The following is a 57,671-nucleotide window of genomic DNA, read 5'->3' as shown; positions in this document are numbered from 1 at the left end:
AGTTTTATTTAAAAATTGCAATGCATTTTTAAATTTTTCCTATTTATAACAATAGTTTGTTATAATTTTCATAAAAGTATGTATGTATTTTATAAAAAACAAGAAAAAATACAAAAAAATTTAAAAAAGAAACAAAAATTACCAATCATTTGTAATGAAATGTCAATTTATTTATGTGATTATCAATAAAATTCCGCCTAAAACCAGTTAAAAATGCTATTTAATAACCTATTTAATAAAAATCCACTTTTAAATTGCCTTAAACGCACAATCGTAGAATTTATTTAACCAAACACTATTTTTCTAAATAATTTTAACGGAAAGGCAAAAAATTACAATAACACCGATAAATCTCACCTCCGCTGGCGCTGTTTGTCCTTTACAAAATTTATTACTTAAAAATTTAGGCGATATTTTAAATGATAATTCTAATTTTGATTTAAAAAACCAATTCCTAAAAGTATATTATGCCTAATATTAGATTTCATGCACTGGAGGCTGTGCTTACCAGAACTACGCCTGATGTAAAAGCCCCTTCTCAAAAGATATCAGACTACTACGGCGCCAATGTTTTTGATATGCAGAAAATGAAAGATTTTCTGTCAAAAGACGCTTACCAAAGTATTATTACGGCGATAGAAAAGGGTGAGCCCATACAGCGTGATATGGCCGAGCATGTAGCTACTGCCATGAAATCGTGGGCAATTGCCAAGGGTGCTACCCATTATACACATTGGTTTCAACCACTAACAGGTACCACTGCCGAGAAACACGACGCTTTTTTTGAGCCTACATCTGATGGCGGCGCAATTGAGGTATTCTCTGGTGATGCGCTTGCCCAGCAAGAGCCGGATGCTTCAAGCTTTCCGAGCGGAGGTATCAGAAATACATTTGAGGCACGCGGTTATACCGCATGGGATCCTTCGTCTCCAGCTTTTTTAATGTCGCGTACCTTATGTATACCAACTGTATTTGTATCCTACACCGGCGAAGCGCTTGATTATAAAGTACCACTATTAAAAGCAGTAAATGCGCTTGATAAAGCTGCTGTTGATGTATGCCACTATTTTGATAAAAGTGTTGAAAAAGTAAATGCTTCATTAGGTATAGAGCAGGAGTATTTTTTGGTTGACAGTGCATTGTTTAATGCACGCCCTGATCTTTACTTAACCGGCCGCACATTATTTGGCCACATGTCTGCAAAAAACCAGCAACTGGAAGACCATTACTTTGGTTCGATACCCAGCAGGGCCTACGCCTTTATGCAGGATATGGAAACTGAGGCCTTGTTATTGGGAATTCCATTGAAAACGCGCCATAACGAAGTAGCTCCATCTCAATTTGAATGCGCGCCGATATACGAGGAAATGAACCTTGCCATTGACCATAACCAGTTGTTAATGGACATTATGGACCGCGTAGCTAAAAGGCACAACTTCCAGGTTTTATTACACGAAAAACCTTATGAAGGTATAAACGGATCTGGCAAGCACAACAACTGGTCAATGATAACAAATGCAGGTAAAAACTTGTTATCTCCCGGAAAAACGCCAAAGAACAACCTGATGTTCCTTACCTTTTTTGTAAATACTATAAAAGCGGTTTATGAACATGCTGATCTTTTGCGCGCTTCTATAGCATCAGTTAATAACGACCACAGGTTGGGTGCCAATGAGGCGCCTCCCGCTATTATATCCATATTTTTAGGTACACAGTTAAGTGATTTGCTTGATGAGATAGAGACATCCCGCATCAGCAAAAAAATAAAAGACGATGCCATGCTATGGCAGGGTATACCTAAAATACCACAAATATTAAAAGACAATACAGACCGTAACCGCACCTCGCCGTTTGCTTTTACCGGCAATAAGTTTGAGCTGCGCGCTGTTGGATCGTCGGCCAACTCAGCCAGCCCTATGACGGTGCTGAACATGATCGTTGCCGATCAGCTTAAGAAATTCAAATATGATGTAGATAAATTACTAAAGAAGGGCGAGAAAAAAGATGTCGCTTTATTAATGGTGATAAAAAAATACATCAAAGAGTCTAAAGTTATCAGATTTGAGGGCAATGGTTACAGTGACGAGTGGGAGAAAGAGGCAGAAGCCCGCGGCTTAGCTAATATCCGCACCACACCTAAGGCGCTTGATGCCATGATTACCGAAAAGTCTGAACTACTGTTTGCCGAAACCGGTGTATTTACTCGTCGCGAGGCCCACGCAAGGCACGAGATATTACTGGAAAGCTTCTATAAAAAACTACAGATAGAGGCCCGCGTTATTGGCGATATGGTGGTTAATATCATTATCCCGGCAGCTTTAACCTACCAAACAAAACTGGTAGAAAATGCACGCGGCCTAAAAGACCTGGGGCTTGATGCTTCAACTTACCAGGTGCAGCTTAGCATAATTAAGCAAATTGCAGACCATGTTAATTTTATCAAATCAAACGTGGAGCAAATGGTTGAAGAGCGCAAAAAAGCAAACAAAATTGAAGATGCCCGCGATAAAGCAATTGCTTATGATGAACAGGTAAAAAGCTTTTTCCAGCCTATACGCTACCATGTTGACAAGCTGGAGCAGATAATTGACGATGGAATTTGGCCGCTGCCAAAGTTCAGAGAACTCTTATTTGTTAGATAAGGGAAGTAATTTAAAGAATAAAAAGCGACCTGCTGGGTCGCTTTTTTTATGTTGAAAGTATTTAGGTTAATAAAATGAAGTGGATAACGCGCGAAAAACCAAAAATTGATCGGATTGCATGCCCCTGGCTGATAAAGCGTTTTATAGATGCAGATGCCGAAATAATTTATGTTCCGGTTGATGACGTGCTCACCACCGCCACAAAACTTAATGCCATACCATTTGATGTAGCAGGCACAGAATACAGCCACTATAACGACCAATGCACGTTTGACTATTTCATAAAAAAACACAAATTAAAAGACCCTGCCCTAAACCGCATTGCGGCAATTGTACGTGGCGCAGATACAGACAGGCACGATATAGCGCCACAGTCAGCAGGATTAGAAGCCATTTTCTCGGGCCTCTCCTATAATTTTGATGATGACCAGCAACTGCTGAATTTTGGGATGACTATTTATGATGGATTGTATAGTTGGGCCAAGCACCTGTATCAGCTTAAACATACACAGAACCCAACGGAACAACTGTTGCTTGCGGCGTTAAACACTTATATAGGTAAAGACAAAAAAACACCGGATTGGGCAACCGAACTCAGATCTATCATCCAGGACCAGGTTGATACCAACATGGCGCTTACTTTGCAAAAGGCATCAGAAGAACTGGAAATTAACCCGGCCTATCTTTCGCGGGAGTTTTCCAAATACTTTGACGACCTTACTTTTGGCGAGTATATCCGCAAGTTACGGATAGAAAAAGCTATTACCCTAATGGGCACTTCTAACTATTCGCTTACAGAAATAGCTTATTTAACAGGCTTTTCAGATCAAAGCCACTTTAACCGCATATTTAAAAAACACACCGGAAAAAACCCTTCGGTCTATAAAAAAGACCTGCTAAAAAGTAAAAAGGATACAAATGGTTAAAATTATCCTATTTGCTTAAGTTACGTGTGTTTACTATTGCATAATGAGCAACAATACTGCAATAAAATATTCCCTCGCTAACATCACCCTGTACTTTTTAAAGCTGGGCACATGGGGCTTTGGCGGACCGGTTGCGCTGGTGGGCTATATGCATCGCGACCTGGTTGAAAGTAAAAAGTGGCTAACAGAAGAAGAATATAAAGAGGGGCTGGCATTGGCGCAGTTGGCACCCGGCCCGCTGGCGGCGCAGTTAGGTATTTATATAGGGTTTTTAAACCATGGCTTAATTGGCGCTACGCTAACAGGTCTGGCTTTTGTTATTCCGTCGTTTATTATGGTTGTGCTGTTAGGCATAGCTTACCAAATGTATGGCGGCCTGGCGTGGATGCAGGCTGTGCTTTATGGTGTTGGCGCGGCCGTTATTGGCATAATATCGCTTAGCGCTTATAAACTCACTATCAAGTCTGTAGGTAAATTTGAACTTGCCGCATTTAGGTCGAGGTGGTTATTGTGGCTATTTTATTTATTGGCTATTGTTATAACCGTAGTTACGCAACGGGAAGAGATTTTACTTTTTATTATTTGCGGCTTGGTCTATATGCTGGTAAAAGCTCCCCCCGCGTGGCTTAAAAAGCCCACTACCGCGCCGGGTATTATTTTAAGCGGGATAGGTTTTTGGCATTACAAACCGGGCGTTTTACAGGAGATTGCCGTATTTTTCTTAAAAGCAGGGGCCTTTGTATTTGGCAGCGGCCTGGCCATTGTTCCGTTTTTGCATGGCGGCGTTGTTACCGAATACGGCTGGTTAAATGAACATCAGTTTGTTGATGCCGTGGCAGTGGCCATGATCTCGCCGGGTCCGGTTGTAATTACCGTGGCATTTATAGGGTATCTTGTGGCTGGCTTTCCCGGAGCCTGCGTGGCTGGCCTGGCTACTTTTTTGCCTTGTTACTTTTTCACTGTAGCCTTGGCGCCATCATTTAAAAAAATAGCTAAGAACGCGAGTATAAAAGCTTTTGTTGAGGGTATAACAGCAGCGGTGGTGGGTGCCTTGGTGGGCTCGGTAATAGTTATCGCCACCCGTTCAATTGTTGATGTAGTAACAGCCTTAATTGCCATTACAACTATAGTTGCATTGATTTATATAAAGAAGCTGCAGGAGCCCTATGTAATATTAATAGCCGCTATAATTGGATTGATAATAAAACTATACTGAAAGAAACCTATTGTGGCGTTTCTTTATCAACGTCGCGCTTGTCCTGGGCAATATTGTTTTCCTCCGCCAGTTCACGGATATATTGATTTTTCATATGGTCATAAAAGGAATGTTTATCTACCAGCAATGCGGCCAAACTTGCCACCATTCCCGCCAGTATTAAATGGAATATTACATTGTGCCTGTCGGTCATTTCAAGCACCAGGATGGCGGAAGTGAAAGGTGAGCGTGTTACACCTGTAAGAAAGCCAACCATACCGGCAAGTATAAGCATGTTGGTATCAACATCTGTTAAACTGAACCAGCCTGATACCATTGCACCAATACCGGCGCCCGCGCTTAAGGCCGGGGCGAAAACGCCCCCTGCCCCACCCGAAGTGAACGACAAAATTGGACCAACAATTCGAAGTAAAGGGGTATACCATGCAACATGTTTGTCGTTTCCAAATAAGGTCCGCACCATAAGGTCTTTACCCGACCCCATGGTACCTGCATCAATAAAAAAAGCCAGCGCAGCCAAAATTAATGCACAAATAGAAGCGTATAAAGCCAGTTGGTAGTTAAACTTTAATCGCTTTTTCCACTTAAATACACCCATTATAATTTTCGTCATGATGCTGCCGCCCAAGCCAGTTAGTATCGCTACTAAAATAACCGCTACAAAAACGAAGGCCGACACGCCCGCAATTTTAGGGTACCCCAAATAAAGGTACGGGCCAACCATGCCCTGCGCGGTTAAACCTGCAATAATAACAGAGGAGAAAATGGCCGTTTTAAAGTAACTAAAATGCGTTTTGGTAAGTTCTTCAATAGCAAAAACTATCCCGCCAAGCGGGGTATTAAAAGCGGCTGCTAAACCGGCTGCGGCTCCGGCAACTATAACATTGCTTTTTGCAATTTTGGGCCACCATACAGGCAGCACATCATTTACCTTACGAAACACCGATGCAGCTATTTGTATGGTTGGGCCCTCCCTGCCTACAGCCGCGCCGCCCATGGCCATTATCAGGCTTGAAAAAAGCTTGACGATTATTACACGGATACTTAACAGCTTATCAACCAGTTTTTCGTTTTTGGGATTACTTATTTCGAGCGCTGCAGCCACCTGCGGGATACCGCTGCCGCGTGCGTAGGGCGCGTATTTTTTAACCATCCACCATGCAGCAACAAAACATACCGGCGACAAAATGAATATCTGCCAGGCATTATGATCAAATATATAATGCGTAACGCCCTCTGCTAATGAAAACAGTTTAGCATAAGCCACTGCTATTAAACCCGTTATTACTGATGCTATCCAAAAGGGTACAGCCTGCAGCAGGTTTTGCTTAAGCTTGCGGTTGTTTACACGATCGTATGAGGCTTTTAGCTGCGCCTTTACCAGGGCGCCACCTCTTTTAACAATGACGGGAAGATCCATAGGAATTGCAAAACTAAGTATTTTTGACTGTGCAAACTATTTATAAGCGTTATATTTGCCCATGACTTCTTCGCAAAGATATGATCAAAGGGGCGTCTCTGCCTCAAAAGATGATGTACATAACGCTATAAAAAACATTGATAAGGGGCTTTACCCGCAGGCATTTTGCAAAATTGTGCCTGATATTTTGACCGGCGACGAGCAATTTTGCAATATTATGCATGCTGATGGCGCAGGCACAAAATCATCATTAGCCTACACCTACTGGCGCGAAACCGGCGACATTTCTGTTTGGAGAGGCATTGCGCAGGATGCTATAATAATGAACCTTGACGACCTGCTTTGCGTAGGCGCTATTGACAATATCCTACTTTCATCTACCATTGGCAGAAATAAAAATCTCATCCCGGGTGAGGTTATAGCAGCCATAATTAACGGCACCGAAGAAATACTAACTGAACTACGCGAAGCGGGCATCGGCATTTACTCAACCGGTGGCGAGACCGCTGATGTTGGTGATCTTGTGCGTACTATTATAGTAGACTCTACGGTAACCTGCCGCATGAAACGCAGCGACGTTATCAGCAACCATAATATTAAAGCGGGCGATGTGATAGTCGGTATGGCATCCTACGGGCAAGCCAATTACGAAAAAGAATATAACGGCGGTATGGGCTCAAACGGGTTAACCTCTGCCCGCCACGATGTGTTTAACAAGAGCATTGCCAATAAATACCCCGAAGCTTATGATCCGGCCGTTCCGCAGGATCTGATCTTCTCGGGAAGCAAACAACTTACAGACCTAATAGACATTGGCAACGGGCAAACCATAACAGCGGGCAAGCTTGTTTTATCGCCTACCCGTACTTACGCGCCGGTTATAAAGCAAATATTAGATAATCACCGCAGCCAGATCCACGGCATGGTGCATTGCAGCGGCGGGGCGCAAACCAAAGTATTGCATTTTGTTGAGGGCCTGCATATAGTAAAAGACAACCTCTTCTCTATTCCGCCTTTGTTTAAGCTGATACAGGAAGAATCAAAAACCAGCTGGCAGGAAATGTACAAAGTGTTCAACATGGGCCACCGCATGGAACTGTATGTTTCTGCTGATATTGCTGATGACTTGATAGCTATATCAAAAAGCTTTGGTATTGATGCGCAGATCATCGGCCACGTTGAGGCTGCTGATAAGAAGCAGGTAACCGTTACGTCTGAGTTTGGCGAGTTTGTTTATAATTAAGCCTAGCTTTCACTGATAAAAGCAGCTGTTGCACAAAATATACGTTCCCTATTAAAAACCTGCAACACTTTTGTTTAATAATTTGATTATCAATTAATTAAAATTTTATCGCTCAAAATTTTTCACTGACTTATTTGTCCGAAAAATTAGCTGTAAAACAGCTTTAACGGCCAGTATATCAAACTCTTATAAAATTACAATATTTATACTTTTTTGCAACACTATAGCAACAGTTTAGCAACACTTTTGCAACAGCGTTTTTAAAACCCTAAGCGTAGCTTTCCTCAAATAAAAAACCCCTGTCGAAATTAATCGACAGGGGTTTTTATTTTATCGTTTCTATAAACCTTATATGGTTTTAAAGAATGATGTTTGTGATAACACTGATGTTTTAGCATCGTCAGTGTAAGCAGTGGCTCTAACCGAATAAGTTTTGCCTGCAGTTAAACCTAACAAGCCTAATTTTATCAACATACTACCGCCATAGATCTTAGTATTTGCATACGTAGTTGGCAGTAAGGTATAGCTGATGCTGTGGTTAAGCACCGGAGTTGGTTTTTTAGTCGGATCTGAAGTATCGTCATAACCGTTCCAGGCGTTGAAAGTAACTGTTTTTACAGGTACAGCTGTTGCGCCTATAGTAGTACCATCAAAAAACTCCAGGGTGAATTTCCCTGTTGATTTATTGGTAGTTGTGGCGCCAAAATTAATCTGCAAAATGGTGGCAACAGTAGCCGGTGCAGTTGGCGATGCGCTAACAGCAGCTATAGTAAACGGACTTAACTGGGTGTAGCCAAGACTGCTTAATTGAATGGCCGGAAGTTTTGCTTCTGTACCTGCAATATCAGCTTCTTTCTTGCACGAGAACATCGCCGATGTTAACAGTGCCATAAAAGCTATCGTTATATATTTTTTCATTTTCATTTCTTTTTTGTTTTACAATTATCCCTTGTTATTAGAAGCTGTATCTGGCACCCATTAAGATGCTCCAGGTTGTGCCAGTTGTATAAACATTCTGGAACGGCGTATTGATCAACGTTCCGTTTAGCTGACGCATGTTATAAGCTGCGTTACCGTTAGCATCAACACCAACAAGTGCCAATGGTTGTGAGGTAGTAGTTTGCTTTTGGATACCCCAGGTGTTATTTAACAAGTTAGGTAAGTTGATAATAGTAGCGCTGATCTGCAAGGTGTGTTTCATACCGCCAGACTTGATGTAGAACTCTTGTTTAACATCAGCATCTATACGGTTGTACCAAGGCAGGTAAGATGCATTTCTTTCAGCGTATTTACCTCTGCGGTCTTTTAAGTAAGGTGTATTGTTTATAAATTGCTCAAACGCTGCAGATTGTTGTTGAGCTGTATAAGTGTAAGCAACCCCATTAACAGTTGCCGTATATGGCATAAAAGTAACCTGGTTTGCTCTGGTTGGTATAAACATCAAATCTGTAGATGCGTTACCATCGCCGTTCAGGTCGCCCTGTACGGTGTAGCTGTAACCACCGTTGCCTGATGATGCCTGGGCAGAACCCTGGTAGAATAAACCGATAGAGGTTGATGCGTGATCAAGGTAATTGAATTTGTAAGAAACAGATCCAACTATACGATGAGGGATAACAAACGCTGTGTTGCCCAATTCTACATCATTTGAAGTGCCGACGTTAGAAGTTGAGGTCCAAACGTTAGTTGCAGTAGTACCTACAGTTGAGAAAGCTTCTTTAGCACTGGTATAAGTATAGGCTATTGAAGCATTGAAACCATTATCAAATGTTTTGCTTAACTGGCCGGTTAAAGAAGTAGCATAACCTTTATTAGTGTTCTCTAACGCTATTACAGAAAGTGCAGGGTTGTTAGGATAAATGTTACGATCCTGGGTTGTTACGCCTACACTGGTAAAACCGTTAACAGTTGTAGCTGTTCCTGTACCGATAAAACGTGCGCGGGTGAAATCGCCTTCCTGGATAGTTCCGGTTGGGTTTTTCAAGTTAACATTACGCATACGCACAGCGTTGATGTCTTTAGTGTATAATGCTTCAAAAGTTGCATTGAAACCGTTACCCAGGTTTTTATCAACACCTAAGTTTACACGGAATACCTGTGGGAATTTGAAGTTCTTATCTAAAACAACGCTGGCAGACTGGTAAGCTGTACCTGCTGATTGAGGGAACAAATTAGCATAAGTGCTTGGATCTTTTACCAGTTTAATACCGGCCAACTGTGCTGTTGTAGCAACACCACCAAAGTTATACATACCGCTGTTTGAAGGCAGGTTGGTTAAGAACACATAAGGGATACGACCGCTGAAGATACCCATACCGCCACGTAATACCAATGATTTATCATCAAGCAAGCTGGCGCGGAAACCAACACGAGGTGAAAGCATCCACGGTGATCTTGGCCATCCACCTGAGTTGTAGCTCATCATTGCACCTGTATTTGATGAAGGATCAGGGAATTGCAATGCTGTTAACTGAGGGTTTTCTACCGGGTTTTCTAAGTAGGTAGATTTGTCTGCACGTAAGCCGTAAGTAAATTTAAAGTTCGGGCTTACATTATACTCGTCCTGAGCGTAAAGGCTGATAGTACCAATACGAAGGTTGGCAGAGAATACTTTATCCTGACCCGGGATCAGTGAGTAGTTATAAGTAAACTGTACCGGAGCTTTGTCAGTCAAAAAGTCGTCAAGGCTGTTGTAGATGTATGATCCCGCTGCACCCGGCATAAAGGCATTACCTACTTTTTGATATTCGTAGCTAATACCACCAGTTATAGTGTGCTTACCTGCATAGTAGGTAAAGTTATCATACAAAGTGGTAGTGTTGTCAATAACGTCGTTGTATTTGGTGTATGGGTCAGAACCTGCAGTAATATAGTTATCACCTGCGCCATTGTAGATATCAATGGTTGGGAAAGTTTCGCCCCTGGTTGAACGTGGGTTGCTGTACTTTTTAAAGGTTACCAGCAACTGGTTTGACATTTTAGGGCTGATGGTGCTGTTTAACTCGGCAGTACCTGTGTGTACTTTGTTAATAAAGCCGTAGTTAGAATTAGCAAAAGCAATAGATCTGTTGCTGTAACGGTTGTTAACTAAACCACCGCTTGCACGTGAAAGAGGCGAACCATTAGAACCGGTAACACTGTAAGCAGCGTTATTTGGCGTGCTGGCATTGTTTACAGTCTGGTCGCTTGTTGCGTTTAAGTAACTGTATTTTACTGTCAGCTTGTTTTTATCGTTAATGTTATAATCAAAGCGGATTAAAGCTTTAGTATTTTTGGGTTGAAAAGCAGGGAAGTTATCATAACCACCGGTTTCGTAACCATATTTAGTCTTCAAATAGTCAGATACTTTTTGCAGATCGCCTACTGTAGTAGCAGCTACAGTACCTATGCCTGAACCGCCTGTTGGAGAATAATTGATACCGGGAGTAGTAGAAACTTCTTTCTCAAAGTTAGCAAAAAAGAATAATTTATTTTTAAGTATTGGGCCTCCTAAAGTGAAGCCATAGGTTTTAGAAGTTGCTTTAGCATTTTGTATGCTCAAGTCAACGTCGCCAATTTTGGTACCGTTGTAAGATTGATTTCTATAAAAACCGTAAGCAGAACCATGGTAAGTGTTGGTACCACTCTTAGTAGTAGCGTAGATACCGGCACCTGTAAAACCTGATTGACGAACGTCAAACGGAGCAATGTTAACCGAGATCTCGTCATAAGCTTCTATAGAAACCGGTTGAGCGCCGCCACCTGGCAACAGATCACTTGATGTACCGAAAGTATTGTTAAGGTTAGCACCATCAACAGTAATACTGTTATAGCGCGCATCACGACCAGCAAAGCCTGTACCGCCGTTAGATTGTGGCGTTAAACGGGTGAAATCTGTAACACTACGCGAAAAAGTTGGCAAAGTAGCCAATTGCGTGCGGTTAATGTTGGTGCTTGCACCTTGCTTGGCAGTAACAATTCTTTTTGTACCAACAGCGCTAATGTTAACCGTTTTTAGTTCGGTACCGCTCTCTGTCAACTCAGCATTTAAAAGAAAAGGCTGGCCAAGTTGCAATGTAATGTTAGTAAAGGTTTGCTTTGAAAAGCTTACGAAGGTAACCTCAACTATGTATGGTCCGCCTACGCGCATACCGGGGATGTTGAAATAACCATCGGAATTTGTGGCAACCGCGTAAACCGTTCCAGACGGCTCGTGTGTTGCTTTGATTGTGGCTCCAGGTAAAGCAAGACCTTTGGCGTCTTTAACCGTACCCGTTATACTACTGGTAGTAACCTGTGCAAATGCAGCAGTAGTAAAAACGGCCGTAATTAATAAAAGTAAAAACTTCCTCATACTCGTTTTTGTGTTTTTTAAACTGTTAAATAATGTATACTAAACCGGGGCAAAGATAGACACATAAACCTTTCCTTATATTAAATTCATGTTAATTAATTTTAAAAATTATTATGTATTTATCAACAATTAATACAAAAATTAACAACTCATCAAAAAATATGATTAATATAATGAAAATATAGCATCAAAATGCAGATTTTTAACACTTAGTTAATCCATGTAAATAGTAGAATTTATGGGCCTGCTTATATGATAATTTAATGATATAAATACGCGGAAGGTGTTTTTTGCTTTCAGGCCTTTTAGTTAGCTTTGGCTTTTAAAATTTTAAACGAACATACGCTGATATGAACTACGATGTAATTGTAATTGGTTCCGGTCCGGGTGGTTATGTAGCCGCTATACGCGCCTCTCAACTCGGCCTAAAAACCGCTGTAGTCGAAAAAGAATCTCTGGGCGGCATTTGCCTTAACTGGGGCTGTATACCAACCAAAGCCTTATTAAAAAGCGCGCAGGTGTTTGATTATATAAACCATGCTGCTGATTACGGCATTAAAGTAAGCAACCCAGGCGAAGTAGATTTTGAGGCGGTTATTAAAAGGAGCCGCGGCGTGGCCGATGGCATGAGCAAAGGCGTTCAGTTTTTAATGAAGAAAAATAAAATTGACGTACTAACCGGTTTTGGCCGTTTAAAAGGCAAAGGTGTAGTTGAAGTTAAAGGGACTGACGGAGTTAAAGACTATAATGGCAAGCATATAATTTTAGCAACCGGCGGCCGCTCGCGCGAATTGCCTAACCTTAAACAGGATAACACTAAAGTAATAGGTTACCGCCAGGCAATGATATTACCTAAGCAGCCAAAATCAATGATCGTAGTTGGCTCTGGCGCCATAGGTATTGAGTTTGCTTATTTCTATAACTCAATAGGTACCAAGGTTACCGTTGTTGAATATCTGGATAATATTGTTCCCCTGGAAGACGAGGAAATATCAAAAGGATTGGCCCGCATCCTTAAAAAACAAGGCATCGATATCAAAACAGGTTCAAACGTTGAATCTGTAGATACCAGCGGCGAGCTTTGCAAAGTGAGTGTTAAAACCGCTTCGGGTACCGAAGTACTGGAAGCAGAGATCGTACTTTCTGCAGTAGGCATAACCACTAACATTGAAGGCATTGGCCTGGAGGATGCCGGTGTTAAAACCGACAAAGGTAAAGTGTTGGTTGATGATTATTACCGCACCAACGTTGAAGGCGTTTACGCCATAGGCGATATAGTAAAAGGACAAGCTTTAGCACATGTTGCATCTGCCGAAGGCATTATTTGTGTTGAAAAGATAGCGGGCCAAAAACCCGAGCCGCTTGATTATAATAATATCCCCGGCTGTACTTATTGCAGTCCCGAAATTGCATCAGTAGGTTATACTGAAAAAGCGGCTAAAGAGGCAGGATACGAAATTAAGGTAGGTAAGTTCCCATTCTCAGCATCAGGCAAAGCAAGTGCAGGCGGCGTTAAGGATGGCTTTGTTAAATTGATATTTGATGCCAAATACGGCGAGTTTTTAGGTGCGCACATGTTAGGTGCCAACGTTACAGAAATGATAGCAGAAGTTGTTGCTGCACGCAAGCTGGAAACTACCGGCCATGACATCATAAAAACCGTACACCCGCACCCAACCATGAGCGAGGCTATTATGGAAGCCGCCGCCGAAGCGTATGGCGAGTGCATACATTTATAAGTTTATAGTTGGTGGTTCATGGTTCATGGTAGCTCATGGCTTATAGTTAATGGATCATAGATAACAACAGTAATTGATATGGCATTTAGATTCGAGGACTTGCTGGTATGGCAAAAAGCCATGGATCTAAATGACCGGATCAATTCTTTAACTAAATCTTTTCCCAAGGATGAGTTATTCATCCTTACTTCCCAAATAAAAAGAGCTTCTGATTCGGTAATGCTGAACATTGCAGAAGGTTCCACAGGGCAAACCAAACCGGTTTTTAAGACCTTTTTGAATTATTCCTTACGCTCTGCTATTGAAGTAGTAAGCTGCTTAATAATTGCGAAAAGACGTGATTACATAACAGAAGATGTTTTCCGTCCACTATACAACGATCATGAAATTTTAGTTAAAATGATCACCGCGCTGAGAAATTCTATATAACCAACTACACTACCATGAACCATGATCAATGAACCATGAACTTATTCACAATTAACACCGGCTTTTTCAAATTAGATGGCGGCGCCATGTTTGGCGTTGTGCCAAAAAGCATATGGAACAAAACCAACCCGGCCGACGAGAATAATTTGTGTACCTGGGCCATGCGCTGTCTGCTTATTCAGGACGGTAAACGCTTGATCCTGGTTGATACGGGGATGGGTAATAAGCAAAGCGAAAAGTTTTTTAGTTATTACTATCCGCACGGTACAGCTACGCTGGATAGTTCGTTAGCTGCGCATGGCTTTCATCGCAATGACATAACTGATGTGTTTTTAACTCACTTGCATTTTGACCATGTAGGCGGCGCTGTTGAGCGTAGTGGCGAACTATTGGCCCCAACATTTAAAAATGCAACGTACTGGAGCAACGCAAAACATTGGGACTGGGCCATTAATCCTAATGAGCGCGAAAAGGCATCTTTTTTAAAAGAGAATATATTACCGATACAAGAAAGCGGGCAGTTAAAATTTATTGAGGAGATTGATGGTACTGCTTTTACCGACAACGTAAAAGTGCGTTTTATTTATGGGCATACCGAAGCGCAGATGCTGCCGCAAATAAATTATAAAGGCCGGCAGGTGCTTTATATGGCAGATCTTATACCATCAACAGGGCATATACCGTTACCTTATGTAATGGGCTATGATATGTTCCCGATGCAAACGCTGCAGGAGAAAAAAAATATCTTAACAGAGGCGGTTACCAACGATTACATTTTATATTTGGAGCACGACAGTGTAAACGAGTGTTGCACTTTACAAAACACCGAAAAAGGCATCCGTTTAAATGAAGTTTTTGGGCTAAATAAGGTGTGATTTTTACCACAAAAATCATGCAATTATCAGCTGAAAATGAATATAATGTAATATTTTTTTTAGTACAAAATATGGGCAAAACTTTTCATACCTTTGCACGTTCAATTCTAATAACAAGAATCGAGGTTTATAATAAATGAGACAACTCAAAATAACCCAATCCATTACCAATCGCGAGTCGCAGTCGCTTGACAAATACCTGCACGAAATTGGTAAAGTTGACCTGATAACTGCCGAAGAAGAAGTAATTTTAGCACAAAAGATAAGGGAGGGCGACCAGGCTGCGCTTGAGCGTTTAACTAAAACCAACCTGCGTTTTGTGGTATCAGTAGCTAAACAATATCAAAACCAGGGCCTTACCTTAGGCGACCTGATTAACGAAGGTAACCTGGGGCTTATAAAAGCCGCCAAGCGTTTTGACGAAACCAAAGGTTTCAAATTCATTTCATACGCTGTTTGGTGGATCCGCCAATCAATTTTACAGGCTATCGCAGAGCAATCACGTATAGTTCGTTTACCGTTGAACCAGGTAGGTTCATTAAGCAAAATAAGCAAGGCTTTTTCAAAGCTTGAGCAGGAATATGAACGCGAACCATCACCGGAAGAACTGGCTGATATGCTGGAAACTACCGTTGACAAGATCTCTGATACGCTGAGCAACTCAGGTCGTCACGTATCAATGGATGCGCCGTTTGTACAAGGTGAAGAAAATACATTGTTAGATGTATTAGAAAACGCTGAACCGAATACAGACTCTATCCTGATCAACGAATCATTATCAGAAGAAATAAAACGTTCGCTATCAACTTTAACAGAGCGCGAGCGCGAAATAATAGTATTATTCTTTGGTTTGGGTACAAACCATCCGCTTTCGCTTGAAGAGATTGGCGAGAAATTTAACCTTACCCGCGAGCGTGTACGCCAGATAAAAGACAAAGCCTTACAACGCCTTCGTCATACTTCAAGAAGCAAAATCCTGAAATCATACTTAGGATAAGCTTTAGAAGCAAGAGACAAGAACCAAGATACAAGAGCCGCTCCGATAACCTGGGCGGCTTTTTTGTTTGTCACTTTTTTTTCGCGACTTACAATAAACGGCAACTTTGTCTGTTTTATAACCTACTATCATATCACACTTTACTTGAACCGTTTACTAAAGTTAACTTTCCAGTATTACCGGCTGTTACTAACTTACAATGTGGTGTTTACGCTGCTCGTTATCGTAATGGCTTTCCCCGCGTCCATTGTAAGCGGAATTGGATTTTTCTTTTCAAAACTCATCGGTTATTTATCGGCAGCAAGCCTGCAATATTTTCTGGCCCCAAAAACATTGTTTTTTTACCGTAACGCCGGGTTTAGCGCCAAACGTGTTATGCTAAGCGCGTTTATAATAGAAACTGTTTGCTGCATCCTACTTCTTATTCTAATTAATATGGCCCTAAATGCAACCACTTACCTTAAAAGTTGATAGTGTACAGTTGGCGTTTGACAACCGCAAAATATTGCAAGATGTTTATTTGAGCTGTCAACAGGGCGAGATAATAGGCTTGCTTGGGCGCAACGGCTCGGGTAAGTCGTCTTTGTTAAAGATCATATTCGGTAGCCTTACACCATCCTATAAGTATGTCAGCATTAATGACGAATACATAAAGAAAGGGTATATCAATAACAAAATTGCTTATTTGCCGCAGCATAGTTATTTGCCCGGGAGCCTAACGATAAAATCCCTTGCAAAAATATTAGTTGATCCGCTTTACTGGGATGAGTTTTCAGAATTACCGATTTATAAAAATCATTATCAAAAAACACCTAATGAATTATCAGGCGGCGAGCTCAGGAAACTGGAAACCATGTTAGTTATATATAATAAAGCTGACTTTATTTTACTCGACGAACCTTTTACCCACATATCTCCTATTCAAACAGAGGAGTTTAAACCCATTTTAAAACGCTGCGCACAGCGCAAGGGCATTATAATTACAGATCATCAGTATTACAACGTTTTGGATGTAAGCGACCGTATTATCCTTTTAAATAACGGCAGCACCAAACACATTAAGCATGTTGACGAATTAGCTACTTATGGCTACATTAGTGGTACTTAAGCTCCATATGTTATGATCATCCCAATTTACCAGGCAGATGCTTTTACCGATCAACTGTTTGGCGGCAACCCTGCTGCTATTTGTCCGCTTACTGGATGGCTGCCTGATGCTACCATGCAGCAAATTGCCAAAGAAAATAATTTAGCCGAGACCGCCTTTTTTGTAAAGAACGATGATGGTTATTTATTGCGCTGGTTCACGCCGGAGTACGAGATAGACCTATGCGGGCACGCCACACTTGCGTCGGCGCATATATTATTTACCGAGCTGGCTTACGGCGGCGATGTTATAAACTTTGATACCATTAAGGCCGGCATGCTTACTGTAAGGCGAGATAGCGACAAATATACCATGGACTTCCCATCACGCCCTCCAATACCTATAGAAACGCCAAATGGGCTGGTAGAGGCATTGGGTGGCGCCGAGCCTACCGCTATTTTACGCTCAAGAGATTATTTTGTGGTATATGATACAGAAGAAGATATAATTGAACTATCTCCAGACTTTTTCGCGCTATCAAAGATGGATACGGTGGGTATAATTGTTACTGCGCCGGGGAAAAATTCAGATTTTGTTTCACGCTTCTTTGCGCCCGGAGCCGGAATACCAGAAGACCCGGTTACAGGTTCTGCGCATTGTAACCTTATCCCCTACTGGGCCAAAATATTTGATAAAGACAAATTACATGCTTATCAATTATCTGCACGTAAAGGCGAGTTATGGTGCGAACTAAAAGGTGACAGGGTATTAATGAGCGGAAAGGCAGTTACATATTTGAGGGGGGAGATTTTGGTTGCGTGATGCTATGTAGAAAAATACAATTAAACAGATAATATTACGGATTGTAAATCATCTATCTTTTCAAAACCTTTATCCATTGTAAATAATGGAATATCGAAATACATTGCTGTAGCCGCAATTACAGCGTCTGGTAATTTGGTTTTATGCCTTGCCCGGGTTTTTATTGTTAGGTCTTTTATAGCAGGCTCAATGTCCACGATATAACATTCGGATAAAAAAGATTTTAGTAAGCCGATTTCATTATCTGCAAGCTGCGGAAAACTCAAAACTTCAATTTCAGAGATAACTGAGACAAACAGAATACGTCCGACAATTAGTTCCTGAACTTCTGTAGCCCCGTTGAATAGATTTATTATTAAAGATGTATCTATAACAATCCTATCTCCACTCATTTCTACTCTTAAGTTGATATTCTAATCCATCGACACCGAATTTAACCTTACCAAAATATTTACTCAGGTCAATTGAGGATTTGGCTTTAGGTGCATTGATTAGTGCATCATCAAGTTCTTTACGACTGGTTTTTTTATCTATCTCTATTACTTTCGCCATAACACAAATATACTCAACTGTATCTAAACAAAAAAGCCCCCGATAAATCGGAGGCCTTTCAATATTATAACGTTTATTAAACTCCTAACAGCAATCTTGCAGGATCTTCTAATAATTGTTTAACCCTTACCAGGAAGCTTACCGATTCACGACCATCAACAATGCGGTGATCATATGATAGCGCTAAGTACATCATTGGGCGGATAACAACCTGACCATTTACCGCTACAGGGCGCTCAATAATATTGTGCATACCCAATATAGCAGACTGCGGCGAGTTAATAATAGGTGTTGAAAGCATAGAGCCGAACACACCGCCGTTAGTAATGGTGAAAGTACCGCCGGTCATTTCGTCTAAAGTAAGTTTGCTTTCACGGGCTTTACCTGCAAGTGTAATGATCGCCTTTTCTATTTCGGCCAAACTCATGCTATCAGCATTGCGGATAACCGGAACAACCAAGCCTTTTGGAGCCGAAACAGCGATAGAAATATCAGCAAAATTGCTGTAGATAACTTCTTCGCCCTCTATACGAGCGCCAACAGCGGGCCAGTCTTTTAATGCCTCTGTTACCGCTTTGGTAAAGAACGACATGAAGCCTAAACCAACACCATGCTTCTCTTTAAATTTATCTTTGTACTTACCACGCAGTTCCATTATTGGCTGCATATCCACTTCGTTAAAAGTGGTAAGCATGGCAGTTTCGTTTTTAACAGCAACTAAGCGCTTAGCTACGGTTTTACGCAGCGGCGACATTTTTTCGCGACGCTCATCACGCGCTCCTGCTTTTGCAGGGGCAGCAGCCGGAGCAGGTGCAGCGGCTGGTTTAGCAGCAGGTGCTGGTGCGGCAGCTTTTGCCTGTACAGCATCTTCCTTAGTAATGCGTCCGTTTACGCCGCTTCCGCTAACAGCAGAAGCATCAATGCCTTTTTCTGACAATATTTTTCCGGCAGCGGGTGATGGCGTGCCCGATGCATAATTTTTATCAGCAATAACCGGTGCGCTTGCAGCGGCAGGTGCCGGAGCGGCGGCAGCAGGTGCAGCAGCAGCGGCGCCACTTCCAGATATGCTTGCTACCTCAGCGCCAATGGCTAACACATCACCTTCGTTGGCAATGGTAGTTAAAACGCCTGCTTTATCAGCGGTTAATTCAAATGTTGCTTTGTCTGATTCCAGTTCGGCAATAGCTTCATCCATTGCTACTGTCTCGCCGTTCTTTTTCAACCAGCGCGATAAAGTAACCTCGGTGATAGATTCGCCTACCGGCGGAACCTTTATTGCAGATGCAGCGCCGCCTGTTGACGCAGCAGGAGCAGCTACCGCATCAGCCTGTGGTGCAGGCGCAGCTTCTTTTGCGGGAGCAGAAGCAGCCGCAGGTGCGCCACCATCCTCAATGCTTGCAACTGCAGTACCTATAGCAATTACATCGCCAACGTTAACTAAAGTTTTTAAAGTACCTGCTTTTTCGGCAGTTAACTCAAATGTGGCTTTATCTGATTCCAACTCGGCAATAACTTCATCCATCGCTACCGTGTCGCCGTCTTTTTTTATCCAGTTTGCCAGGGTAACTTCAGTGATTGATTCGCCTACCGGCGGAACTTTGATCTCTAAACTCATATTTTTTTTGTTGTAGTTCTATTTAGGTTGTACGTAATACGTTATAAGTGCTACGTTTTATTTTGCAATCAACTACGTACAACGTATCACGTCAAACGTATAACTTACCAAACTTATTAATCCGCTCCGGCAGTAGCCATTTTAGCTGTTGTAGCCTTCACAGTTTCCTTTACTTTTTTTCCTGCAGGCGATTCAAACGCTCTTGATATGATGTGCAACTGCTGCGCCGCATGTTGTTTAGCGTAGCCTGTTGCCGGGCTGCTTGCTTCTAAACGGGCAAGAACATCGTCAAACTTCAAAGCATCCTCAGTGCGCGATTTGCGCCACAGGTACGGCCATGCACCGCTGTTTTCCGGCTCTTCCTGTACCCAGATAAAATCTTCTGCTTTGGTATAAGAAGCGCGTATTTTAGCTATCTGATCTACCGGAGTAGGGTACAATTGCTCTAAACGTACAATGGCTACATCTTTACGATCATCCACACGTTGTTTTTCTAACAGATCATAATAGATCTTACCAGAGCAGAACAATACGCGTTTAACTTTTTTCTTATCAACAAAGTTATCGTCTATCACTTCCTGAAAACCCGCATCGGTAAAGTCGGCAAGCGGCGATACACATTTTGGATTACGCAGCAAACTCTTAGGTGTAAACACGATTAGTGGTTTGCGGAAATCGCGCGCCAACTGCCTGCGTAAAACATGGAAGAAGTTAGCCGGTGTTGAGCAGTTTGTTACCTGGATATTGTTATCGGCACAAAGCTCCATAAAACGCTCAATACGTGCTGATGAGTGCTCAGGGCCTTGTCCTTCATAACCATGTGGCAACAACATTACCAATCCGTTACCACGCTGCCATTTGGTTTCGCCACTTACAATGTACTGGTCAATAATAGTTTGCGCTCCGTTAAAGAAATCGCCAAACTGCGCTTCCCATATGGTTAAAGCATGCGGATTAGCCAAAGCATAACCATATTCAAAACCCAATACACCGTACTCTGACAATAGTGAGTTATAAATATGAAAACGCTGTCCGCCGTTTATAGTTGCCAGTGGCGTGTATTCTTCTTCGGTATCGGGTAGTGTTACTACCGCGTGGCGATGTGAGAAAGTACCACGCTTAACGTCTTCACCGCTTAAACGAACTCTATTGCCTTCGTTTAGTAATGAACCATAAGCAAGCAACTCACCCATTGCCCAGTCAAAAGTGTGAGTATCATTAACCATTTTGGCCCGATCCTCAAATAGTTTTTCTATCTTTTTAAAGAACTCCTTGTCTTTAGGCAAATCTGTTAGTTTTTTACCTATGCTTAACAAAGTATCTTTATCAATTGCCGTGTCGGTTGACTTCACCACCTCTTGCTCTTCTGCCAAATGCAGACCTTGCCATGCGCCGGCAAACATTTCTATTGTTTCTGTAAAGCGTTCTTCTGCTTTAGTTTCTTCTAATTGTTGTTGTAACAGATCTCTGAATTCCTTCTCCATCTGTTTAACAGTGGCATCATCAATACTGCCTTCGGCCAATAATTTCGACAAATATACCTGGCGCGGGTTGGGATGCGCATCAATGGCTTTGTACAATACAGGCTGGGTGAATTTAGGCTCATCCGCCTCATTATGCCCATAACGACGGTAGCACAAAATATCTATAAATACATCTTCATGGAAGATCTGACGATACTCCATAGCCATGTTAATAACATATGCTAAAGCCTCAACATCATCACCGTTTACGTGGAATACGGGCGATTGTACCACTTTAGCAATATCAGTACAATAAGTACTTGAACGGGCATCTTTAAAGTTAGTGGTAAAACCTATCTGGTTATTAATAACCAAATGTATGGTACCACCAGTGCGGTAACCATCCAGTTTCTCCATTTGCAACACCTCATAAACAATACCCTGGCCCGCCACTGAAGCATCGCCGTGTATTATTATTGGTGCAATCTTTGTATGGTCGCCGTTATATTTAAAGTCGATCTTAGAGCGGGTAAGGCCTTCAACAACCGGGGCAACTGCTTCCAGGTGCGATGGGTTAGGACAAAGGCTAAGGTGCACTTTGTTTCCGTTCTCGGCATCTACGTCTGTTGAATATCCTAAGTGATACTTAACGTCGCCGCCGAAGGGAGAATCCATATCGTAATTCTTACCTTCAAACTCAGAGAAGATCTCTTTATAGCTTTTCTTCATGATATTGGCCAGCACGTTCAAACGACCGCGGTGAGCCATACCTATAATAAATTCTTTAATGCCAATAGTAGCACCTTTTTGAATAACTGAATCCATTGCAGGGATCAGCGCTTCGGCGCCCTCAAGCGAAAAACGCTTTTGACCTAAAAACTTGGTACCTAAAAAGTTTTCGAAGATCACTGCTTCGCTTACTTTTTTAAGCATCAGCTTTTTGTCTTCTTTAGAAAACGACGGCTTGTTGCGCGTGCTTTCCATGCGGTCTTCAAACCACTTAACTTTTATGGGGTTACGTATGTATTTGTACTCAACACCTATTGTACCACAATAAGTATCTTCAACCATTTGTATAATGTCGCGTAGTTTGGCAGGGCCCAGTTTTACTTCGTGCCCGGCGTTAAATACAGTGTCCAGATCGGCCTGGCTTAAACCAAAAGTTTCCAGTTCTTTACCCGGAAAATAATGACGACGCTCGCGTACAGGGTTTGTTTTTGCAAACAGGTGCCCCCGGCCGCGATAACCATCTATAAGGTTAAGTACGTTAATTTCTTTTAAAAAGTGCTGTGGTGTTTCTGCGCTAATTGCGGGGGCTTCAGAGCTTCTCCCGAAATCAAATCCTTCAAAAAATTTCTGCCACCCAAAATCAACTGATTCGGGGTCTTGCTTGTAATTTTCGTATAAAGAATCTATAAAGGCTGCGTTTCCTTGATTAATATAATTGAGGCTATTCATGGTCGACCATTCTTAACAATGCTACAAAAGTAATCATAAGGTGCAATAAACCTTAAATTAAATTGTAAATGATTTAATACTTTTTGTATTGCAAAAACAATATGCTGATAGGTTTTTAATAAAACTGATGGATGAACTACATCCTTTTCGTAATCTTTAGTGTAGGAACTTCGCAAAAAACGAGCGAACGTAAGATATCCCCTCAAAAAGAACGGCGAGGAGACCGATGATAATCGTAAATTGTTCGAAAGAGTTCATATGTCAAATATACGTAACTAAGCAGAAAATGTTGTTTACAACGTGTAAAAAAATTATACGGCCTGCGCCAAAGGAGGCTGGCCTGCAGGAGTTTCGGGAAGCCACCTGGTAATAAAATCGCCTTTGGTATCTAACTCATTCAGGTTTTTACCGCTGTTAAAATAGCGGTCATCGCGCGTGTTACGCCCTATACCTGCCACATAGGCCCAATTGCCCCAGTTACTTGCGGGCGAATAATCGATCAGCTTTTCTTCAAAATAAGCGGCACCACGGCGCCAGTCAACTTCTAATTCATTCACCAGGTATGCCGCCACCATTTGCCTGCTAAAATTGCTGATGTACCCGGTTGCATTCAATTTATGCATGCTGGCGTCAACAAACGGAACGCCTGTATTGCCCAGTTTCCATTTGTCAAAAAGCTCGTCAGTAACCTTGTTATCCTCAACAGCGGTATCGCCGGCATTAAAATATTGAGTACCGTGCTTTTTAAACATAAACCTAAAATAATCGCGCCATAGCAATTCCAGTTCAAGCGCATCGCTGTGGTGGCTTTTAGCCGCCCAGTAAACCTGCCGCATAGAAAGACAACCCAATGATAGCCATGGCGACAATTTAGAGGCATTACGCACGCCTTTCCCCGAGTTAGCTTGCGCAAGCTCAGAAAAATATTGCTCAAGCCTTATTAGTCCGCTGGTTTCGCCGCCTGCAAATCTGGTGCGTGATCGTGCGTCATCCAGGGGCTCCTCCAAACCTAATTGGGCAAGCGTAGGCAAATCTCCGGCATCAGTAATAACCGGGGTGTTAACGGCATCGGGCGTATCTAAAACGGGGCGCACAGCGCTCTCGCGTTCCGTTTTTTTCCTGAATATAGCAAAGCTATCCGGGATATCCTTTATTGGAAAGGGAAGATCCTCTTTGTGATATAAAGTATGACCAATAAAATGCTTTAAGTTGAGTTTTATCTTCCACAGGGCTGCTTCAACCTGTTCAGATACTTCGGTTTCCTCGTGTGCCACCTCACGATGGTGATAAACCTCGTTAACACCATATTCTAAAGCCAGTTGTGGCAAAACTTCGGCGGGATTACCTATACGTATAATTAATTCGCTCTGCAGCATACGCAGGTTATTACGAAGATCGGCTACTGATTCAAGCAGAAAACGTGCCCGTATGTTACCTGTTTTAGCAGAACCCGACGCGTTTTTCTGGAAATAATACGGATCAAAACAATATACAGGCAGTACCTTATCGGCTTTACGCATCGCCTCTAACAGTATCTCGTTATCGTGGACACGTAAATCATTTCTGAACCAAACCAAAATTGTTTTTTCACTCATATTAACAAAACGCGGGCGCTACATGAATTTTAGATCAACAAATTTGCATATTATTTAGATTAATTATTGTTTTATCACCAATATTTGACACCGGGGTAACATTTTATATTCCTATAGTCAATGTAGGCATTTGGTGGTTCTTCTTTTTTTTAATTATTTTTGTTAGATAAGACTCAATCATATATGTACTCAGAAGCAAGGAAATTACATTTGATAGAAGAGGTCATCAAACTAAAAAGTGATGATGCTTTGATGCAAATTGAGCGCATCTTAAAAACAGTAACACGTAAGCAACCACTGGGTTCGTCGGCACAGTTTGTAGGGAAAATATCGGAAAAAGATATTGAATTGATGGAAGAAGCTATTCAACAAGGCTGCGAACAAATTAACCCAGATGACTGGAAATAGGATACTTCTGGACACCAACATAATCTCCGCTTTGCTAAGGGGCGACACTACGCTAATTGATAAAATAGACGCAGCTTCAGAAATATTTCTCCCTTCGATCGTGTTGGGTGAACTTTATTATGGCGCTGAATATTCAACACAGATCGACAAAAACAAAAGTAACATAAGCAAATTATCTGACGCTTATGATGTTCTGATTGTTGATGAAGACACTGCAAAAATATATGGCCTCTTAAAAGCAACTTTAAGAAACCAAGGAACTCCCATACCCGAGAATGATATATGGATAGCCGCCCTTTCCAAACAATACAATTTGGATTTGATTAGCCGCGACAGGCATTTCACTCATCTTACTGATATAAGTTTAATCAACTGGTAAACTAATTATACTTGAAAAATTTCGCAGTTATTTTTGATATGGATGGTACCATGGTAGATAATACACCCTACCATTATAAAACCTGGCAGGTTATGTTTGAAAAATATGGCATGGGTGAACTATCATCACATACTTATTATTCTGAATTTAGCGGCGTGCCTGTTATGGACACAGTACAGCGTCTTTTCGCGGGTAACCGCAATGCCGACGCACTTACTCAACTTGTGAAAGAAAAAGAATCTATTTATCAAAACCTTTATACTTCCCATGCTGCCCCGATAAACGGATTGATAGCATTGTTAGACAAGTTAAAGCAAAATGGCATTAAAATAGCCATAGCGTCATCTGCATCTATACACGATATTGATTTTATACTGGAGCGCATACATGTTAGAGATTATTTTGATGTGATTATTGATGGCAGCCAGGTGACCAAAGGAAAACCCAACCCGGATATATTTTTAAAAGCTGCTGAGCACCTGCAGACGTCACCGCAAAATTGTGCTGTTATTGAAGATTCAATAGCAGGAATAAAAGCCGGCAATGCTGCCGGGATGAAAGTTATTGGCATAACCACGGGCAATACCGCCGAAAAGCTGCAACCCACCTCGCTGGTAATAAATGATTTTACCGAGCTAAGCGTAAACAAATTGGCCGCACTTTTCAATTAATACATTACGGTTTTTATATATTTAGCGCCATTACCAACCCATACCAATATGTTTATTAAAGATACTTTTGTACACGCCGTATATTTCTGGTTAAAAAACCCTGCCGACATTAACACCTTTGTTGAGGGCGTTAAAGGCCTTGCCAAAATAACTCACCTGCGCGATGTGCATGTTGGCGTACCCGTACCAAGCGACAAGCCGATTGTAGAAAGCTCTTACCACGTATCGCTGCTTACCTTGTTTAACAGTAAAGCAGATCAGGACGCTTACCAGGTGGACCCTATTCACGAAGATTTTTTGGCTAAATATGTTAAGCAGTACGTTGACCGTGTAATGGTTACTGATAGTGTGGATGCGTAATTAGTTAATTAGTGATTAGAGAATAGTTGATTAGTTGGCCTCTAATTTAATGATCTTCCGTTAATATCAACCGCTCTTGCAAAAGGGTTAAGGTATTTGTTAGCTAATACCGCAAACTCGCGGCGGGTAACGGGCTTGTTGATATCAAAATCTGATTTGAACTTGTATTCTGTTTTCCACGCTTTTTGCATGGTGATTTTAAAGTCGATTGGATCTGTTAACGTTATTTCGCTTATCAACGAGAGTAAATTGCCAACGGTAAACTTTTCGCCGGGTTGCTCCCTGTTCATCCACAAAAACGCACGGGAGTATATTTCTGTTAGCACCGGTTTAATTTCTGCCGTGGTAACAGCTGAATCGGGCATAAAATTGAATTCTAATGCTGCGTTTTCCGCAACTCCATTCACATGGCTGCCTTTCAACAATCCGGTGGCAGCAATTTGCTGTATGGAGCGGTAATAAGCATCGCTACGCTCTACATCAGTAAAATATAGCAGAGACGATTTAAAATCTAACAACTCTATTTGTATCACCCGCACATCCAGCTTTTTGGTAGTTGTTTTAAAAAAAGCGCAAAATGCTGCCGTTGCACCTACCGCCTGCCCCAAGGCTATTTTAGCCGTAAGGTTGTTAGTACCCGCCGGGAAAAGTGTTTTATTGATGGTTAACAAATTATCGGCATCTTTCACAGCTACAGCTGTAAGCGGAATATAGTAGACAAAGCCATTTGGATAATTTGACGGCCCAACTTTATTATTATAAGTACCCGATGCTATTGATGTACGGTACAGGGTTGACGCGCCTTTATCCAGCCATGTTTTAATATCAGGTGGCAAAGTTGCCCCTGCTTTGGTTATCATTTCACCGTCTTCGGTACCATCAATTAAAACCTTGGCTTTTATGGTTACCTTCTCGCCTTTTATTGCTACCTCCAACTTCCAGCCCGTATCATCTTTTTCTATGGATGTATAAGTGACATTGGTTTTGCATGTTAGCATTTTTACCGAATCGGCCATTCTTTTTAAGGCAGCGCCAGCAGCGTAGGGTTCAAATTTCAGAGTTTTTGATAAGGTATCGTACCCCGGTGTTTTCTTGTAGTAGTCCCGCAGCTCTTTATCCACCTCCTCCCAAATGCCGGATGGGGCATAAGTAGGATCGTTAAGCGTAATCATTTTTTGTAATGATAATTCCTCTAACCACGGGCCGTTTAGCAACAATAAAGTTTTTACCTTGCTGCGCCCGCTTTGAATGGCAGCCGCAATAGCGCTTGAGTTATTACCAATTACAACTACATCAGTTTTAATGGTTTCGCCATAAGCCAGGCAACAGTTAAAAAGCAGGATGAATACAAGGAGTTTTTTTACCATTGGCTGAGATAAGAGCATTTACAAAACGCTAATTTAGCGCAAAGCTTATATAAAGCGCTAATTTATTATACCTGATAACCCTTACCCAAAATGACAGACGAAAATCTGAAATACCCCATTGGTAAATTTATAGTACCTGATGCTTATAGAGAAGAGCTTATTACCCAATGGAAAAACGATATTAAAGAGTTACCCGTGCTGATAAAGCAGGCCGTTGCCGGTTTAACCGATGAACAACTGGAAACCCCTTACCGCACCCGGCGGTTGGACCATAAGGCAGGTAGTGCACCACGTAGCGGATAGTCATTTAAATTCTATCATCCGTTTTAAATGGGCCATGACCGAGGATAACCCAACCATAAAAGCTTATCATGAAGACCTATGGGCAAAACTGGCCGATTATAAATTGCCTATAGAACCATCGCTGATAATGCTGGAAGGTATCCATGCCCGCCTTACAGCGTTGCTTGATAGTTTTACAGACGAAGATTTTAACCGCACGTTTATTCATCCCGAAAGTGGTGCAACTATTTTGCTAAAAAGGAACCTTGCCCTTTACTCCTGGCATGGTCGGCACCATCTGGCGCATATAGCCCAGGCTAAGCAAACGTTTTAACCGCTTTATTTATTTTTCCAAACCTGGTAATTCCCCGTCGTTGTCAGATCGAACAGCATATTATTTTCAGTAGATGGATGGCCGTTGCTTACGGTGATGTTGCGATAGGTGTATAGTTTTTCACGGGGCGAACCTACCGGAAGCTGAATAGCAATTATATAATTGCCAGCTTCGTAAAACTCCAGCATATAGGTGTTATACCCGGGATGTGTTTTAAAATATTCGGCTAATGTATCTTCATTACTAACTATTGCAGCATCAGTTGATTGTAAAACCGCAAAATTTGCATACACTTTGTCGTTACCAACATAGGCGGATGCGGATATCGTCATTAGCAGCGGTTTTGAATGGTCTATTTTACATCCAAATAAAATTAAACCAATCACTGTTAGCAATAAAACGTTGGCTCTTTTAGTCATTTGGTAATTTACGGTTTATGAATGATACTGTTAAGGTACAAAAAAATGAAGAAATTATTTACGCTGTTAAAATTGATTTAACAAGTAAACGCTAAATTAGCCTGTATGAACAGTCGCCGTAAATTTCTTCAATCAAGCGTTGCCATTGCCGGTTTAAATCTATTACCATCACTAAACCTGTTTGCGGGGGCATCGCCACAAATAAAAAAACCTGCTGACTTTAAGCTTCGTTTTGCTGTAGCATCCGACGGGCATTATGCCCAGCCGGGTACTGATGGCGATAAATTTTATGGCGATCTGATAAAATGGCTAACGAAAGAGCATCAGGACAATCATTTAGACCTGGTGATCATCAACGGCGACCTGGTGCATGATCGCCCTGACCTGCTACCCAAGATCAAACAAACTTACTTTGACAAATTACCCGTGCCGTGTTACACAGTACCCGGCAACCATGACCATGTTGATGCTGCCATGTGGAAAGCTGTTTTTGGTTATGAGGACAACCATGTAGTTGACAAAGGTGAAGTTGGTTTTGTATTAGCCAATACTACTGATAAACAAGGCAAATACATTTGCCCTGATGGAGCTTTTTTAAAAAGATCATTAGATGCCTTTAAAAGCAAGCCTATTGTTTTTGTTGTGCTACATGTACCACCGCACCAGTGGTTACCTGAGGATAAAACGAACTTTGTTGATTGCCCCGAAACTATTGAGCTACTGCACAGCTATCCAAACGTTAAAGCTGTATTACACGGGCACGACCACACTATAGATAATATACGTTATACAGGCAAATTCCCCCACATATTCGATGCTCATTTCGGCGGCAACTGGGGAACGACCTACAAAGGTTATCGTATTTTTGAGATTTCAGTAGATAATACTATTAATACTTACCAGGTTAATGCCAGCCAGAATCCGGTTATTAATAGTGCAAAACTTTAATTAGGCAAAAACGTCATACCGAACTTGTTTCGGCACCCATTAGCAGGTAGTGAGTTGATGGATTGAAAAGCATGCATGGCGGATTACTTAGCGCGTGGATGCCGAATAAATTCGGCATGACTTTCTATTTGTGTGTAGTATTATACAGAAACGGCCCCGAAAATTCGGAGCCGTTTTGCGTTTGAATGTATTTTATATTACATCATGGTCACTGTCTTTTTAACCATGTTGCCTGAAGTTAAATTCTTCTCATCGGGCTGCGACCCGCCTACACTTAAGGTTAATTTACCTTTTAAAGGGGTTATTTTACCATTAGCATCCGGTACAGAAAGATCAGCGGCTGAAAGTGTAAACGTTATCAGTTTACGTTCGCCTGCTTTTAGCGATAATCTGTTAAAACCCTTTAACGCTTTAAGCGGTGTTTTTTGAGCATTGTTGTTGTAGGTTAAATACAACTGCGCAACTTCGTCGCCGGCCATTTTACCTGTGTTGGTAACCGCCACCGTAACCACAACTTTATTGCCTCTTTTAACAATGCCTGGTGCGGTAACGGCATCATATTTAAAGTTGGTATAGCTTAAGCCATAACCAAAGCCATACAAAGGTGTACCGTTAAAATAACGATACGTACGGTTGGTCATAGAGTAATCGTTAAAATCCGGAAGATCGCTGTCGCCTTTATAGAAAGTTACCGGTAACCTGCCTGCTGGATTGTAATCGCCAAACAAAACGTCGGCTACTGCGGTACCTGCAGATTGCCCCGCGTACCATGCGTTTACAATCCCGGGGATATTCTCAGCTTCCCAGGGAATAGCCACCGCGCTACCAGTCATCATAACAAATACAACAGGTTTGCCTGTGCTTTTAAAGGCTTTCATTAAGTTGGTTTGAACAGAAGGCAGCATAATAGAAGTTCTGTCGCCACCATCAAAGCCTGGGTATGGCACTTTCATTTCTTCGCCTTCCAGTTGCGGAGAGATCCCACCTACGTATACAATAGCATCTACATCTTTAATACGTTCGGTTAGTGCTGCGAAGTCGGTTTTTTTGTAGGTGCCGGCACTCATTCTGATGTTGGACTTGCCATCACCTTGCCAAAACTCCAGTTCCAGTTTGTAACTTTTGCCTGGTTCTGTTATCAGTTTATATTGCTGAGCTCCCCAACGGTTACGGGTCCAGATGTTTAATACTTCTTTACCATCAACCAAAAAGCGCCAGCCGTCATCGCCATCAATCTCAAAAGTGATGAAACCTTCGTTACCTGCAGTGTAGTTGGTGGTGTAACGGGCAGAGAAGTTATTAGCCTTAATATTGCCGCTAACAGACTCGCCCTCTTGCCAGAAATGGTTAACCTCTGGTTCAGCTGCAACAACCGGAGTGCCTTTCAGCTCAACATTATTAAAATATTCGGCTTTAAAACCCTGGTGGCCGTCTATGTTGTATTGGCGGGCAACATCGCGGTAATCAAGCAGGGTATCATTAGTAAAGTTGATTGCCTTTTCGTAAATAATCTCTGCATTTGGCAACTTAGCTTTAATGCCTTGCAATACAGTTACCCTATCAGTTGGTGTACCGTTGTAGTTGCCTAAAATAGCTATGCCGTTATCAGCATTGGGGCCAATTACGGCTATTTTCTTTATTGTTTTTTTAAGCGGAAGAACATTGTCAGCGTTTTTAAGCATTACGATAGACTGGCGCGCCATTTTTAAGGCGAGTGCTTTATGCTCTGCGCTCTCTAACGTTGATGCAGGCGTTTGCGCATATTTAACCATCGAAACCGGATCAAACATACCCAGTTTAAAGCGCGTCATGAACAAACGTTTAACAGATACGTCGATATCTTTTTCAGACAAGCGGCCATTTTTTACGGCAGCAATTAATGACAGGTAAGCATCTGTTCCACACTCTAAATCGGTACCGTGTAACACAGCATCTGCCGAAGCTGTTTCTGCATTGGTATGTGTTTTATGATTTTTAAAGAAATCATCAATACCCCAGCAATCAGATGTTACGTAGCCTTTAAAACCCCACTGGTTGCGCAAAATATCAACCATCAATACGTCGCTGCCGCAGCAAGGCTGCGTGCGGAATGCGTTATATGCGCACATCACACCTTCAACATTGGTTTCGGTAACCAACTTTTTAAAAGCAGGCAGGTAGGTGTCCCAAAGGTCGTAATTGCTTACATCTGTATTAAAAACGTGCCGCGTTGGTTCCGGCCCGCTATGCACAGCATAGTGCTTGGCACATGCTGCTGCTTTAAGATATTTAGGATCATTGCCCTGCAAACCTCTTACAAAAAAGCTGCCCATGGTGGCAGTAAGATAAGGGTCCTCGCCATAAGTTTCCTGTCCACGGCCCCAGCGTGGGTCGCGGAAAATGTTAATGTTAGGTGTCCAATAGGTCAGACCCATGTAACGCTCATTTGCGCGACCCTGTGCTACTGCTTTATTATGCACGGCCCTACCTTCTAAAGCAGCGTAATCTGCCATAGCATAAAGCGCATTTCTATCAAAACTTGCGGCATTAGCTATTGCTTGCGGATAAACAGTTACTTTATAAGGCGTACGCGCCACACCGTGCAACACTTCGTTCCACCAATCATATGCGGGCACGTTAAGGCGCGGAATAGCCGGCGATGAGTTAAGCATCTGGCTCACCTTTTCTTCCAGCGTCATACGTTTAACAAGGTCGTTAACGCGCACGGTAAAGCTAAGTTTTGTGTTTTGGTATGGATATTTTACCGCCTGCCCAAAAAGTGTGCAGGGTAAAATTATCAATGCTAATAAAAAATGTCTGTAATGAAATTTCATATTGGTAATTGGTTTTATATATAGTATAACGGTTGGTCTTTTTGGTTGGTTATATCGGTCAACAACAAGCAGGGTGTAAAATCCTTCGCTAAATTAATTTTTTTGAGGATAACCTGTTAACTTTTTATTCAGGGAAACCTTTTAACGCATAACTATCGGTTTGAAACCAAGAGTTCGAAAGGTTTAAAAAAAAAGCGGAGGGCAGTGCGAGTCCCCTCTCGAGAGGGGTGTAGGGGTGTGTTATATGAGCGGCTTAACACACCCCCGCGGCCGCACAATTCCAACGCGCCCCTCTCAAGAGGGGGGGTGATGGTAATCAATTTTTAGAGCACCACTGGTTTAAAACCCATCGTTATGGTGGATCTCCTCCACATCCTCAAATTTTAATTTTCCCTATTATCTGCTACATTTGCGTTAACTGATTTTATTATTTCCATGAAAGTAAAGTACACCCATTTTTTTGCGGCAGGTATTGTATGCCTTGTCGCGTCTGCATTTGTGATCGAGAGGCAACAGTCTGATCCGCCCGTTAAATATATTGACCCGGTTAATATGGACATGTCTGTTAAACCCGGAGATGATTTCTATTTGTATGCCAATGGCGGCTGGACCAAAAACAACGTTATACCCGCCAAGCAAAGCGCCTGGGGTGGTTTTAATGTTTTGATACAGGAAAACACCGACAAGCTGATAGCTATGGTTGATGCGGTTAGCAAAATGCCCGCCCAAGCTAAAGGAGGTTTAAAACAACGCGTAGGCGATCTGTACGCCAGCGGCATGGATAGCCTTGCTATTGAAAAACGCGGTTACGAACCCATAAAACCTTTACTGGCCCGCGTTAGTAAAATAACCGACATTAACGGCGTATTAAACGAAGTTGCCACTGCGCGTGTAAACGGCGAAGGCGGTACCCTGTTTAGTTTTGGCGCGGCGCGCGATTCAAAAAACCCAGCGCATTATATGATAGATGCTGATCAGGGGGGTACTACCCTTGCCGATCGCGACTATTATTTAAAGGACGATGCCCGCACAAAAACCATACGCGAAGCTTATAAAAAATACATAGTAAGTTTGTTTACCCTTACGGGCACACCCGCTGTTGCCGCTGCAAAGAATGCCGATATTATATTGAGCATGGAGACTACCCTTGCAAAGGCGCAAATGAGCCGGGTTGACCGCCGCGATCCTAATCTTACTTACCATAAATATAAGGTGAGCGATTTCAGCAAAAAAACTCCGCATTTAAATTGGGTCAAATTAAGCACAATGATGAAAGCGACTCCACAGGATAGCATGCTGGTAGATGATCCAGACTTTTTTAAAACGGCCGATGAAATGGTGGCTACCATTCCGGTATCTCAATGGAAAGTTTATTTAACCTGGAACATCCTTAAAAATAACACCGCTACCTTAAGCGCCCCATTTGTTGATGCCCGGTTTGCCTTTAACAAGGTTTTATCCGGCCAAACCATACAAGCACCGCGTAACGAGCGTATGGCCACCCTTGTTGATGGCAGCATAGGCGAATTGTTGGGCCAACTATATGTAGAAAAATACTTTACCCAGGCCGCCAAGCAACGCATGTTGAGTTTGGTAAATAACCTGAAGGTTGCATTAGGCGAACGCCTGCAGGGCTTGGAATGGATGAGCCCCGATACCAAGACCAAAGCGCTTAAAAAGCTCCAGGCTTTCACAGTAAAAATTGGTTATCCTGATAAATGGGAAAATTATGATGGCTTAATTATCAACCGCGGTGATTATGCCGGCAATGTTAAACGCATTGCTGCATGGCGCTATAATTATAATATTACCCGCTTAGGTAAAAAAGTGGATAAAGGCCGCTGGAGCATGACACCGCCTACTGTTAATGCTTACTACAATTCGCAAAATAATGAGATTGTGTTCCCTGCGGGGATCCTGCAATTCCCTTTCTTTGCAGAAGGTGCCGATGATGCCTTTAACTATGGTGCCATAGGTGCGGTTATAGGTCATGAAATGACACACGGCTTTGACGACAAGGGCCGGTTATTTGATGGTGACGGTACCCTGCGCGATTGGTGGACCAAAGACGATAACGATAAATTTACCAAACGTGCAGACCAGGTAGTGGGCCAATACAATGCCCTTACCGTTTTAGATACCCTGCATGTGAACGGTAAACTAACTTTAGGCGAGAACATTGCCGATTTAGGTGGCGTTAACGTGGCTTATCAGGCCTTCAAAAAAACCAAACAAGGTCAATCAGCAGAAAAAATTGACGGTTTTACGCCAGATCAACGTTTCTTTTTGGCTTACGCACAGGTTTGGCGCAGCATTATGCGCCCCGAAGCAACTGCACAAAGGATTACAACAGATACGCACTCGCCTGCATCGCACCGTGTAAACGCACCAATTACTAATATTGATGCATGGTACACTGCGTTTGATGTTAAACCCGGCGATAAAATGTACAAAGCTCCTGCTGATAGGATAAGGGTTTGGTAGGTTTTAGAGAATAGAGATTAGTTGGTTAGAGATTAGTTAAAGTATTATAAAGTGAAGCCCTGCTTCTAAAAGAGCGGGGCTTTTACTTTATTGTCACCACGAGCATACTAGTCTTCCTCCTTACTTATTTGCTCCGCCAACTCTTCTACCCAGCTTGCAAAGTATGGCTCTGTGCCGTCAATACGCTGCCATTGTGCTTCAGCATCTTTTGCAATAACCAACACCAGCGATTCATCAATTGATGTAAAGCGGTAAACGCCGTTTGGCATATGTTTCACCACACCGCTAACCTCGCCATCCGAGCCGGTTAACGTAGCATTAAATTCTGTAACTGTCATAATAATATAACAGGTTTAGGTGGCCTTGTGTTTCGCCAAATTTTGGTGAGAAAGGAGTATAAAAATCAGGTTTCAAACAATTTTACGCTTTTTTGCGAGTAATTGCAAGGTCAATTTTAGTATACAATTGTTAATTAAAAAAATGTTAATAAAGTCAAACAGTATCGTATGTTATTATTAATAACAAATTACATATGAACTATTTAACACAAATTTCGCCAACTATATCAATGTTAATAACTATAACTTTTAAGTTAATAACCTGTTTAAAAAAGCAAGTAAAAAAATTTGCAAAAATTGAAGATTGTCCCGATATTGAAATCATCAAGAACGACGTACATTGACAGCCTCACAGGACAACAGAAAGTGAAATCGGGCAAATCTTCGGAGGAGCTAAAGATCACGGGAAAGCCTGAATCAGTACAAAATGAAGCGCCCGAGAGGGTCCAGTATAGCGTACGGTTAGCGGGGTATTAGGAAAACGAAGCTCTCTATGGAGGGCGGCAGTTTGATTAATGACCTTGAAGCAATTGGAGCAAAAGCCACCAGGAACTATTAAAAATCCGCAAGGACTAAAGATAGATCAAAGGTAGCGCAGGAAAGATAGGTTAGTCCGTTTAGGCGGGCAGCAACAGATTGAGTAAAGCAAAACTATAATTATCAATATCCTTAGGGGTTGTAGGTAATCGGTTGGTTAAGCGAAGATGAGAGCAGGTCGGCGATGTTACACAAAACTTGATGCTTTATAATTGACTACGGTTGATTTAGAGTTAAAAACGGGAGATCCACTTGAAAGAGCCGGACTCCCGTTTTGCTTTTAAGAGGATTTTTTTGATTTTGAATTTTGAGTGTGGGATATCGGATTTCAAGACAGTTGGATAATTTTAATTCCTCTCTCAATATTGGCAATACAAGCTCAATAACTTCCACTTCATTATTCGATATTAAGCATTCGGTGTTCTTCTGTCTTTCTTCCTTCAATCACCACACTTTAACGCTCAATTTTCACACCTCACATAACAAAATTTCTGCTCCAACATCAATTTCGGGCATTTTTCCAATCGCTAACCACCTCTTAAACTGCTACAATTGTTTATAGGATGGGTGTTAATAACCTGCTTGTCATTCCGGGGCACGAAGCATCGCACAGAGAAAAGCAGACGATGCACAGTTCGCCATTGCTTCGTACCTGCAATGACACCAGGCTTTAAGCCACTGTTAACAACCCCCTCTCCTATGTTAATATCCTGTTTATAAAAACGCTTAAAAAAATTTGCAAAACCTGTTAGGTGTTGCGATATTAGAATCATCGGGAACGACGTACTTTAACAGCCTTACAGGAATAACGGAAAGTGAATCGGGCAAAATCTTCGGACGAGCTAAAGATCATGGGACCGCCTGATTTACACAAAACAAAAAACGGCGATAGCCGCAGAACTGAAATGTAATTTGGATAAGGTATTATTTGGCCCTGCTAATTTTTACGGAGATAAGCAGTGGTAATAGTGGCTTCGCACATGGCAGCACCCGTAAGGGAACGCCCGCCAAAGCAAGCCGGTTATAGCTACAACAACCTGATTGCTTTACGCACGACTACGGTTGAGCGAAAAGTTTGAAACGGGAGACCCATCGCAAGATGTGGCCTCCTGTTTTGCTTTTGTGGTCATTGGTTTATTGGTCAATAGTCATTGGTCATTTTGTCTAATTATCTTTTTATCACTTTATTTTTCTCAAAATCAGCGATTTATAAAAATAGTCTATATAATAGATAGGTTTTATAGATTTTCCTTGGATATGTTAAAAATGCCTTTTACATTTGTTGCGTCTGCACGGCAGATCAACAAACAACAATATGTTAGTTAAAGGTATTATAAGCTATTTTTTGATGCGAATGCGCATGGCACAACACGGCATGTGTTGCTGCTGTTGCTGCTAATTTCCGCGGCCCACGCCGCCAACGCATAATAAAATACTTTAATATCAATTTCCATGTTTACTTCTTCTTTCCCGTTTTTAGGGCGTGTGTTTACGCTTAGCTTTTTGGTACTACCCTTTGCATTGTTATTAAGCTCGTGGGGTAATTTTACTGCCGGTAATTCCTTTACACCTAAAGTTAGCCACCATAGTATTACACTTAACAACATAGCCTACAGCTACCAGGCGGCGGCGGGCTATCTCCCTATAAAAAGCAACAATAAGCTTGTCGCCAAAATATTTTACTCGGCATACACTTTAAACAGCAATACCCCCCGCCCTGTTACTTTTGTATTTAACGGCGGCCCGGGCTCGGCCTCTATATGGCTGCACATGGGCTCTTTGGCGCCGGTAAGGGTGCAAAGTGGCGACACCGTATACAAAGACAATCCAAACACCTGGCTGCAATTTACAGATCTGGTATTTATTGACCCTGTTGGTACAGGCTACAGTCGTGCTGCCGATGATGTTACCGAAAACCAGTTCTTTGGTTTTAATGAGGATATAAGTGCAATAGCGAACTTTGTTGATCAATATTTAAACAGCACCCGCCGCAGCCGCAGTGATGTATACCTGGCCGGCGAAAGTTACGGCGGAGCCCGTGCCGTTGGTTTGGCGGCACAGCTGCAAAATGATTATCATATTAATGTGGCGGGTTTAACACTGATCTCGCCCGCATTAAATTATGAGTTGCTTACATTTAAAACCGGACAAGATGCTGCCTACCCGCTATATTTACCTACTTATGCGTTAATAGCGCAATTTCATAAACGGTTACCCCCACAGCTGCAAGCCCTTGCGCCAAAAGTTTTAGCCAACAAGGTTAAAGCTTTTGCCAATGGCAAATATGCTGATCTGCTTAAAGGCGACACAACCGGGCTTGATAACACCTTAGATTCTCTTAGCTATTTTACGGGGATTGATAAAGGCTGGCTAAAGCAGCACAACGGCCGCGTAACCGACCACCAATTTGCCCGTCTGGTATTGAACGAGGGCAATAACAAAACGGGAATTTTTGATGCACGTATGGCAGGTACAGATAAAAAAGGCGACCCAAGCGAGGCTGCCTTACGCACCGTTTATCCTAAAGCGCTTGATCATTACTTTAAAAATCAGCTTAAATATGACAATGAAACGCCCTACCGCGCTACCATTACCGTAGCCGACTGGAACTTCGGCTCAAAAAAGGCTAACTATTTTCTTAATGTAATACCAACGCTTAGGCAATTGATAAAAAACAACCCGACTCTAAAGGTGCATGTGGTTGGCGGCTATTATGATCTGGCTACCCCGGTTGAAACCATTAAAAAATCTGTTGCGGATGTAGCTGGCGCGCAAATAAGCAGCAATTATTACTACGCGGGCCACATGATATATACAGACGATGCCGTTAACGCATTGTTTTACGCTGATAGCAAAACCTTTTATGCCGATAGAACGAATTAAATAACAAAAGGCGGAGTGACCGAGTGGCTAGGTGGGAGTCTGCAAAACTCTTTACAATGGTTCGAACCCATTCTCACGCCTCTCTCTTCATATGGTTTATAATTGGTTTAGTAAACGAGGCTGTCTCGAAAGGGATAGCCTCATGTTGTTTACTGAGATTTATTCAGGGGCGAGTTGCCCGCTTTGAGCTTGGATTGAATGCTTTGAAAACAATAATCCTTTTACTTCTATATTGTAAAATAAAGGAGGCTACCTTTGGGACAGCCTCCTTTTATACAATTTTTTAACTGTAATTATTTTATTGATACCGGTACTTCTGTATTTTCCCAAATTAATGAGAAACCTGAAGCAGTGATAACATATTTTAAACGCTCGGTAGCTGGTGCGGTTTTAGCGTTAACTGTAGCTTCTAATACATTTTTAGCAGGATCAGCATTGGCACCTTGACCATTGATACCCCACTGGCCAACTTGCGAATTAAATACTATTTTCCACTCTTTTTCGCCAGGCATGGCAAAGAAAGTGTATTTGCCTGCCGCTAATTTTTTACCTTCTACAGTAATGTCTTTATCTGTAGTAAATACCGTTGCCTGGTTGGCTCCGGCGCGCCATAACTTACCATAAGGCTCTAAACCGCCGAATATTTTACGTCCTTTAACAGACGGACTGCCATAGTTAATACTGATTGTAGCACCGGCCACTTTAGCGCTAACGCTATCGCGCGGGCTTGCCATAGGTTTGGCACCTTGTGCAAATGCTGTTGATGATGTTAGGAATAATGCAAATGCAAAACATGTAGTTGCAACTAACTGAAATACTTTTTTCATGGTTTCTTTTTAAGCTTATTGTTGATTGGTAAACAAATATAAATTAAAAACTTGGTGCTGCTAATATAAGTGATTAGTTAGTAAACGCTGATTTTTTAAAAATATGTTAATTCTTTAAAACTAAACCTTACGGTGCTGTGTTTATGTATCTGACTTGCATTGCAGTTAGGAATTGACCGTAAGGTTAACCATACCCTAAGGTTAAACAATTGTTGTGAGTTGGCCCTTGCCGCGAGGCAGGGGTTTTTTGTTTCCGCTTTATTTTGCGCGGCCGTAGCAACAAACCATTATTATACTTTAATTTGAAGCATGAAAAAACAGGAAAAGCTGTTTTACCTGCTGTTTATACTGCTTGCCTTTGCCGTTAACCTTAGCGGCATTAATCATGGTTTTTTTACTGATGACCCTGGCCTATACGCCTCTATTGCCAAAAATATGGTTTATAAGCACGATTGGCTTTCGTTATATAGTTACGGACAGGATTGGCTGGATAAACCCCATTTTCCTTTTTGGATGGCTGCTGCCAGTTTTAAACTGTTTGGTATAAGTGCCTGGGCGTATCGCCTGCCGGCGTTCCTGTTCTTTGCTATGGGTTTGTGGTATACCTATTTGCTGGGCAAAAAATTCTATACAGAAGAGATAGCTTTCATGGCCGTGCTCATCGTACTTACATCGCAGTATGTTATAATGAGCAATACTGATGTGCGGGCCGAGCCTTACTTAATGGGCCTGATAACCGGCGCCATTTATCACATTACCAATCTTTATGACAGGTTTAACTATAAACATCTACTGCTTGCCGCGCTGCTAACCGCCTGCGCAGTTATGACCAAAGGCATATTTGTACTGGTGGTTATTTATGGCAGTTTGCTGGGGCAGCTAATCTTTCAAAAAAAGTTTGGCGAGGTTTTTTCAATAAAATGGATAGGCCTGTTCTTGCTTACTGTTCTGTTTACCTCGCCTGAGCTTTATGCGCTTTACGTTCAGTTTGATCTTCATCCGGAGAAATTTGTTTTTGGCAGGCAAGGTGTATCAGGCATAAAATGGTTTTTGTGGGATAGCCAGTTTGGCCGGTTTGTTAATAGCGGACCAATTAGTCAGCAAAAATCCGGCGATGTGTTTTTCTATGTTCATACCCTGCTTTGGGCGTTTGCCCCTTGGTGCCTTATCTTTTACTATGCTTTATATGAACGCCTACGCGGCATAATACAAAGGGAAAAACAAGCCGAATATTATACCCTGAGCGGTAGCCTGCTTTTACTATTGTTATTTTCGCTATCGCGGTTTCAATTGCCTTTTTATACCAATATCCTTTTCCCGCTGTTTGCTTTACTTACTGCGCCCTACTGTTTTGAACGCCTCAACATATGGGGCAGTCGCATTCGCATCATTTCATGGTGGCTCTACATAGCTGTATTTACAGTGGGTGTATTTTTTATCAATTACTTTTTACAACCGGATAGCTACCTGCTTTTTATTATTGGATGTATTCTTTTTTTTGCTTTAATATCATTCATCAACAACAGGGTGAAAGAGGAAGTTATAAAACAGGTCTTTTTTATTGCCATATCGGCAGCTTTGTTTGCTAATTTCTACATCATAACCAACTTGTATCCATTGTTGGCTGCATATAACGGTCAAATAGCTGCGGCAAAGTATGTAAATCAGTCAAAGTTCAAAGATTATAGCATCTACTCGTTAAAACAGCAAAACAATGTTTTTCAGTTTGCGTGTGATAGGCCGGTTGGTTACCTCCCGTTGGATAGATTAAGAGGACCAGTATCAGCAAATGCTGTCTTTTACGCAAACCAGCAATCGGTAGATTATCTGCGGCAGCAAAATATCCCTTTTAATATAGTGGCATCATTTACCAACTACCCCCAGGAGCGCATACTGCCCGCTTTTATCAATAAGGAAAAGCGCAATACTGTTTTAGATAAGGTGTACCTGATCAGCAAGTAGCTTAACTGTGCTCCTCGTCAATGCGATAAACCAGCAACACTATCATCAAACCCAGCAAAGCGATCAAACCAAACGAAACGCGTAAGTTTATCGCCTCGGCTATAAAGCCTACAAATGGTGGTACCAGCAAAAAACCCAGGTAGCCAATAGAAGATATAGATGCCAGCGCGGTGCCGCTGCTCATTGTTTTTGAGCGCCCGGCCAGTTGAAAGATCATTGGCACTATGCAGGATACACCAAAGCCTACCATTATAAATCCTATAGCGGTTATTAGTTGATTAGGAAATACAACCGATAACAGCAAGCCCGTAAATATTAAAACGCCACTGCCGCGCAGCATATTTTTAATACCAAAACGGTTAACTATCGCGTCGCCAACAAAGCGGCCAAGGGTCATGGCAATCATGTAAACAACAAAACCCTCGGTAGCATTACCTTTTGCTACGTGGATAACCTTTTCAAAATATACGCCGCTCCAATCGTACATGGTATTTTCGCAAGCCATACAGCAAAAACAGATCAGGGCGAACGTAATAAGCGATTTCTCAGGAAGTGTAAATATTTTTCGTTTGGGCTGCGGTATAGGCGGCTGATAAATTGTGCCCGAGATAAACCAGAATGAACATACAATAAGTAAAACACTTACCGCCAGTAAGTGATAAGAGGTACTTATGCCATAATGCACTGCAAAATAGCCTATGGCTGCACCTGCAAAACCGGCCAGGCTCCATATACCATGAAAGTTGGCCATTATAGATCGCTCGTATAAAGACTGCACCTCTACCGCCTGCGCATTGGTTGATATATTAAATAAATTGCGCGATGCACCCAGCAAAAACAAAGCAGGTACCAATTGCCATACTGTTGTGGCAAAACCAAGCACGCCCAGTACCGCGGCAAATAAAACAGCGCCAATTAGCATTACCGTACGGCTGCTAAACTTACTAAGCAACTGCCCGGTTATTGGGATGGTTAACATCAATCCAATGGGCATGGCAAACAAAATGCCGCCTAATTCTGCTTCGTTTAAGTTAAGCTGCTTTTGGATGTTAGGGATACGCGACGCCCAGGTAGCATACCCAAGGCCCGAAAGGAAAAAGAAAACTGCATTTGCCAGGCGCAACTGCCCCGGCGTTCTGTGTTCGGTTGATTTTTTTAGCACAATTGCTGCAAAGTTACATCTCCTTAGCAAAAAATCATTGCCTTGGTGTTAAAACCCCTATTTATCCGCGTGGCGGTAAATCATTCATTGGTCATTATTGGTTCATGGTATCGCCATTTCATCAAATTCATAGTTAAATTTGCAAATACAGCTATTTGCTAAGCTTATGGTTTATAATTTTATGATGCTTATCACAAATTAAATTTTTATAACTTTTATGTAAAATTTTATAATTATTATTGGAAACTGGAGTTTGTATAGGATAAGCGAACCTGAATATTGAATATTTCTAATAAAAAATGGCTAAAAAAACCGATTTTATTTACTCAGATGCTTCTGAACCACACCGTAAACGCACAAAGCAAATTTTAAAGCAATTTCCTTCTCTGAGGAATCTGATCGGTAAAAATCCAAACACTATTTGGGCAATTGTTGGTCTTGTATCGTTTCAGATAGTGTTGGCCTGGTTGCTTCGCGATCAATCGTGGTGGTTGGTTTTTGGCGCAGCTTATTTTTTAGGTGCCTTTGCAGACCATGCTTTGTTTGTAATGATACACGAGTGCGCGCATCATTTAATATTTAAAAATAAAACGGCTAACCGCTGGGCGGGTATTTTGGCCAACACGCCTCAAATTTTCCCAAGTTCTATCTCATTTGAGCGTTACCATATAAAACACCACTCGTTTCAGGGTGTGCATGAACTTGATGCCGATTTGCCAAACAAATGGGAAGCTAAACTGATCAACAACTCGTTTTTAGGTAAAGCCCTTTGGCTGCTTTTTTACCCACTTTTTCAGGTTTTCCGTTTATCGCGCTTACGCGAGATTCAGACCTTTGATATATGGATAGTAGCTAACTTATTGGTGCAGGTGGCATTTACAGCTGCTATATATTACTTTATGGGATGGCACTCATTAGCGTTCCTGCTTTTAAGCTTCTCGTTCTCGGTAGGCTTGCATCCGCTGGGTGCGCGCTGGATTCAGGAACACTATTTAACACATAGTGTTGAGCAGGAAACCTACAGCTATTATGGCGGCCTTAACAAGGTTGCTTTTAATGTAGGCTTTCATAATGAGCACCATGATTTTCCTTCTATCCCATGGAACAAGCTTCCGCAGATAAAGAAAACAGCGCCTGAGTACTATGATACTCTGTTCTATCATAAATCATGGACCATGCTGTTCTTCCGTTTTCTGTTTGACAAAGAGATCTCTCTTTTTAACCGCATATTACGCAAAGAAAGAGGTAAAGTGGCTTTAACCGACGTGTCAAAACCCGACGTAGAAATGCAGATCAACTAAATTAAGGTCATCTTAATTTTATTTATTTTTGCAGGATGTTATTCCCCCGGATGCGCAGGAGCAAAAAACTTAAATACATAGCTGCTGTAGTAATTTTTTTGTTTTTTGGCGCTTACGCGCGCCACCGCTATTTGCTTACAAAAATCACTGTAATCGGCCAGCTGCAGGATAGGACCATGAGTGAAACATCGGGCATGGCTGCTTCGGGCATTAACAAAGAATTATTTTATGTCCATAATGACAGCGGCGATACAAGCCGCTTTTTTGTTATAAATGCAGAAGGAAAACTTTTCAATACAATTTATTATAGGGCTGACACTACCTTAAAAAACGGCGTTCTTGATTGCGAAGACATTGCTGTGGGGCCAGGGCCTAAGGACGGCAAAAGCTATATCTATATCGGCGATATGGGTGATAACGGCGCGGCCAGACCTGCCATAACCATATACAGGATAGAAGAAAATGAAGGCCTGCTTAACGGTACAAATAAAACCGCCAAGGCAAGGCCTATATTTTTACGATATCCTGATTGGCCGAAAGATGCGGAAACCCTGATGATTGACCCGGTAGAAAAACTGATCTGTATTGTAACCAAACGAGGCGATGCTGTGGGCATTTATACCGCGCCGTTGAATTCAGCCTTAGGTGATACAGTTACATTAACCAAACGCGCTACGCTAACGTTTAGTGGCATAAAACCCTTAAAGTGGATAACCGCCGGCGATATATCAAAAGACGGTAAACACATTTTAATAAAAAGCTATCAAGAGCTTTATTACTGGGAGCGCAAGGACAATGAGAGCATATGGCAAGCCATGCAACGCAAACCGCTTAGCCCACATTATGAAGAGGAGAAATTAGGCGAAGCCGTAGCATTTAGTGCTGACGGTAAAAGCTTCTATACCACAAGCGAAGGCGTGTTTGCACCCATATATTATTATAAAACGCCATAGCGCTTTTAAAAAAAAATTCTATATTTAGTCCACCGAAAAAAACTAAAATAGTTATGAAAAAGAAATTCTCAATTGCAGCACTGCTTGTGTGCTGCGCAGCTGTAGCATTTGCAGCATTTGCAGACCTATCCGGAAAATGGAAAGGCGTATTAAAATTTAACGACATGGAGATTCCGCTTAATTACACTTTTAAAGTTGATGGCGAAAAACTAACCGGCTCAATTGGGTCTGACCAGGGCGAAAACCCCATTTCTGATGGTAAAATAAAGGGAACCGATTTTTCTTTTTCCCTGGATTTTAATGGAGAAAAAATACCTCATACAGGTAAATACTATGGCGATTCTACCATTGTAATTTCCGAATTTCAGGGCCAGAAAAACCGCATTAAACTTACCCGCGCTCAATAAAAATATTAAACCGAAAAATCCACTAATAAAACCGAAAACCCAAGTACTATGAAAAAAAGATTCTCAATTATCGCGCTGCTTGTTTGCAGCTTTGTTGTTGCATTTGCAGCATTTGCAGACCTTAATGGAAAATGGAAAGGCACACTAAAATTTGGCGATTTTGAATTGCCACTAACCTATAACTTTAAAGTTGATGGCGAAACCGTAACAGGTGCCTGTGTTACAGACCAAGGCGAACTTCCGATCTTAAACGGAAAGATCAAAGGAAGTGATTTTACTTTTGCTTTAGATATTCAAGGACAGCAAATGCCGCAAACCGGTAAATTTTATGGCGACTCAACCGTTATAACGTCAGAGTTTCAGGGCCAAAAAACCCATGTTAAGCTTGTGCGCGCTCAATAATAGCGTTCAATAATAAAAAGGGGCAGGCAAAATTTTTGCCTGCCCCTTTTTATTTGCTTTTCCCCCTTTGCTACCTTACTTTTGTTGCGCATGTTAAACCGCGTTACATCCATCGTTTTACTTGTTGCCCTGTTGTCGGCCAACTTTTCGCGTTTGTTTGTATATGCAGGTTTTGAGCTGAACAAACGATACATTGTAACCAAACTTTGCGAGAATAGGGATAAGCCCCTGCTGCATTGCGACGGGAAATGTTACTTTATGAAAAAAGTTAAACAGGCGCAGGAAAAAGATAAAAACAATGAGCGCGAAACGCAAAAAAACCTGTTTCAGGAAGTGTTTGTAAAATCTTCCAATTCTGTAAAATTCTTTTCCAACGTTGTTAATACCATTTCTACTCCTTACAAAATAATTGCCGTTACACCTTTTCCCGGCGTTGTGTTTCATCCTCCGCAATTAGCATAATAATAAAACTTTACTTATTGTATTCGTTTTAATGGCTGGCTATGCTTTGCCGTTTTATCACTATACACCACAAGCATCAAATTATTATTTGCTAACACAGGGAGTAAAACCTCTCTCCTAACAACTCTTAGGTGAAAAAATACTACATATTGCTTTGGCTGAACCTGCTTACTGTAGCTGCGTTCAGTCAAGTAAAAGGCACAGTTACTGATGCCGTAACACACGAAGCGCTGGCAGGCGCGCTTATAAGTGATGGAGCCAAAAACCTTACGCAGACTAATGCACACGGAGAATTTAGCGTGGCGCAATCATCATTAACAACTATTAAAGTAAGTATGGTTGGTTACACGCCCCGTACCGTAATTGTTGTTGATGGTGCTATGTTGAGCATTGAATTAGAACCTTCAACAACCGATCTGCAAACGGTTATCGTATCGGCCAACCGCGAGGGACAGGATCGTCGCGATGCTCCAATCGCCATCAGTAAGATTAATTCAACCCAGATAAAAGACACCAAGGCAACCGCTTTATTTCAGCTGATTAACAAAACACCCGGCGTTTACATGGTTAATTTGGGTAATGAGCAACATACCATGTCTATAAGGCAGCCTATTACTTACAATGCCTTATATCTGTATATGGAAGATGGCCTACCCATACGCCCAACGGGCATATTTAACCATAATTCGCTGTACGAGATCAACATGTCGGGCGTAAAGGATATAGAGGTTATAAAAGGACCGGCATCTTCCCTATATGGCAGTAATGCCATTGGTGGCGCCATCAATTTTATAACCCAAAGTCCACCCGCCGGTTATGCAGGCAATGTATCCTTACAGGGCGATAATTACAGTTATCGCCGCGTTGACGCAGACGGCGGTTTTACCAAAGGCAAATTTGGCCTATACGTGGGCGGGTATATGGTAAAGCAAAAAGATGGCTGGCAGGATTATTCAGACTTTGATAAAAACTCCATCAATTTAAAAATGACCTATGCCGCAACTGATCGCACCAAACTAACTTTTTCATCGGCTTATAACTACCTTAATACCCAAACACCTGGCAGTTTAGACGAAATAAAATTTTACAGTCGCAGTTATGGCAGCAACCAGCGCTTTACCTATCGCAGGGTACAAGCATTCAGGGCATCGCTTAAGTTAGAACATAACTGGAGCGAAAAGAGCAGCACATTTATTACGGCCTTTACCCGAGCTAACTCTACCGCGCAATTGCCAAGCTATTTTATATCAGATGTGCGTAGCAATACAGGTACTTATCTGAGTTCAAACGGGCAGGTTAATGATCAGCGCCTGCAAAGCTATGGCTTATTGGCACAGCACCGCGTAAATATGGATTTTTTGAATTCGCGTTTAATTATTGGGGGATATCTGGATAACAGTCCGAGTTCGTTTTACTCGCAATTCTTGGATATTCAAAAAGATGTGGCCAAAAACTATTATACCGGTTTTACTAACAACGGCAAATATTTAGATGATTACAGTATTAAACTGTTTAATACCGCTGCTTATGCGCAATACGAAATAAACCCTGTTGAGCCTCTGCGGATAGTTTTAGGCTTAAGGTATGACCATGTTCACTACAACTTTAATAACAACCTTACAGCGGGCACAAAATATAAACAGCATGAGCTGAATGACTTTAATATAGTGGCACCAAAGCTTGGGCTTACCTATAACTTTGGACGTAATACTGGTATATACGCCAACTACAGCGTAGGTTTTCAACCACCTGAAACAGGCGACCTATACAGCGCAAGGCAATTAACGCCACTTAAACAAGCCACTTTTAACAATTATGAAGTAGGCGGATGGTTGGCAATGTTGAATAAGAAAGTGTACGTGGAAATAAGCCTGTACGATTTGGAAGGACGGAACGAGATTATTAATCAATTACTACCTGATAACACCACGCAGAATAAAAACGCGGGTGCCACACGCCACCGTGGCATAGAGTATGCCCTTACCTATGCACCATCAGGGCAGCTTAGCTTTAGATTTAGCGGCACCAATGCCAAACACTCTTACCTGGATTACAGTGAGGTGAGCACCAACTTTGCCACTAACACCAGCACTGTGATGGTGTACAACGGCAATCGCATGAATAATGCCCCGGCGTGGATAGCCAACAGCGAGCTAACTTATAAACCTTTGTTTATCCCGGGTTTCAGAGTAGCCGGCGAGTGGCAGCATATTGACAAGTTCTTTACCAATCCTGCCAATACCAAAACTTACAGCGGGTATGACATTTATAACCTGCGTTTAGGTTATGACGCTAAGCAGAATGCGCTAAAAGGCTTTGGTATTTGGTTTAATGTATTGAATTTAACTAATAAACTTTACGCAACCAATGTTACCAGCAATCAGTACGGCGATACCTACACCGCAGCGCCGCCACGCACCTACACATTGGGTTTAAGTTATTCCTTCTCAAAAAACTGATGATGAAAAAAAACACAGCCAACAGCCAGGCGGTAAAAAGGCGTTTTTATAAGTGGCATAGGGTATTGGCGCTATCCGCGTTGATACCTATTATCGCTTGGACCATAAGCGGGCTCTCGCACCCGTTAATGTCAAACTGGCTGCGGCCGGCCATAGCTAAGGAGCAGTTTGTTCCTGCAACACAAGATCAAATTGCCCCTGTAGTATCGCTGCAGCAGGTTATGGCTATGCACAATATTGCAAAGGTTAGAAACTTCAGTTTGGTAAAGTTCAATAGGGGCTCATACTATCAGGTATTAGATAAAGACAGTATTTATCAATATTACGCTACTACTGACGGCAACCTTTTACGCAATGGCGACAAGGAATATGCCGAATACCTTGCCCGTTACTTTACGCAGGACAGCACATCCGAAATAAAGAAAATGTCGTTACAAACCGGTTTTGATAGTCACTACCAGCCTATAAATCGTTTGCTGCCGGTTTGGAAAGTTACGTTTGACCGCCCGGACGGAATGGATGTGTATGTTGAAACCGCGCAAAGCCGCATGGGTACCTTCAATAACAACACCCGCAAATTTTTCCTGGTGTTGTTTGAACAATTGCACACCTGGCAGTTCTTAGCTGATATTGGCGGTGAACAATTCCGGCTGATTGTTTTAATGGTTGTAGTGGGCATTTTGTTTCTTTCTATACTAAGCGGCTTAACTGTTTACGGCTTGTTCTGGAAAAAATTTAAAGAAGTAACACAGAAAAAGAAAAATAACGGAGCGGAAGATAAACGCATTATACACCGCTATCATCGGCAGTTAGGGCTCATCATGTCAGCGCTGATGTTGATGTTTTTTGTGAGCGGGGCGTTCCATCTATACATTACACTGCATAATTACACAGAAAAAAGCAACGACTATCAGCAATTGGCTAATGTGCAGGATCTGAAGATTTCAAATTTTGATTTACCTATTGCCGACAGCAATATTTTGCGAATAGGTTTGGCAAAGTTTAATAACAAAACTTATTACCAGATATTAACCAATAAAAAACAGGTACGCTATATTGATGCGACGAACGGTGAGGAGTTACAAGATGGCGATGCGGCGTATGCACGTTATCTGGCTGCGCATTATCGCAACTTTACAGATGGGAAGAACGCAGAAAGTGATAAGATATCAAATGCCGTAGTGGTTAGTCCGGTAAAACAATTCACTAACGATTATGGATTTATAAACAAGCGTTTGCCTGTTGAGCAAGTGAGCTATGACAGCGGCGAGGACTGGTATATTGAAACTACATCAGCAAAACTTGCTACAAAAGTAACCGGTATTGACCGCGCCGAAGGCCTGACCTTTATATTTTTGCACAAGTTTTTCTGGATGACCTGGGCTGGTAAGGACATCCGTGATATAATAAGTATGCTGGCAGCCCTCGGCATTTTAGTGGTATCTTTACTGGGCCTTACAGCCTTTATAAAAAATAAACAGTAATGAGAGCGATAATAATAAGCGGTTTTGCATTTGTAGTGCTGGGTTTGGCGTCCTGCAGCGGTTCGGAATCAAAACATTCGGGGAAGAAATATAAATACGTTTGCACCATGCATGCCGACATAGGATCTGATAAGCCCGGTGTATGCTCCAAATGCGGCATGGACCTTGTAGAACGGGATACAACCAAATAAAAAAATCCGCCCCGAAACCCAGGGCGGATTTTTTTATTTATTTCGGCATTTCGTCGCCACTTGGGCCATAGCTGCCAGGGATAGGTATATCCAACAGGCGTAAAAACACACCCAACTGCGCCCTGTGATGTATGGTTTGGCTAATAGCTACCCTGATGGTTTCATATTTGTTCATATCGGCCAAAATATGTTCGCCATTGCGTAATACCCATGGCTTGTTCAGATCCGCTTCGTTAAAAGCTTCCAGGTGCGCCCTGCCGTCTGCGTATGATTGTTCAAAAAATTCAAGCAAGTCCGCAGTATTATCTATTTTACTTGGCTCATATGGCACTGCTGCAAAATCTAAACCATCAGTAGTTATTGCCATGGTTACCCATGCAGGCAGTTCGGCAATATGGGTGCTTAATTGCTGCAGGTTCATACTTTTAGGATGCGGCCTCCAGTCAAACTTGTCTTCAGGGATCAGTTTAAGGAATTTACGTGTAGTTTGAGCTTCCTGCTCAATTTCTTTTAAAAGAATTTCGATGATTGTCATGGCTTGTTTGTTTTAATACAACAAAGAAACCATCAGCTGGTGACAACCCTATGTCAGCAGGTTTTTAGGGAATTAATTTTTTGGTAGGTTAGCCGGCTACCTGGCGGTTGCTCCTATCCTGATCACCTTTCAGCTCTTTTATTTCCATCTCGAAGGCGCGCATACGGGCGTGCAGAATATCCAGTTCTGTACGCATCATTTGTATTTCGGTAATGAGCTTTGCCGATTCGGGTTTGTTGATATTCTTATCGCCGGTGCCTAATATCAGCCACTCAGGCGAGTACCTAAGCTGCAGGCAAAGTTTGCGGATGAGGTAATAGCTAACTTCCTGTTTTTTGTTAATGACCTTGCTTATAAAACCCTGATCAACCCCAATAACACCGGCAAGCCCTAATTGGCCACCATGCTCCTTAACTATTATTTTGATACGCTTTACGATACCTTCGTCAGACAACATACGGCTGCAATTATAAACAATGTAAATTCAAAACAGAAATACATCGATATATAAAAGCCAGGTGATCTTATTTAGAGCTCAAGCACCTTCATTTGCAGTTGTTGAAGTTTATCGCTGTAATCTCTTAGTGATATTTTCTTGCCTGCATACGTTGCTTCCAGCTGCTCCAGCGCCTTTATTAATTGTAGCCTGCGTCCTGTGGGGGCCACTTCATTTGCGTTAGTAGCAGTGCCTGGTTTAACGCCGTTCTCATACAATTTACCATAAATTACCTTCAGCTTGCGATCAACCGACTGCACCATAAAAAGCGAAGGCACTTCGTCTGGTTGCTTTACAAATTCCTTCAATTTTCTTTTTTGTTTTCTATGATTAATAACAATTATTAAAACGATCAAAAAGCCGGATGACAGGAAATAAGGAAAATAATCCATGTAAAAATTATATTAACGGGTTTGCTTTATACTTACAAGCATATTAAATAAAAGGTAATAATTGTTGCGCTATATTATAGAAATATAAATTACGAAAAAAGGGGTTAAAGATATTTTTTTACAAATATTTTAACCCCAAAAGCTCTAAAGGCAGGTGCCGTTTATATTAATTAATGGTTATGCTTTTTATGGATGTCTTTAACCAGGCAAAGCTTTTTTATCTCGTCAATCTTGATAACAAAGGGCGCGTATTTAAGCGTGTTGCCAACCATTTCTGTAACGTTATCTGAGTGGGCTATCACCTCATCAGGAGTGTTGCCGGCCAAAAGCCTCTTGTACATACGATAATCGCCCCATTCTATGTAATAAACTTCGCCGGGAAGGATCTTTTTGTCATGAATTATTTTTAAAGCTACCCAACAGCCGTTCTCCAGGTAAGGGTACATAGAATGCCCCCAAACCGGTAAGGCAAAATCGCAGTCCTCAATACCAGGGAAATTCATCCGGCCAACTGCTTGCTTATCGTTGATATCATTATACACCTCAACGCCTGATGCTGTAGCAATTACTTCAAACATGGGTATCCCTAAACCTGTGGACTGCACTGTTAGATTTTCTGCCGGCTTACCTTGCTTCAGGAAATCTTTAAAACGTTCTTTAAATGCCCTGAATTTCTCCGGATCAATGTTTTGCCTGCTCTTAATAATTTCTGTAATAGAGCTTGCAGAATTGAATCCAAGTATCTCTGCAAGTTGTGCATTTCCAGTGAAAGCCCTCCCCTTTAGTTGGTTATATAAAATGATAAACTCCAATGTTTCAGAGCGTATTGTTTTAATCTTATTGGGTTTTTCGATAGCTTCCATAATGTTGATAATTATTTCTAAGTTTTCTTTATTTTAAAGATTATTCTTTATATATTTGTATTCAACACAACAATATTAATCTTTATATTTAAATAATCCAAATTAAAATACAGAAATAAAGAATATATGAATTTACCCGCTTAAAATGATCGCGTATTAACGTTAACTACCAGTAAAACTTATAATATAATACCATGTACCTTATCTATTCTGCGCTACAACAAACGGTACCACCTGATACCGATGAATTAACTAATCAACACGAAAAGCACCTGCGTTATAAAGCTTATAAATCTGTGTGCAAAAAATACCGGCAAGAGATAGCGGCCATCCAAAAATACTTCCCTAATTGGAAACCGCGCTTTGAACGGTGAAATAACAAAACCAGTAACCTGCCCCGCCTGGGGCACATTAATTAAAAAAAATGATAAAGATCTCTCAAAAAACAAAAGACGCGATATGGTGGATGATCATATCGGTAGATTACGACTACAGCCGCATCAGCATAGCCGACCATGAAATTAGTGATGACATGTTAACCCTGTGGCTGGAGGACAAACACGACTTTAAAAACACGTTGGAAGAGTGCCTGGAACTGACGCTGCCGTTAAAAGCATTGGTTAAAGTGATAAGGGCCGAAGGCATGAACAGTTATGAAGGAACCAAAATGCATCCACGTAAAGGATTCATCTACAAAACCCGTATTGAAGTGAATGAGCCGGTGCGTTGGTACAAAGAAGATGCATCGTTAACGGAGCAACAATGGGCACGCGAAGCGGTTGTAAAAACCCTGCTTACCCAACTTGTAGAAAACGAAGTGGCTGATACAGCAATAAAATATGCTATTTAGCATATCAAACATAAAATAATTTTTCGTATATTTGTATGTACCTCAATTAAGCAAAGAATGATTATTTTAACCGGAGATCAAACGTCCCGGTGGTTTTGTAAAATGAAGAAGGCTTTCCCTGCCTGGAAAGTATCGTATAAAAAGTTCCTTTGGTAAGTGTGCTATCCTGCTGAAACTTGATCAAATTAATTTTCCCGATATCGCGGGCGCTTATGTATTTGGATAATGTGTACTGTACAGATGGAACGTCATCGTCATTAACCAACAACTGGCTGCCGGCTATCACAGAATTTGAGTCGGCCCTGGCTACGCCTGCAGAACTGATACCGAAACTAACCGTATGGGCTTTATTTATAGCCGTAATGCCAAAATATTTACTGCTGTCCAAATCAACGCTTACAAAAGCAATAGAATCTTTAGCAGCATCAAAAATGTAGGTTGAGTCTTCAACAGTTATTTTTAACAGTCCATTAATAGCAAGAAAAGTTCCCGGGGCGTCAACATTTATAGCGGCGCTGATGGAGTCGTTTTTAGAGCCGGCTTTTAAACCAACAGGTATTTCATCCTCTTTTTGGCAAGCCGAGAATGCAGCCAAAAGAAGAAAGAGAAAAACGATGTTTTTAAAAACCTTCATAGGCTAATACACAGATAACAAATATAATATATATAGTTGTGTGCGAGTGTAACTTTAACACAATTTAACTGATAAAAGAAAAATAAATTTAAAACCACTTTAAAATGCTAAATATTTTAGTTATATTTGTATCACTTCTATGCCATTCGGCACATAAATCATAATGAAGAATTTTAAAAAAACATTTAACAACAGGGCGGAGCTTTGCACTTTGGTTGAGCGCTACTTTAAGTATATTGAAGGTGAATACCGCATAGAAAAAACAGCAGCCAAAAAGGCTGACGAAGAGCCAACAATCCGAAAAATCACTATTCGCGATGCCGAGCCCGCTACCATTGCAGCCCTTGTACTTCATTTAGGCTTTAACAGCCGCGAAGAATTTGAGGCTTTAGAAGAAAAGGGAAGATACGCTGCAATACTAAAACGTGCCCGCCTTCAGGTGGAAGCGGCTTATGAGAAAAGATTGCTTCAGCCATCGCCAAGCGGTGCTATGTTCGCTTTAAAAAATCTGGGCTGGTATGAAAAAGCAGATACAGAAAAAGCAGTGAATGGGGTGTCTAAAAAACTCACAATAGAAGTTATCGAGACAGGCCACAAACCTGTATCTGATGAGAACGAAGTGATACTGGACTAAGACCTTTTAATATTACAAATACGCTACGTTTATGAAGAATACAGCAGCAGCATCTGTGCTGTTTAAGCACAACTATGCCTCAACCGCTCATGTGGTAGTTAACCAGGGTGGCACCAGCTCGGGTAAAACATATGCTATTGAGCAGGTGCTCTTCTGCAAAGCATGCGAGGCCGAGAAACAGGTTATTACTGTAGTTGCTCAGGACGTTCCCAATTTAAAGGCTGGTGCACTACGCGACGCGTTGAACATTTTTAACGGATCTGAAGAGTTAAAAAGCGCTGTAAAAAGTTTTAATAAAACCGACAGGATATTTGAGTTTCATAACGGTAGTATAATTGAGTTTAAAAGCTACGGCGATGCCCAGGATGCAAAATCGGGAAAACGCGATTATTTATTTATTAATGAGGCTAATGGCATTACCTGGCCCATTTATACAGAGCTGTCCATACGCACAAAGAAGCAAATTTTTATTGACTATAACCCCAACACAGCATTTTGGGTACACGATAATGTATTAGGCAGAGAAGGCGTTGAACTTATTATATCCGATCACCGGCACAATCCTTTTCTGGACGACTTAATGCGGAAAAAAATTGAATCGCATAAAGAAGAGGACTTGGAGCGATGGAAAGTTTACGCCCGGGGACTAACCGGCAAGGTAAGCGGAATGGTGCTGACCAACTGGCTTCTTTGCGATAACATTCCGCCGGGGGCGAGACTGGTGGCGGTTGGGTTAGATTTTGGGTTTACCAATGACGAAACCGGCTGCCTGATAGTTTACCAAAGCGGTGGAGCACTATGGATAAACGAGCTGCTATACGAGACCCGATTAACCAATATGGATATATCAGGCCGACTGACGGAAGCAGGATTAAGTAAAAACACAGAAATAATAGCAGATTCTGCAGAGCCAAAATCTATTGAAGAACTAAGGCGACTGGGCTGGCGGGTAAGCGGGGCTAAAAAAGGCGCCGATAGCATCAAGCACTCAATTGATCTGCTTAAACGCTATAAACTAAATATAACCCGAACCAGCGTTAACCTTAGAAAAGAACTGGAACGTTACAAGTGGCGCACAGACACGTCAGGCAAAGCCCTTAATGAACCTATTGACAGGTGGAACCACCTAATAGATCCGTTACGATACGTGGCGCTTAATAAGTTAAAGGTTACTCATACAAGCCAACCCAGATCAAGACTGCCGTTTAAAACAGAATCATTCAGCAGCAATACATTTAACCAAATGTTATCTATATGATAGAAAAAACCATAAAAACCATTGAAGGGAAGATCACTATAAAGATACCCTCGCTTTTAAACGAACTCACGCTTGGGCAGTTAATGGCCATGCAGGAAAAAACCGATCTGAGCGATCTGGACGCTATCAGCATTTTGTCAGGCATCCCAATTGATGAGCTGCAAAACATTAAAGATGCGAATGATATGCACGTATTTGGCGAGGCTGTGCTTTCACTTTCAACACAAATAAGGTATCTGTACAACAGCGATGAGATCCCCAAAAACGTTACTTTTTACCATGAGAAAACTCCGGTTGAGGTTAAGCTTATCAATAACTTGTCAGTTGAGCCTGCAGGTGCATTTTTGGCATCGCGCGAGATAATAGCTTCAGAGATAAACGAACATGTAAAGGCCCATGGCGAGGAAGATTGGCAGCAGCATTTCAATCCATCGCTGAAAGCATGCTGCAAGGTGTTGGCCCATTATTTTTATTGCCGGGTAACCGGCGAACGGTATAACGAATACAAAATCGAAGCCTTTTGTGATGCGATAAAACAACTACGGGTAACGGAGGCGCTGCCCATTGCCAAACATTTTTTTACTGTTTATCCCAACTTATCGAAGCCGAGAACAAGCTTCTGGCATCGGCTCCTACCCTTTTGGAGAAAAAGGCAGGCATACACAGCTTTGAACGCTTTAGATACATTAACACAGTTAACGCGCTTGCAAACGGCGACGTAACCAAATGGGACGACATCATGAACACGCCGTATGAACGCGTGCTCACCAAACTGCTCCTGAATAAAACCGAGGCTGAATATCAGCGTAGATATTCTGAACTGCTGCACGCCCAGCATTAAAAACACCTAAATAACCAAATGAATAATAACCTATTGACCAACCCATGCCCATACGTAACCAAATAGAAGCCATTGTGCAAACGTTAACCGATAGTCCGGCGTTTGCGTACGGCACTGTAAACGAACTCAACACACTGGCAGACGATATCACTTCATTCCTTTGTGTGTTTATGTATCCTGTGCAGCCAATTGAACTATCGCCGCATATTAACGGGTCGGTAAACAATACGTTTACCCTTACGCTGGAATTTCTCTTTAAAACAGAATTTGACCAATACACCGCCGACAATGAAACCTACGTTAGCCAGGCACTGAGACTAGCCAATCAGTTTATTGTAAAAGCGTCAACCTATCGGGAGACTGACGGGCGCTACTTTAAGATAAAGGCCGGCACAAAGGCAAAATGCCTGCCTGTTTACAACAAGTTTGATGCAAACACAACAGGCATTGCGCTTACCATCACGCTTGCCACCATGTATTTCGATAATTATTAAAACACCTCTAAATGGCAATTATAGCTAATATATATCTGGATGAACACTCAAGTAGTGGGGGCTTTACCCGTTGGTCAGATGTTTATATAAACCTTATTGATTCGGTTACTCACTTGCCTGTTAATGGTGATAATGTTGTAGTAACCTACCAGCTTACAGAACTGATTGATGGGACCGAACACTACAGTACGCACACCGCAACCATAGCGGGGCAATCACAGTTAATTGATTCGGGGGTGCCAACTTTTGTGACCGGGTATGATGAGTTTGACAATCTTATACCTACTTACTACCGCTCCTATTTGATTATAGGCGTAGGCGATGCACCAGATCCATCGCCACCGGTAAACGCCTGCGATTTGCAGATAGTTAATGTTCTGGTTGATAAATTTGAGTCCTCGCCCGGCGCAAATGATGCGCAGATAACGA

At 41.8% G+C, this 57,671-nt stretch carries 55 protein-coding genes and 1 tRNA gene (1 of these 56 cut by a window edge); 37 read left to right on the top strand and 19 right to left on the bottom strand.

Annotated elements, in window-relative coordinates:
- The first annotated feature begins 467 nt into the window (after nt 1–467).
- The 3 genes from ACVW2L_RS01450 (at nt 468) to ACVW2L_RS01440 (ending at nt 4,784) form a co-directional block, all read left to right on the top strand.
- Entirely contained in the window at nt 468–2,642 is a 2,175-nt protein-coding gene (locus ACVW2L_RS01450; RefSeq protein ID WP_457126168.1) for a glutamine synthetase III family protein, read from the top strand.
- A 74-nt stretch (nt 2,643–2,716) separates the two neighbouring features.
- On the top strand, nt 2,717–3,568 hold the full coding sequence (locus ACVW2L_RS01445) for a chromate resistance protein ChrB domain-containing protein (protein WP_457126167.1): 852 nt from the start codon (nt 2,717–2,719) through the stop codon (nt 3,566–3,568).
- Between the two features lie 43 nt (nt 3,569–3,611).
- Nucleotides 3,612–4,784, top strand: coding sequence for a chromate transporter (locus ACVW2L_RS01440; RefSeq protein WP_457126166.1), 1,173 nt, complete (start codon nt 3,612–3,614; stop codon nt 4,782–4,784).
- 7 nt (nt 4,785–4,791) lie between these two features.
- Here the strand turns inward: ACVW2L_RS01440 and ACVW2L_RS01435 are convergent, their stop codons facing one another.
- Complete coding sequence (locus tag ACVW2L_RS01435; protein WP_457126165.1) at nt 4,792–6,204, bottom strand: chloride channel protein; 1,413 nt, start codon at nt 6,202–6,204, stop codon at nt 4,792–4,794.
- A gap of 61 nt (nt 6,205–6,265) precedes the next feature.
- Between ACVW2L_RS01435 and ACVW2L_RS01430 the strand changes: the two genes are divergently transcribed.
- The gene (locus tag ACVW2L_RS01430; RefSeq protein ID WP_457126164.1) at nt 6,266–7,447 is read left to right on the top strand and encodes an AIR synthase related protein; all 1,182 of its coding nucleotides are present in this window, start codon (nt 6,266–6,268) and stop codon (nt 7,445–7,447) included.
- Nucleotides 7,448–7,795: 348 nt separating this feature from the next.
- Here the strand turns inward: ACVW2L_RS01430 and ACVW2L_RS01425 are convergent, their stop codons facing one another.
- Entirely contained in the window at nt 7,796–8,365 is a 570-nt protein-coding gene (locus ACVW2L_RS01425; protein WP_457126163.1) for a hypothetical protein, read from the bottom strand.
- 37 nt (nt 8,366–8,402) lie between these two features.
- Nucleotides 8,403–11,780, bottom strand: a complete 3,378-nt coding sequence (locus tag ACVW2L_RS01420) for an outer membrane beta-barrel protein (protein WP_457126162.1) — start codon at nt 11,778–11,780, stop codon at nt 8,403–8,405.
- Between the two features lie 350 nt (nt 11,781–12,130).
- Between ACVW2L_RS01420 and lpdA the strand changes: the two genes are divergently transcribed.
- The 7 genes from lpdA to ACVW2L_RS01385 all read left to right on the top strand — a co-directional run bounded on the left by lpdA (nt 12,131) and on the right by ACVW2L_RS01385 (nt 17,729).
- Nucleotides 12,131–13,519: a dihydrolipoyl dehydrogenase gene (gene lpdA, locus ACVW2L_RS01415; protein WP_457126161.1), complete on the top strand. Its 1,389-nt coding sequence runs from the start codon at nt 12,131–12,133 to the stop codon at nt 13,517–13,519.
- 78 nt (nt 13,520–13,597) lie between these two features.
- A complete protein-coding gene (locus tag ACVW2L_RS01410) occupies nt 13,598–13,948 on the top strand; it encodes a four helix bundle protein (RefSeq protein WP_457126160.1) in 351 nt (116 codons plus the stop codon).
- 35 nt (nt 13,949–13,983) lie between these two features.
- Nucleotides 13,984–14,823, top strand: a complete 840-nt coding sequence (locus ACVW2L_RS01405) for an MBL fold metallo-hydrolase (RefSeq protein WP_457126159.1) — start codon at nt 13,984–13,986, stop codon at nt 14,821–14,823.
- A gap of 136 nt (nt 14,824–14,959) precedes the next feature.
- Nucleotides 14,960–15,820 (top strand): sigma-70 family RNA polymerase sigma factor, encoded by an 861-nt coding sequence (locus ACVW2L_RS01400; protein WP_100341901.1) that lies wholly within the window; start codon nt 14,960–14,962, stop codon nt 15,818–15,820.
- Nucleotides 15,821–15,964: 144 nt separating this feature from the next.
- Nucleotides 15,965–16,291, top strand: a complete 327-nt coding sequence (locus ACVW2L_RS01395; RefSeq protein WP_457126158.1) for a hypothetical protein — start codon at nt 15,965–15,967, stop codon at nt 16,289–16,291.
- Entirely contained in the window at nt 16,266–16,928 is a 663-nt protein-coding gene (locus ACVW2L_RS01390; protein WP_457126157.1) for an ATP-binding cassette domain-containing protein, read from the top strand. The genes ACVW2L_RS01395 and ACVW2L_RS01390 overlap by 26 nt, the downstream gene beginning before the upstream one ends.
- 12 nt (nt 16,929–16,940) lie before the next feature.
- Nucleotides 16,941–17,729 carry a PhzF family phenazine biosynthesis protein gene (locus ACVW2L_RS01385; RefSeq protein ID WP_457126156.1) on the top strand — a complete coding sequence of 263 codons (789 nt, stop codon included), beginning with the start codon at nt 16,941–16,943 and terminating at the stop codon, nt 17,727–17,729.
- Between the two features lie 20 nt (nt 17,730–17,749).
- Here ACVW2L_RS01385 and ACVW2L_RS01380 read toward each other — a convergent pair whose 3' ends face one another.
- The 5 genes from ACVW2L_RS01380 to ACVW2L_RS01360 form a co-directional block, all read right to left on the bottom strand.
- Nucleotides 17,750–18,121 carry a type II toxin-antitoxin system VapC family toxin gene (locus tag ACVW2L_RS01380; protein WP_457126155.1) on the bottom strand — a complete coding sequence of 124 codons (372 nt, stop codon included), beginning with the start codon at nt 18,119–18,121 and terminating at the stop codon, nt 17,750–17,752.
- On the bottom strand, nt 18,108–18,281 hold the full coding sequence (locus ACVW2L_RS01375; protein WP_457126154.1) for a hypothetical protein: 174 nt from the start codon (nt 18,279–18,281) through the stop codon (nt 18,108–18,110). The genes ACVW2L_RS01380 and ACVW2L_RS01375 overlap by 14 nt, the downstream gene beginning before the upstream one ends.
- A 76-nt stretch (nt 18,282–18,357) precedes the next feature.
- Nucleotides 18,358–19,896, bottom strand: a complete 1,539-nt coding sequence (gene odhB / locus ACVW2L_RS01370; RefSeq protein ID WP_457126153.1) for a 2-oxoglutarate dehydrogenase complex dihydrolipoyllysine-residue succinyltransferase — start codon at nt 19,894–19,896, stop codon at nt 18,358–18,360.
- A gap of 116 nt (nt 19,897–20,012) precedes the next feature.
- Nucleotides 20,013–22,817: a 2-oxoglutarate dehydrogenase E1 component gene (locus ACVW2L_RS01365; RefSeq protein WP_457126152.1), complete on the bottom strand. Its 2,805-nt coding sequence runs from the start codon at nt 22,815–22,817 to the stop codon at nt 20,013–20,015.
- Between the two features lie 311 nt (nt 22,818–23,128).
- The gene (locus ACVW2L_RS01360; RefSeq protein WP_457126151.1) at nt 23,129–24,412 is read right to left on the bottom strand and encodes a DASH family cryptochrome; all 1,284 of its coding nucleotides are present in this window, start codon (nt 24,410–24,412) and stop codon (nt 23,129–23,131) included.
- 183 nt (nt 24,413–24,595) lie between these two features.
- On the opposite strand from ACVW2L_RS01360, the gene ACVW2L_RS01355 reads away from it, so the two are divergent.
- From ACVW2L_RS01355 to ACVW2L_RS01340, 4 genes are read left to right on the top strand one after another with little or no spacing between them, the layout of a single operon-like run.
- Nucleotides 24,596–24,820: a hypothetical protein gene (locus tag ACVW2L_RS01355; RefSeq protein ID WP_457126150.1), complete on the top strand. Its 225-nt coding sequence runs from the start codon at nt 24,596–24,598 to the stop codon at nt 24,818–24,820.
- Complete coding sequence (locus ACVW2L_RS01350; protein ID WP_457126149.1) at nt 24,807–25,199, top strand: PIN domain-containing protein; 393 nt, start codon at nt 24,807–24,809, stop codon at nt 25,197–25,199. Before ACVW2L_RS01355 ends, ACVW2L_RS01350 begins: the two co-directional genes overlap by 14 nt.
- An 11-nt stretch (nt 25,200–25,210) precedes the next feature.
- Nucleotides 25,211–25,870, top strand: coding sequence for an HAD family hydrolase (locus ACVW2L_RS01345; RefSeq protein ID WP_457126148.1), 660 nt, complete (start codon nt 25,211–25,213; stop codon nt 25,868–25,870).
- Between the two features lie 48 nt (nt 25,871–25,918).
- Nucleotides 25,919–26,230: a Dabb family protein gene (locus ACVW2L_RS01340; RefSeq protein WP_457126147.1), complete on the top strand. Its 312-nt coding sequence runs from the start codon at nt 25,919–25,921 to the stop codon at nt 26,228–26,230.
- A 41-nt stretch (nt 26,231–26,271) separates the two neighbouring features.
- Here the strand turns inward: ACVW2L_RS01340 and ACVW2L_RS01335 are convergent, their stop codons facing one another.
- Complete coding sequence (locus ACVW2L_RS01335; RefSeq protein WP_457126146.1) at nt 26,272–27,597, bottom strand: FAD-dependent oxidoreductase; 1,326 nt, start codon at nt 27,595–27,597, stop codon at nt 26,272–26,274.
- 90 nt (nt 27,598–27,687) lie between these two features.
- On the opposite strand from ACVW2L_RS01335, the gene ACVW2L_RS01330 reads away from it, so the two are divergent.
- Complete coding sequence (locus ACVW2L_RS01330) at nt 27,688–27,900, top strand: hypothetical protein (RefSeq protein ID WP_457126145.1); 213 nt, start codon at nt 27,688–27,690, stop codon at nt 27,898–27,900.
- A complete protein-coding gene (locus ACVW2L_RS01325; RefSeq protein ID WP_457126144.1) occupies nt 27,827–28,213 on the top strand; it encodes a YfiT family bacillithiol transferase in 387 nt (128 codons plus the stop codon). The genes ACVW2L_RS01330 and ACVW2L_RS01325 overlap by 74 nt, the downstream gene beginning before the upstream one ends.
- A gap of 5 nt (nt 28,214–28,218) precedes the next feature.
- On the opposite strand, the gene ACVW2L_RS01320 is transcribed toward ACVW2L_RS01325, so the two are convergent.
- On the bottom strand, nt 28,219–28,632 hold the full coding sequence (locus tag ACVW2L_RS01320; protein ID WP_457126143.1) for a hypothetical protein: 414 nt from the start codon (nt 28,630–28,632) through the stop codon (nt 28,219–28,221).
- Between the two features lie 105 nt (nt 28,633–28,737).
- Between ACVW2L_RS01320 and ACVW2L_RS01315 the strand changes: the two genes are divergently transcribed.
- Nucleotides 28,738–29,580: a metallophosphoesterase family protein gene (locus ACVW2L_RS01315; protein ID WP_457126142.1), complete on the top strand. Its 843-nt coding sequence runs from the start codon at nt 28,738–28,740 to the stop codon at nt 29,578–29,580.
- Nucleotides 29,581–29,777: 197 nt separating this feature from the next.
- Here ACVW2L_RS01315 and ACVW2L_RS01310 read toward each other — a convergent pair whose 3' ends face one another.
- Complete coding sequence (locus tag ACVW2L_RS01310; protein ID WP_457126141.1) at nt 29,778–32,393, bottom strand: glycoside hydrolase family 3 C-terminal domain-containing protein; 2,616 nt, start codon at nt 32,391–32,393, stop codon at nt 29,778–29,780.
- 435 nt (nt 32,394–32,828) lie between these two features.
- On the opposite strand from ACVW2L_RS01310, the gene ACVW2L_RS01305 reads away from it, so the two are divergent.
- Nucleotides 32,829–34,877, top strand: coding sequence for a M13 family metallopeptidase (locus ACVW2L_RS01305; protein ID WP_457126140.1), 2,049 nt, complete (start codon nt 32,829–32,831; stop codon nt 34,875–34,877).
- 107 nt (nt 34,878–34,984) lie between these two features.
- Here ACVW2L_RS01305 and ACVW2L_RS01300 read toward each other — a convergent pair whose 3' ends face one another.
- A complete protein-coding gene (locus ACVW2L_RS01300; RefSeq protein WP_457126139.1) occupies nt 34,985–35,215 on the bottom strand; it encodes a hypothetical protein in 231 nt (76 codons plus the stop codon).
- A gap of 1,989 nt (nt 35,216–37,204) precedes the next feature.
- Between ACVW2L_RS01300 and ACVW2L_RS01295 the strand changes: the two genes are divergently transcribed.
- Together ACVW2L_RS01295 and ACVW2L_RS01290 are read left to right on the top strand one after the other, a co-directional pair.
- The gene (locus ACVW2L_RS01295) at nt 37,205–38,635 is read left to right on the top strand and encodes a S10 family peptidase (protein WP_457126138.1); all 1,431 of its coding nucleotides are present in this window, start codon (nt 37,205–37,207) and stop codon (nt 38,633–38,635) included.
- A gap of 9 nt (nt 38,636–38,644) precedes the next feature.
- Nucleotides 38,645–38,716, top strand: a tRNA-Cys gene (locus ACVW2L_RS01290).
- A 212-nt stretch (nt 38,717–38,928) separates the two neighbouring features.
- Here the strand turns inward: ACVW2L_RS01290 and ACVW2L_RS01285 are convergent.
- Entirely contained in the window at nt 38,929–39,462 is a 534-nt protein-coding gene (locus ACVW2L_RS01285; RefSeq protein WP_457126137.1) for a DUF2911 domain-containing protein, read from the bottom strand.
- Nucleotides 39,463–39,771: 309 nt separating this feature from the next.
- On the opposite strand from ACVW2L_RS01285, the gene ACVW2L_RS01280 reads away from it, so the two are divergent.
- Nucleotides 39,772–41,424: an ArnT family glycosyltransferase gene (locus ACVW2L_RS01280; RefSeq protein WP_457126136.1), complete on the top strand. Its 1,653-nt coding sequence runs from the start codon at nt 39,772–39,774 to the stop codon at nt 41,422–41,424.
- 1 nt (nt 41,425) lies between these two features.
- Here ACVW2L_RS01280 and ACVW2L_RS01275 read toward each other — a convergent pair whose 3' ends face one another.
- The gene (locus tag ACVW2L_RS01275; protein WP_457126135.1) at nt 41,426–42,586 is read right to left on the bottom strand and encodes an MFS transporter; all 1,161 of its coding nucleotides are present in this window, start codon (nt 42,584–42,586) and stop codon (nt 41,426–41,428) included.
- Between the two features lie 299 nt (nt 42,587–42,885).
- Between ACVW2L_RS01275 and ACVW2L_RS01270 the strand changes: the two genes are divergently transcribed.
- The 8 genes from ACVW2L_RS01270 (at nt 42,886) to ACVW2L_RS01235 (ending at nt 50,245) form a co-directional block, all read left to right on the top strand.
- A complete protein-coding gene (locus ACVW2L_RS01270) occupies nt 42,886–43,887 on the top strand; it encodes a fatty acid desaturase (protein WP_457126134.1) in 1,002 nt (333 codons plus the stop codon).
- 176 nt (nt 43,888–44,063) lie between these two features.
- Nucleotides 44,064–44,840, top strand: a complete 777-nt coding sequence (locus ACVW2L_RS01265; protein WP_457126133.1) for a hypothetical protein — start codon at nt 44,064–44,066, stop codon at nt 44,838–44,840.
- A 53-nt stretch (nt 44,841–44,893) separates the two neighbouring features.
- Nucleotides 44,894–45,247 carry a hypothetical protein gene (locus tag ACVW2L_RS01260; RefSeq protein ID WP_457126132.1) on the top strand — a complete coding sequence of 118 codons (354 nt, stop codon included), beginning with the start codon at nt 44,894–44,896 and terminating at the stop codon, nt 45,245–45,247.
- A 48-nt stretch (nt 45,248–45,295) separates the two neighbouring features.
- Nucleotides 45,296–45,649: a hypothetical protein gene (locus tag ACVW2L_RS01255; RefSeq protein WP_457126131.1), complete on the top strand. Its 354-nt coding sequence runs from the start codon at nt 45,296–45,298 to the stop codon at nt 45,647–45,649.
- 90 nt (nt 45,650–45,739) lie between these two features.
- Nucleotides 45,740–46,111: a hypothetical protein gene (locus ACVW2L_RS01250; protein ID WP_457126130.1), complete on the top strand. Its 372-nt coding sequence runs from the start codon at nt 45,740–45,742 to the stop codon at nt 46,109–46,111.
- Between the two features lie 131 nt (nt 46,112–46,242).
- Complete coding sequence (locus ACVW2L_RS01245) at nt 46,243–48,570, top strand: TonB-dependent receptor domain-containing protein (protein ID WP_457126129.1); 2,328 nt, start codon at nt 46,243–46,245, stop codon at nt 48,568–48,570.
- The gene (locus ACVW2L_RS01240) at nt 48,570–50,054 is read left to right on the top strand and encodes a PepSY domain-containing protein (protein ID WP_457126128.1); all 1,485 of its coding nucleotides are present in this window, start codon (nt 48,570–48,572) and stop codon (nt 50,052–50,054) included. The genes ACVW2L_RS01245 and ACVW2L_RS01240 overlap by 1 nt, the downstream gene beginning before the upstream one ends.
- Entirely contained in the window at nt 50,054–50,245 is a 192-nt protein-coding gene (locus tag ACVW2L_RS01235; protein WP_457126127.1) for a heavy metal-binding domain-containing protein, read from the top strand. The genes ACVW2L_RS01240 and ACVW2L_RS01235 overlap by 1 nt, the downstream gene beginning before the upstream one ends.
- Nucleotides 50,246–50,282: 37 nt before the next feature.
- Here ACVW2L_RS01235 and ACVW2L_RS01230 read toward each other — a convergent pair whose 3' ends face one another.
- The 4 genes from ACVW2L_RS01230 to ACVW2L_RS01215 form a co-directional block, all read right to left on the bottom strand.
- Entirely contained in the window at nt 50,283–50,780 is a 498-nt protein-coding gene (locus tag ACVW2L_RS01230) for a DinB family protein (RefSeq protein WP_457126126.1), read from the bottom strand.
- Between the two features lie 88 nt (nt 50,781–50,868).
- Complete coding sequence (locus ACVW2L_RS01225; RefSeq protein WP_457126125.1) at nt 50,869–51,237, bottom strand: hypothetical protein; 369 nt, start codon at nt 51,235–51,237, stop codon at nt 50,869–50,871.
- Between the two features lie 71 nt (nt 51,238–51,308).
- Nucleotides 51,309–51,668: a hypothetical protein gene (locus ACVW2L_RS01220; RefSeq protein ID WP_457126124.1), complete on the bottom strand. Its 360-nt coding sequence runs from the start codon at nt 51,666–51,668 to the stop codon at nt 51,309–51,311.
- Between the two features lie 170 nt (nt 51,669–51,838).
- Entirely contained in the window at nt 51,839–52,531 is a 693-nt protein-coding gene (locus ACVW2L_RS01215; RefSeq protein ID WP_457126123.1) for a S24 family peptidase, read from the bottom strand.
- A 194-nt stretch (nt 52,532–52,725) separates the two neighbouring features.
- Here ACVW2L_RS01215 and ACVW2L_RS01210 point away from each other — a divergent pair, with 194 nt between their 5' ends.
- Nucleotides 52,726–52,905 carry a hypothetical protein gene (locus ACVW2L_RS01210; RefSeq protein ID WP_457126122.1) on the top strand — a complete coding sequence of 60 codons (180 nt, stop codon included), beginning with the start codon at nt 52,726–52,728 and terminating at the stop codon, nt 52,903–52,905.
- Nucleotides 52,906–52,955: 50 nt separating this feature from the next.
- Nucleotides 52,956–53,381: a hypothetical protein gene (locus tag ACVW2L_RS01205; protein ID WP_457126121.1), complete on the top strand. Its 426-nt coding sequence runs from the start codon at nt 52,956–52,958 to the stop codon at nt 53,379–53,381.
- A 61-nt stretch (nt 53,382–53,442) separates the two neighbouring features.
- Here the strand turns inward: ACVW2L_RS01205 and ACVW2L_RS01200 are convergent, their stop codons facing one another.
- On the bottom strand, nt 53,443–54,015 hold the full coding sequence (locus ACVW2L_RS01200; RefSeq protein WP_457126120.1) for a hypothetical protein: 573 nt from the start codon (nt 54,013–54,015) through the stop codon (nt 53,443–53,445).
- Nucleotides 54,016–54,178: 163 nt separating this feature from the next.
- On the opposite strand from ACVW2L_RS01200, the gene ACVW2L_RS01195 reads away from it, so the two are divergent.
- The 5 genes from ACVW2L_RS01195 to ACVW2L_RS01175 all read left to right on the top strand — a co-directional run.
- Entirely contained in the window at nt 54,179–54,649 is a 471-nt protein-coding gene (locus ACVW2L_RS01195; protein ID WP_457126119.1) for a hypothetical protein, read from the top strand.
- A gap of 31 nt (nt 54,650–54,680) precedes the next feature.
- The gene (locus ACVW2L_RS01190; RefSeq protein WP_457126118.1) at nt 54,681–55,907 is read left to right on the top strand and encodes a PBSX family phage terminase large subunit; all 1,227 of its coding nucleotides are present in this window, start codon (nt 54,681–54,683) and stop codon (nt 55,905–55,907) included.
- Nucleotides 55,904–56,629 (top strand): hypothetical protein, encoded by a 726-nt coding sequence (locus ACVW2L_RS01185; protein ID WP_457126117.1) that lies wholly within the window; start codon nt 55,904–55,906, stop codon nt 56,627–56,629. Before ACVW2L_RS01190 ends, ACVW2L_RS01185 begins: the two co-directional genes overlap by 4 nt.
- Nucleotides 56,630–56,792: 163 nt before the next feature.
- The gene (locus ACVW2L_RS01180; protein WP_457126116.1) at nt 56,793–57,242 is read left to right on the top strand and encodes a hypothetical protein; all 450 of its coding nucleotides are present in this window, start codon (nt 56,793–56,795) and stop codon (nt 57,240–57,242) included.
- Nucleotides 57,243–57,253: 11 nt separating this feature from the next.
- Nucleotides 57,254–57,671, top strand: partial view of a hypothetical protein gene (locus tag ACVW2L_RS01175; protein ID WP_457126115.1) — the 5' end (the start) only. It continues 1,676 nt past the right edge of the window; 418 of the gene's 2,094 nt are visible here — the first part of the coding sequence; it begins with the start codon at nt 57,254–57,256; its stop codon lies beyond the right edge, outside the window.

Source organism: Mucilaginibacter sp. HD30 (assembly GCF_054061755.1).
Note: the sequence above shows the minus strand (reverse complement) of the source record. Positions and strands in the feature narration are given on the sequence as shown.

Coding starts and splice junctions, on each gene's coding strand:
- ACVW2L_RS01450 (WP_457126168.1), top strand. CDS start 468: ATGCCTAATATTAGATTTCATGCACTGGAGGCTGTGCTTACCAGAACT.
- ACVW2L_RS01445 (WP_457126167.1), top strand. CDS start 2,717: ATGAAGTGGATAACGCGCGAAAAACCAAAAATTGATCGGATTGCATGC.
- ACVW2L_RS01440 (WP_457126166.1), top strand. CDS start 3,612: ATGAGCAACAATACTGCAATAAAATATTCCCTCGCTAACATCACCCTG.
- ACVW2L_RS01435 (WP_457126165.1), bottom strand. CDS start 6,204: ATGGATCTTCCCGTCATTGTTAAAAGAGGTGGCGCCCTGGTAAAGGCG.
- ACVW2L_RS01430 (WP_457126164.1), top strand. CDS start 6,266: ATGACTTCTTCGCAAAGATATGATCAAAGGGGCGTCTCTGCCTCAAAA.
- ACVW2L_RS01425 (WP_457126163.1), bottom strand. CDS start 8,365: ATGAAAAAATATATAACGATAGCTTTTATGGCACTGTTAACATCGGCG.
- ACVW2L_RS01420 (WP_457126162.1), bottom strand. CDS start 11,780: ATGAGGAAGTTTTTACTTTTATTAATTACGGCCGTTTTTACTACTGCT.
- lpdA (WP_457126161.1), top strand. CDS start 12,131: ATGAACTACGATGTAATTGTAATTGGTTCCGGTCCGGGTGGTTATGTA.
- ACVW2L_RS01410 (WP_457126160.1), top strand. CDS start 13,598: ATGGCATTTAGATTCGAGGACTTGCTGGTATGGCAAAAAGCCATGGAT.
- ACVW2L_RS01405 (WP_457126159.1), top strand. CDS start 13,984: ATGAACTTATTCACAATTAACACCGGCTTTTTCAAATTAGATGGCGGC.
- ACVW2L_RS01400 (WP_100341901.1), top strand. CDS start 14,960: ATGAGACAACTCAAAATAACCCAATCCATTACCAATCGCGAGTCGCAG.
- ACVW2L_RS01390 (WP_457126157.1), top strand. CDS start 16,266: ATGCAACCACTTACCTTAAAAGTTGATAGTGTACAGTTGGCGTTTGAC.
- ACVW2L_RS01385 (WP_457126156.1), top strand. CDS start 16,941: ATGATCATCCCAATTTACCAGGCAGATGCTTTTACCGATCAACTGTTT.
- ACVW2L_RS01380 (WP_457126155.1), bottom strand. CDS start 18,121: ATGAGTGGAGATAGGATTGTTATAGATACATCTTTAATAATAAATCTA.
- ACVW2L_RS01375 (WP_457126154.1), bottom strand. CDS start 18,281: ATGGCGAAAGTAATAGAGATAGATAAAAAAACCAGTCGTAAAGAACTT.
- odhB (WP_457126153.1), bottom strand. CDS start 19,896: ATGAGTTTAGAGATCAAAGTTCCGCCGGTAGGCGAATCAATCACTGAA.
- ACVW2L_RS01365 (WP_457126152.1), bottom strand. CDS start 22,817: ATGAATAGCCTCAATTATATTAATCAAGGAAACGCAGCCTTTATAGAT.
- ACVW2L_RS01360 (WP_457126151.1), bottom strand. CDS start 24,412: ATGAGTGAAAAAACAATTTTGGTTTGGTTCAGAAATGATTTACGTGTC.
- ACVW2L_RS01355 (WP_457126150.1), top strand. CDS start 24,596: ATGTACTCAGAAGCAAGGAAATTACATTTGATAGAAGAGGTCATCAAA.
- ACVW2L_RS01350 (WP_457126149.1), top strand. CDS start 24,807: ATGACTGGAAATAGGATACTTCTGGACACCAACATAATCTCCGCTTTG.
- ACVW2L_RS01340 (WP_457126147.1), top strand. CDS start 25,919: ATGTTTATTAAAGATACTTTTGTACACGCCGTATATTTCTGGTTAAAA.
- ACVW2L_RS01335 (WP_457126146.1), bottom strand. CDS start 27,597: ATGGTAAAAAAACTCCTTGTATTCATCCTGCTTTTTAACTGTTGCCTG.
- ACVW2L_RS01330 (WP_457126145.1), top strand. CDS start 27,688: ATGACAGACGAAAATCTGAAATACCCCATTGGTAAATTTATAGTACCT.
- ACVW2L_RS01325 (WP_457126144.1), top strand. CDS start 27,827: ATGAACAACTGGAAACCCCTTACCGCACCCGGCGGTTGGACCATAAGG.
- ACVW2L_RS01320 (WP_457126143.1), bottom strand. CDS start 28,632: ATGACTAAAAGAGCCAACGTTTTATTGCTAACAGTGATTGGTTTAATT.
- ACVW2L_RS01315 (WP_457126142.1), top strand. CDS start 28,738: ATGAACAGTCGCCGTAAATTTCTTCAATCAAGCGTTGCCATTGCCGGT.
- ACVW2L_RS01310 (WP_457126141.1), bottom strand. CDS start 32,393: ATGAAATTTCATTACAGACATTTTTTATTAGCATTGATAATTTTACCC.
- ACVW2L_RS01305 (WP_457126140.1), top strand. CDS start 32,829: ATGAAAGTAAAGTACACCCATTTTTTTGCGGCAGGTATTGTATGCCTT.
- ACVW2L_RS01300 (WP_457126139.1), bottom strand. CDS start 35,215: ATGACAGTTACAGAATTTAATGCTACGTTAACCGGCTCGGATGGCGAG.
- ACVW2L_RS01295 (WP_457126138.1), top strand. CDS start 37,205: ATGTTTACTTCTTCTTTCCCGTTTTTAGGGCGTGTGTTTACGCTTAGC.
- ACVW2L_RS01285 (WP_457126137.1), bottom strand. CDS start 39,462: ATGAAAAAAGTATTTCAGTTAGTTGCAACTACATGTTTTGCATTTGCA.
- ACVW2L_RS01280 (WP_457126136.1), top strand. CDS start 39,772: ATGAAAAAACAGGAAAAGCTGTTTTACCTGCTGTTTATACTGCTTGCC.
- ACVW2L_RS01270 (WP_457126134.1), top strand. CDS start 42,886: ATGGCTAAAAAAACCGATTTTATTTACTCAGATGCTTCTGAACCACAC.
- ACVW2L_RS01265 (WP_457126133.1), top strand. CDS start 44,064: ATGAGTGAAACATCGGGCATGGCTGCTTCGGGCATTAACAAAGAATTA.
- ACVW2L_RS01260 (WP_457126132.1), top strand. CDS start 44,894: ATGAAAAAGAAATTCTCAATTGCAGCACTGCTTGTGTGCTGCGCAGCT.
- ACVW2L_RS01255 (WP_457126131.1), top strand. CDS start 45,296: ATGAAAAAAAGATTCTCAATTATCGCGCTGCTTGTTTGCAGCTTTGTT.
- ACVW2L_RS01250 (WP_457126130.1), top strand. CDS start 45,740: ATGTTAAACCGCGTTACATCCATCGTTTTACTTGTTGCCCTGTTGTCG.
- ACVW2L_RS01240 (WP_457126128.1), top strand. CDS start 48,570: ATGATGAAAAAAAACACAGCCAACAGCCAGGCGGTAAAAAGGCGTTTT.
- ACVW2L_RS01235 (WP_457126127.1), top strand. CDS start 50,054: ATGAGAGCGATAATAATAAGCGGTTTTGCATTTGTAGTGCTGGGTTTG.
- ACVW2L_RS01230 (WP_457126126.1), bottom strand. CDS start 50,780: ATGACAATCATCGAAATTCTTTTAAAAGAAATTGAGCAGGAAGCTCAA.
- ACVW2L_RS01225 (WP_457126125.1), bottom strand. CDS start 51,237: ATGTTGTCTGACGAAGGTATCGTAAAGCGTATCAAAATAATAGTTAAG.
- ACVW2L_RS01220 (WP_457126124.1), bottom strand. CDS start 51,668: ATGGATTATTTTCCTTATTTCCTGTCATCCGGCTTTTTGATCGTTTTA.
- ACVW2L_RS01215 (WP_457126123.1), bottom strand. CDS start 52,531: ATGGAAGCTATCGAAAAACCCAATAAGATTAAAACAATACGCTCTGAA.
- ACVW2L_RS01210 (WP_457126122.1), top strand. CDS start 52,726: ATGTACCTTATCTATTCTGCGCTACAACAAACGGTACCACCTGATACC.
- ACVW2L_RS01205 (WP_457126121.1), top strand. CDS start 52,956: ATGATAAAGATCTCTCAAAAAACAAAAGACGCGATATGGTGGATGATC.
- ACVW2L_RS01200 (WP_457126120.1), bottom strand. CDS start 54,015: ATGAAGGTTTTTAAAAACATCGTTTTTCTCTTTCTTCTTTTGGCTGCA.
- ACVW2L_RS01195 (WP_457126119.1), top strand. CDS start 54,179: ATGAAGAATTTTAAAAAAACATTTAACAACAGGGCGGAGCTTTGCACT.
- ACVW2L_RS01190 (WP_457126118.1), top strand. CDS start 54,681: ATGAAGAATACAGCAGCAGCATCTGTGCTGTTTAAGCACAACTATGCC.
- ACVW2L_RS01185 (WP_457126117.1), top strand. CDS start 55,904: ATGATAGAAAAAACCATAAAAACCATTGAAGGGAAGATCACTATAAAG.
- ACVW2L_RS01180 (WP_457126116.1), top strand. CDS start 56,793: ATGCCCATACGTAACCAAATAGAAGCCATTGTGCAAACGTTAACCGAT.